This is a genomic window from Micromonospora sp. NPDC049529 (assembly GCF_055586685.1).
Window position 1 is genome coordinate 494,151 of the sequence record NZ_JBVJHT010000002.1, and the last position, 55,383, is coordinate 549,533.

55 protein-coding genes and 1 pseudogene (2 of these 56 running past the window's edge) are annotated in these 55,383 nt (G+C 70.7%); 30 read left to right on the forward strand and 26 right to left on the reverse strand.

The features are described from left to right. The 3 genes from ACZ6QQ_RS04880 to ACZ6QQ_RS04890 all read left to right on the forward strand — a co-directional run. Positions 1-170, forward strand: the final stretch of a protein-coding gene (locus ACZ6QQ_RS04880) for an ABC transporter ATP-binding protein (RefSeq protein ID WP_465874393.1). The gene continues 1,630 nt to the left of window position 1, outside the view; only the last 170 of its 1,800 coding nucleotides appear in the window; its start codon lies off the left edge, out of view; the stop codon is at positions 168-170. Positions 171-349: 179 nt separating this feature from the next. After that, positions 350-3,829: a rhamnogalacturonan lyase family protein gene (locus ACZ6QQ_RS04885; protein WP_465874395.1), complete on the forward strand. Its 3,480-nt coding sequence runs from the start codon at positions 350-352 to the stop codon at positions 3,827-3,829. Between the two features lie 182 nt (positions 3,830-4,011). Continuing rightward, the gene (locus tag ACZ6QQ_RS04890) at positions 4,012-4,374 is read left to right on the forward strand and encodes a PGPGW domain-containing protein (RefSeq protein ID WP_465874397.1); all 363 of its coding nucleotides are present in this window, start codon (positions 4,012-4,014) and stop codon (positions 4,372-4,374) included. 152 nt (positions 4,375-4,526) lie between these two features. Here the strand turns inward: ACZ6QQ_RS04890 and ACZ6QQ_RS04895 are convergent, their stop codons facing one another. From ACZ6QQ_RS04895 to ACZ6QQ_RS04920, 6 genes and pseudogenes are all read right to left on the reverse strand, one after another. Continuing rightward, positions 4,527-5,105, reverse strand: a complete 579-nt coding sequence (locus tag ACZ6QQ_RS04895) for a dihydrofolate reductase family protein (protein ID WP_465874398.1) — start codon at positions 5,103-5,105, stop codon at positions 4,527-4,529. Beyond that, a complete protein-coding gene (locus tag ACZ6QQ_RS04900) occupies positions 5,102-6,301 on the reverse strand; it encodes an RNA polymerase sigma factor (RefSeq protein WP_465874400.1) in 1,200 nt (399 codons plus the stop codon). Before ACZ6QQ_RS04900 ends, ACZ6QQ_RS04895 begins: the two co-directional genes overlap by 4 nt. 20 nt (positions 6,302-6,321) lie before the next feature. Then, a complete protein-coding gene (locus tag ACZ6QQ_RS04905; RefSeq protein ID WP_465874401.1) occupies positions 6,322-6,675 on the reverse strand; it encodes a YciI family protein in 354 nt (117 codons plus the stop codon). 40 nt (positions 6,676-6,715) lie between these two features. Then, a complete protein-coding gene (locus ACZ6QQ_RS04910; RefSeq protein ID WP_465874403.1) occupies positions 6,716-7,129 on the reverse strand; it encodes a DUF6069 family protein in 414 nt (137 codons plus the stop codon). After that, entirely contained in the window at positions 7,126-7,410 is a 285-nt protein-coding gene (locus ACZ6QQ_RS04915) for an aldo/keto reductase (protein ID WP_465874405.1), read from the reverse strand. Before ACZ6QQ_RS04915 ends, ACZ6QQ_RS04910 begins: the two co-directional genes overlap by 4 nt. After that, positions 7,398-7,532 (reverse strand): annotated as a pseudogene (locus ACZ6QQ_RS04920) (DUF2243 domain-containing protein); the annotation flags it as partial. The gene ACZ6QQ_RS04915 and the pseudogene ACZ6QQ_RS04920, both read right to left, overlap by 13 nt. A gap of 270 nt (positions 7,533-7,802) precedes the next feature. On the opposite strand from ACZ6QQ_RS04920, the gene ACZ6QQ_RS04925 reads away from it, so the two are divergent. Both ACZ6QQ_RS04925 and ACZ6QQ_RS04930 read left to right on the forward strand, forming a co-directional pair. Continuing rightward, positions 7,803-8,651, forward strand: coding sequence for a glucose 1-dehydrogenase (locus ACZ6QQ_RS04925; RefSeq protein WP_465874406.1), 849 nt, complete (start codon positions 7,803-7,805; stop codon positions 8,649-8,651). Between the two features lie 50 nt (positions 8,652-8,701). Beyond that, positions 8,702-9,025, forward strand: coding sequence for a plasmid stabilization protein (locus ACZ6QQ_RS04930; protein ID WP_465874408.1), 324 nt, complete (start codon positions 8,702-8,704; stop codon positions 9,023-9,025). A gap of 147 nt (positions 9,026-9,172) precedes the next feature. Here the strand turns inward: ACZ6QQ_RS04930 and ACZ6QQ_RS04935 are convergent, their stop codons facing one another. Continuing rightward, a complete protein-coding gene (locus ACZ6QQ_RS04935) occupies positions 9,173-9,415 on the reverse strand; it encodes a BBE domain-containing protein (RefSeq protein WP_465874409.1) in 243 nt (80 codons plus the stop codon). Positions 9,416-9,915: 500 nt separating this feature from the next. Between ACZ6QQ_RS04935 and ACZ6QQ_RS04940 the strand changes: the two genes are divergently transcribed. Genes ACZ6QQ_RS04940 through ACZ6QQ_RS04950 form a run of 3 tightly spaced genes read left to right on the forward strand, consistent with a single transcriptional unit; the run spans position 9,916 to position 13,796 of the window. Then, the gene (locus ACZ6QQ_RS04940) at positions 9,916-11,190 is read left to right on the forward strand and encodes a glycoside hydrolase domain-containing protein (protein ID WP_465874549.1); all 1,275 of its coding nucleotides are present in this window, start codon (positions 9,916-9,918) and stop codon (positions 11,188-11,190) included. 27 nt (positions 11,191-11,217) lie between these two features. Then, a complete protein-coding gene (locus ACZ6QQ_RS04945; protein ID WP_465874411.1) occupies positions 11,218-13,020 on the forward strand; it encodes a glycoside hydrolase family 15 protein in 1,803 nt (600 codons plus the stop codon). After that, positions 13,017-13,796: a glucose 1-dehydrogenase gene (locus ACZ6QQ_RS04950; protein ID WP_465874413.1), complete on the forward strand. Its 780-nt coding sequence runs from the start codon at positions 13,017-13,019 to the stop codon at positions 13,794-13,796. Before ACZ6QQ_RS04945 ends, ACZ6QQ_RS04950 begins: the two co-directional genes overlap by 4 nt. 84 nt (positions 13,797-13,880) lie before the next feature. Here ACZ6QQ_RS04950 and ACZ6QQ_RS04955 read toward each other — a convergent pair whose 3' ends face one another. Further along, complete coding sequence (locus ACZ6QQ_RS04955; RefSeq protein ID WP_465874415.1) at positions 13,881-14,261, reverse strand: hypothetical protein; 381 nt, start codon at positions 14,259-14,261, stop codon at positions 13,881-13,883. Positions 14,262-14,589: 328 nt separating this feature from the next. Further along, entirely contained in the window at positions 14,590-15,888 is a 1,299-nt protein-coding gene (gene nhaA / locus ACZ6QQ_RS04960; protein WP_465874417.1) for a Na+/H+ antiporter NhaA, read from the reverse strand. A gap of 173 nt (positions 15,889-16,061) precedes the next feature. Here nhaA and ACZ6QQ_RS04965 point away from each other — a divergent pair, with 173 nt between their 5' ends. Then, entirely contained in the window at positions 16,062-17,123 is a 1,062-nt protein-coding gene (locus ACZ6QQ_RS04965) for a DUF389 domain-containing protein (protein ID WP_465874419.1), read from the forward strand. On the opposite strand, the gene prfH is transcribed toward ACZ6QQ_RS04965, so the two are convergent. Next, positions 17,092-17,796: a peptide chain release factor H gene (gene prfH, locus ACZ6QQ_RS04970; RefSeq protein WP_465874420.1), complete on the reverse strand. Its 705-nt coding sequence runs from the start codon at positions 17,794-17,796 to the stop codon at positions 17,092-17,094. The two genes, ACZ6QQ_RS04965 and prfH, sit on opposite strands and share 32 nt — an antisense overlap. After that, the gene (locus ACZ6QQ_RS04975) at positions 17,793-18,992 is read right to left on the reverse strand and encodes an RNA ligase RtcB family protein (RefSeq protein ID WP_465874422.1); all 1,200 of its coding nucleotides are present in this window, start codon (positions 18,990-18,992) and stop codon (positions 17,793-17,795) included. Before ACZ6QQ_RS04975 ends, prfH begins: the two co-directional genes overlap by 4 nt. A gap of 454 nt (positions 18,993-19,446) precedes the next feature. Between ACZ6QQ_RS04975 and ACZ6QQ_RS04980 the strand changes: the two genes are divergently transcribed. From ACZ6QQ_RS04980 to ACZ6QQ_RS04990, 3 genes are all read left to right on the forward strand, one after another. Further along, positions 19,447-19,629 carry a hypothetical protein gene (locus ACZ6QQ_RS04980; RefSeq protein ID WP_465874424.1) on the forward strand — a complete coding sequence of 61 codons (183 nt, stop codon included), beginning with the start codon at positions 19,447-19,449 and terminating at the stop codon, positions 19,627-19,629. Then, positions 19,626-21,077, forward strand: coding sequence for a nitrosuccinate lyase (locus ACZ6QQ_RS04985; RefSeq protein WP_465874425.1), 1,452 nt, complete (start codon positions 19,626-19,628; stop codon positions 21,075-21,077). Before ACZ6QQ_RS04980 ends, ACZ6QQ_RS04985 begins: the two co-directional genes overlap by 4 nt. A 124-nt stretch (positions 21,078-21,201) precedes the next feature. Beyond that, positions 21,202-22,917, forward strand: a complete 1,716-nt coding sequence (locus tag ACZ6QQ_RS04990) for a nitrite/sulfite reductase (protein WP_465874427.1) — start codon at positions 21,202-21,204, stop codon at positions 22,915-22,917. 10 nt (positions 22,918-22,927) lie between these two features. Here ACZ6QQ_RS04990 and ACZ6QQ_RS04995 read toward each other — a convergent pair whose 3' ends face one another. The 5 genes from ACZ6QQ_RS04995 to ACZ6QQ_RS05015 all read right to left on the reverse strand — a co-directional run bounded on the left by ACZ6QQ_RS04995 (position 22,928) and on the right by ACZ6QQ_RS05015 (position 26,990). Further along, positions 22,928-24,214: a vanadium-dependent haloperoxidase gene (locus ACZ6QQ_RS04995; RefSeq protein ID WP_465874428.1), complete on the reverse strand. Its 1,287-nt coding sequence runs from the start codon at positions 24,212-24,214 to the stop codon at positions 22,928-22,930. A gap of 101 nt (positions 24,215-24,315) precedes the next feature. After that, a complete protein-coding gene (locus tag ACZ6QQ_RS05000; protein ID WP_465874430.1) occupies positions 24,316-24,588 on the reverse strand; it encodes a DUF6510 family protein in 273 nt (90 codons plus the stop codon). Between the two features lie 41 nt (positions 24,589-24,629). Then, positions 24,630-25,358 carry a ferredoxin reductase gene (locus ACZ6QQ_RS05005; RefSeq protein ID WP_465874432.1) on the reverse strand — a complete coding sequence of 243 codons (729 nt, stop codon included), beginning with the start codon at positions 25,356-25,358 and terminating at the stop codon, positions 24,630-24,632. 2 nt (positions 25,359-25,360) lie between these two features. Then, a complete protein-coding gene (locus ACZ6QQ_RS05010; RefSeq protein WP_465874433.1) occupies positions 25,361-25,960 on the reverse strand; it encodes a sulfite oxidase-like oxidoreductase in 600 nt (199 codons plus the stop codon). A gap of 550 nt (positions 25,961-26,510) precedes the next feature. After that, the gene (locus ACZ6QQ_RS05015) at positions 26,511-26,990 is read right to left on the reverse strand and encodes a carboxymuconolactone decarboxylase family protein (RefSeq protein ID WP_465874435.1); all 480 of its coding nucleotides are present in this window, start codon (positions 26,988-26,990) and stop codon (positions 26,511-26,513) included. Positions 26,991-27,168: 178 nt separating this feature from the next. Between ACZ6QQ_RS05015 and ACZ6QQ_RS05020 the strand changes: the two genes are divergently transcribed. Further along, positions 27,169-28,074 carry a TrmH family RNA methyltransferase gene (locus ACZ6QQ_RS05020; protein WP_465874551.1) on the forward strand — a complete coding sequence of 302 codons (906 nt, stop codon included), beginning with the start codon at positions 27,169-27,171 and terminating at the stop codon, positions 28,072-28,074. Positions 28,075-28,145: 71 nt separating this feature from the next. Next, positions 28,146-28,898 (forward strand): class I SAM-dependent methyltransferase, encoded by a 753-nt coding sequence (locus ACZ6QQ_RS05025; protein WP_465874437.1) that lies wholly within the window; start codon positions 28,146-28,148, stop codon positions 28,896-28,898. Here the strand turns inward: ACZ6QQ_RS05025 and ACZ6QQ_RS05030 are convergent. Beyond that, entirely contained in the window at positions 28,886-29,836 is a 951-nt protein-coding gene (locus tag ACZ6QQ_RS05030) for a DMT family transporter (protein ID WP_465874438.1), read from the reverse strand. The genes ACZ6QQ_RS05025 and ACZ6QQ_RS05030 overlap by 13 nt on opposite strands. Here ACZ6QQ_RS05030 and ACZ6QQ_RS05035 point away from each other — a divergent pair. The 5 genes from ACZ6QQ_RS05035 to ACZ6QQ_RS05055 all read left to right on the forward strand — a co-directional run bounded on the left by ACZ6QQ_RS05035 (position 29,835) and on the right by ACZ6QQ_RS05055 (position 34,347). Further along, positions 29,835-31,244: an aminotransferase-like domain-containing protein gene (locus tag ACZ6QQ_RS05035; protein ID WP_465874440.1), complete on the forward strand. Its 1,410-nt coding sequence runs from the start codon at positions 29,835-29,837 to the stop codon at positions 31,242-31,244. The two genes, ACZ6QQ_RS05030 and ACZ6QQ_RS05035, sit on opposite strands and share 2 nt — an antisense overlap. A gap of 89 nt (positions 31,245-31,333) precedes the next feature. Next, a complete protein-coding gene (locus tag ACZ6QQ_RS05040) occupies positions 31,334-31,741 on the forward strand; it encodes an MmcQ/YjbR family DNA-binding protein (protein ID WP_465874442.1) in 408 nt (135 codons plus the stop codon). Positions 31,742-32,081: 340 nt separating this feature from the next. Then, positions 32,082-32,468, forward strand: a complete 387-nt coding sequence (locus ACZ6QQ_RS05045) for a GntR family transcriptional regulator (RefSeq protein ID WP_465874444.1) — start codon at positions 32,082-32,084, stop codon at positions 32,466-32,468. Beyond that, entirely contained in the window at positions 32,465-33,355 is an 891-nt protein-coding gene (locus tag ACZ6QQ_RS05050; RefSeq protein WP_465874446.1) for an ABC transporter ATP-binding protein, read from the forward strand. The genes ACZ6QQ_RS05045 and ACZ6QQ_RS05050 overlap by 4 nt, the downstream gene beginning before the upstream one ends. Further along, positions 33,352-34,347 (forward strand): ABC transporter permease subunit, encoded by a 996-nt coding sequence (locus ACZ6QQ_RS05055; RefSeq protein WP_465874448.1) that lies wholly within the window; start codon positions 33,352-33,354, stop codon positions 34,345-34,347. The genes ACZ6QQ_RS05050 and ACZ6QQ_RS05055 overlap by 4 nt, the downstream gene beginning before the upstream one ends. Before the next feature lie 61 nt (positions 34,348-34,408). On the opposite strand, the gene ACZ6QQ_RS05060 is transcribed toward ACZ6QQ_RS05055, so the two are convergent. The 7 genes from ACZ6QQ_RS05060 to ACZ6QQ_RS05090 all read right to left on the reverse strand — a co-directional run bounded on the left by ACZ6QQ_RS05060 (position 34,409) and on the right by ACZ6QQ_RS05090 (position 39,334). After that, on the reverse strand, positions 34,409-35,695 hold the full coding sequence (locus ACZ6QQ_RS05060; RefSeq protein WP_465874449.1) for a lipopolysaccharide biosynthesis protein: 1,287 nt from the start codon (positions 35,693-35,695) through the stop codon (positions 34,409-34,411). Positions 35,696-35,875: 180 nt separating this feature from the next. Next, the gene (locus tag ACZ6QQ_RS05065) at positions 35,876-37,012 is read right to left on the reverse strand and encodes a hypothetical protein (protein WP_465874451.1); all 1,137 of its coding nucleotides are present in this window, start codon (positions 37,010-37,012) and stop codon (positions 35,876-35,878) included. Then, positions 36,948-37,538, reverse strand: coding sequence for a SigE family RNA polymerase sigma factor (locus tag ACZ6QQ_RS05070; protein WP_465874453.1), 591 nt, complete (start codon positions 37,536-37,538; stop codon positions 36,948-36,950). The genes ACZ6QQ_RS05065 and ACZ6QQ_RS05070 overlap by 65 nt, the downstream gene beginning before the upstream one ends. A 413-nt stretch (positions 37,539-37,951) precedes the next feature. After that, on the reverse strand, positions 37,952-38,146 hold the full coding sequence (locus ACZ6QQ_RS05075) for a DUF397 domain-containing protein (RefSeq protein WP_465874455.1): 195 nt from the start codon (positions 38,144-38,146) through the stop codon (positions 37,952-37,954). Beyond that, complete coding sequence (locus ACZ6QQ_RS05080; RefSeq protein WP_465874553.1) at positions 38,137-38,388, reverse strand: Scr1 family TA system antitoxin-like transcriptional regulator; 252 nt, start codon at positions 38,386-38,388, stop codon at positions 38,137-38,139. Before ACZ6QQ_RS05080 ends, ACZ6QQ_RS05075 begins: the two co-directional genes overlap by 10 nt. Beyond that, entirely contained in the window at positions 38,346-38,540 is a 195-nt protein-coding gene (locus tag ACZ6QQ_RS05085) for a DUF397 domain-containing protein (protein WP_465874455.1), read from the reverse strand. The genes ACZ6QQ_RS05080 and ACZ6QQ_RS05085 overlap by 43 nt, the downstream gene beginning before the upstream one ends. After that, positions 38,531-39,334 carry a helix-turn-helix domain-containing protein gene (locus tag ACZ6QQ_RS05090; RefSeq protein WP_465874457.1) on the reverse strand — a complete coding sequence of 268 codons (804 nt, stop codon included), beginning with the start codon at positions 39,332-39,334 and terminating at the stop codon, positions 38,531-38,533. The genes ACZ6QQ_RS05085 and ACZ6QQ_RS05090 overlap by 10 nt, the downstream gene beginning before the upstream one ends. Before the next feature lie 223 nt (positions 39,335-39,557). Here ACZ6QQ_RS05090 and ACZ6QQ_RS05095 point away from each other — a divergent pair, with 223 nt between their 5' ends. Both ACZ6QQ_RS05095 and ACZ6QQ_RS05100 read left to right on the forward strand, forming a co-directional pair. After that, complete coding sequence (locus ACZ6QQ_RS05095; RefSeq protein WP_465874459.1) at positions 39,558-39,854, forward strand: hypothetical protein; 297 nt, start codon at positions 39,558-39,560, stop codon at positions 39,852-39,854. A gap of 91 nt (positions 39,855-39,945) precedes the next feature. Next, positions 39,946-41,631 carry a PucR family transcriptional regulator gene (locus ACZ6QQ_RS05100; RefSeq protein WP_465874460.1) on the forward strand — a complete coding sequence of 562 codons (1,686 nt, stop codon included), beginning with the start codon at positions 39,946-39,948 and terminating at the stop codon, positions 41,629-41,631. Positions 41,632-41,657: 26 nt separating this feature from the next. On the opposite strand, the gene ACZ6QQ_RS05105 is transcribed toward ACZ6QQ_RS05100, so the two are convergent. Then, positions 41,658-43,010 carry a MurL-like N-terminal domain-containing gene (locus tag ACZ6QQ_RS05105; protein WP_465874462.1) on the reverse strand — a complete coding sequence of 451 codons (1,353 nt, stop codon included), beginning with the start codon at positions 43,008-43,010 and terminating at the stop codon, positions 41,658-41,660. 140 nt (positions 43,011-43,150) lie between these two features. Between ACZ6QQ_RS05105 and ACZ6QQ_RS05110 the strand changes: the two genes are divergently transcribed. From ACZ6QQ_RS05110 to ACZ6QQ_RS05120, 3 genes are all read left to right on the forward strand, one after another. Continuing rightward, a complete protein-coding gene (locus ACZ6QQ_RS05110) occupies positions 43,151-44,023 on the forward strand; it encodes a hypothetical protein (RefSeq protein ID WP_465874464.1) in 873 nt (290 codons plus the stop codon). Between the two features lie 33 nt (positions 44,024-44,056). Beyond that, entirely contained in the window at positions 44,057-44,797 is a 741-nt protein-coding gene (locus ACZ6QQ_RS05115; RefSeq protein WP_465874465.1) for a hypothetical protein, read from the forward strand. A 214-nt stretch (positions 44,798-45,011) separates the two neighbouring features. Continuing rightward, on the forward strand, positions 45,012-46,307 hold the full coding sequence (locus tag ACZ6QQ_RS05120; protein WP_465874467.1) for an aspartate aminotransferase family protein: 1,296 nt from the start codon (positions 45,012-45,014) through the stop codon (positions 46,305-46,307). Between the two features lie 211 nt (positions 46,308-46,518). On the opposite strand, the gene ACZ6QQ_RS05125 is transcribed toward ACZ6QQ_RS05120, so the two are convergent. Next, a complete protein-coding gene (locus ACZ6QQ_RS05125) occupies positions 46,519-47,988 on the reverse strand; it encodes an acyltransferase family protein (RefSeq protein ID WP_465874469.1) in 1,470 nt (489 codons plus the stop codon). Between the two features lie 1,109 nt (positions 47,989-49,097). On the opposite strand from ACZ6QQ_RS05125, the gene ACZ6QQ_RS05130 reads away from it, so the two are divergent. The 6 genes from ACZ6QQ_RS05130 to ACZ6QQ_RS05155 form a co-directional block, all read left to right on the forward strand. Then, the gene (locus ACZ6QQ_RS05130) at positions 49,098-50,063 is read left to right on the forward strand and encodes a MurR/RpiR family transcriptional regulator (RefSeq protein WP_465874470.1); all 966 of its coding nucleotides are present in this window, start codon (positions 49,098-49,100) and stop codon (positions 50,061-50,063) included. A 40-nt stretch (positions 50,064-50,103) separates the two neighbouring features. After that, on the forward strand, positions 50,104-50,853 hold the full coding sequence (locus ACZ6QQ_RS05135; protein WP_465874471.1) for a sugar isomerase domain-containing protein: 750 nt from the start codon (positions 50,104-50,106) through the stop codon (positions 50,851-50,853). Positions 50,854-50,899: 46 nt separating this feature from the next. Further along, the gene (ngcE, locus tag ACZ6QQ_RS05140) at positions 50,900-52,333 is read left to right on the forward strand and encodes an N-acetylglucosamine/diacetylchitobiose ABC transporter substrate-binding protein (RefSeq protein WP_465874472.1); all 1,434 of its coding nucleotides are present in this window, start codon (positions 50,900-50,902) and stop codon (positions 52,331-52,333) included. A 15-nt stretch (positions 52,334-52,348) separates the two neighbouring features. Next, entirely contained in the window at positions 52,349-53,257 is a 909-nt protein-coding gene (locus ACZ6QQ_RS05145; protein WP_465874474.1) for a carbohydrate ABC transporter permease, read from the forward strand. After that, positions 53,257-54,192: a carbohydrate ABC transporter permease gene (locus ACZ6QQ_RS05150; protein ID WP_465874475.1), complete on the forward strand. Its 936-nt coding sequence runs from the start codon at positions 53,257-53,259 to the stop codon at positions 54,190-54,192. Before ACZ6QQ_RS05145 ends, ACZ6QQ_RS05150 begins: the two co-directional genes overlap by 1 nt. 62 nt (positions 54,193-54,254) lie before the next feature. Continuing rightward, a protein-coding gene (locus ACZ6QQ_RS05155; RefSeq protein WP_465874476.1) for a bifunctional 3'-5' exonuclease/DNA polymerase crosses the window boundary here: on the forward strand, positions 54,255-55,383 show its 5' portion. It continues 587 nt past the right edge of the window; the window shows 1,129 of its 1,716 coding nt (coding positions 1-1,129); it begins with the start codon at positions 54,255-54,257; the stop codon falls past the right edge of the window.

The window sequence follows — 55,383 nt, forward strand, 5'->3', positions numbered from 1 at the left end:
TCGTCACGCACCGGTTCTCCACCGTCCGTACCGCGGACCTCATCCTCGTCGTCGAGGAAGGCCGGATCGTCGAAGTCGGCGGCCATGCCGAGTTGATGGCCAACGGCGCCCTCTACGCCGAGCTCTACCGGTTGCAGGAGTCGGCCTATGCCGACGCCCAGCGGAACTGACCGAACGTTGGATCTTGCGCGACGGAGCGGGAAGGGACAGGATGCGGGAAAGCGCTTGCCCAACGACGGGCGATGCGAGATGGAGAACGAAAGTGCGAAAACCACCACTGCGTAAACTCGTACCCTTGCCCCTGGCGTTGGCTGTGAGCCTGTCCCTGTTCGGCTTCAGCTCTCCGGCTGTGAGCGCCGTCCCCGCGCCCAGCCCCCGTCAGCTGGAGTATCTGACCCGCGGCCTGGTCGCCGCCCAGACCTCGGACGGAATTTTCCTGAGCTGGCGCTTCCTGGGCAACGAGCCCGACGGCATCTCCTGGAACGTCTACCGCAAAAACGGCGACACGGACTTTGCGAAGATCGCCACGATCGCTCCCAGGGACGTTCAGCCCGAGAGCGACTACGACACGAACCCCGGCGTGGTGAAAGAGAACGTCACCCCGTCGAACTACACCGACCCGGACGGCGATCTCACCGCCGTCTACCAGGTCGCTCCGGTCATCGCCGGGGTCGAGGGCGAGCGGCAGGGCATGAGCGTGCCCATGCTGTCAGCCCTGCCCGGCCAGGCGGGACAGGCCAACCGGGGTGCGGTGAGCTACATCCCGCTCAAGCCCGCGCCGGCTCCCGTGCCGCTCGCCCACTTCACCTACCGTGACCAGCGGTTCGGTCCGGGCACCAACATGAACGCGGCCAACATGGTCATTCCGGGCACCGGAAACCAGAACTGGTACGTCGTCGACATGGATCTGCTCCGAGGCTTCCGGGTGGCCTACGACGAACAGAAGACCGTGACCCAGGAGCAGCTCGACGGTTGGGTCGCCGCGCTCAACGAGCACAACATGACCCCCAACGCTCTCGGCGTCGCCACCTACACCACGGCTCGGCCGCTGACGAACTCGCTCGTCAATGGCAAGATCACCGAAGTGCTGTACCGGGAACTGGAAGCCGAGTTCGTCAAGTACGTGGAGAACCTGGACTCCGGCACGTCACTCCCGTACGCGAAGACCAGCACCGGCGCGATCCACACGTCGCAGAGCAGCGCCTACTCCACCCATGACATCACGGTGGGTGACTTTGACGGCGACGGCGATTACGAAATCGTCGTCAAGTGGCGCAGCACCCAGCAGGACCCGATGTACTCCGAGCCGATTTTCGGCGGCAGTAACACCACCACCGCCCCCGAGTACATCGACGTGTACAAGCTGGACGGCACCATGCTGTTCCGCGTCGACATGGGCTACAACGTGCGGGCGGGCAACGACCACGAGACCACCCTGTTCGCCGAGGACTTCGACGGCGACGGCAAGTCCGAGCTGATGCTCAAGACCGCCCTGGGCACCCGGGTCGGCAACTGGGACGAGGCGTCGCAGTCCGTCGTGTATCCGGATTCGGGCGTCGTGGGCGGGGCGGACGGCCTCAGCGCCACGACGGACAAGTTCAAGGACTACTTCGCCACCGGCAACACCGCTGCGCTCGACACCTACTGGTCGCTGCTGAACAGCTTCGCCATCAGCTACCGCGTCCCGGTGGCCGGAGGCGGCAACGACGGACCCAACGATCCGGCTCTCAAACGGTGGATCAAGACCTACCACGTCGGCCCGATCGGCCCGGCAAAGGACGACCAGGAGTTCTTCTCCGCCTTCGAGTGGGACGCCAACGCCGGCAAGGGCGTGCTCATGGACAGCGCCGCGTACCCGTTCCGCTACGCGGGCAGTGTCGACGGCGACAACTGGGCCATGACGCCCGCCACCCAGCGCGGCAACTTCTCGTACCTGGCCTTCCCCGGTCCGGGTGCGGGCAGCGGCCCGGCGGACTACAAGTCGCAGATGATGGCCCCCTCGGAGGCCTACTGGCTGGAGCACCCCTGGAAAGCGGCCGTGTGGGGTGACGCGCAGGGTAACCGCGCCAACCGTTACGTCGGTGTCGTGGCAGCTCTGGACGGCAAGCACAACTACGCGGTCTCGCAGCGCGGCTACTACGCGAGGACGACGATGGCCGCCTTCACCATCGTCGACGGCAAGGTCAAACTCCAGGCCAGCTTCGACTCCGCCGACCCGCAGTACTGGTCGCTGGGCGGCAGCGCCTACGACTACCAGAACCGTGGCAACCATCAGACCCAGTCCGGCGACCTCGACGGCGACGGTCGGGACGAGATCGTGATGAAGGCCATGGTGCTCGACCTGAACGCCGACGGCACCAAGATCCTGCCCGAGGTGATCAACGGCGACACCATGCCCACGATCGAGGGGCAGAACAGCGTTCCTCCGGTTGCCAACAGCTTCGAGTTCGCCACCGACGCCGTCCGGAACAACCCGCGCAACGTGTGGGCCCCGCTGCGCCACGGCGACCGCAGCGCGCTGCTTCCGGTCGACAAGGACAACGACATCCGCATGTGGTCCGGCAGCGAGGAAAACCTGTTGGACGACATCCGTACCGGTCACCAACTCGGCTGGATGCCCGGCCCGGAGGCCCACGACCCGTTGAAGGGTAAGCGGCGCGACGACCGGGGCGAGATCGTCCAGGAGAACTCGATGGTCTTCGGCGTCTACGCCGGAACCGACGCCGAGGGTGCCGTGGCCGGCAACTTCTCCAACCGTTGGCCCGGTGCGCAGGGATTCTCGCAGAACGGTGCCCGGAGCATGGTCACCGGCGAGCTCCTGAACGGCAGCAGCAACCTGAGCAGCGGCCAGTACGCCATCTGGTTCGGTGGCGGGCTGACCGCCATGGCCGCCAGCAACGCGACCATCAGCACGGTCAACGATTCGACCTTCGCGACCTCTCCGTACCTCGCGACCGGCCTCACGTCGACCGGCAACAAGAGCACCCCCACGCTCAAGGCCGACCTGTTGGGCGACTGGCGCGAGGAACTCGTGCTCCGGGGTAGCGACAACCGCCTGGCCATCGTCACGACCCTGTCGCCGACCGAGTACGGCATCCGTACGCTGATGCACGACCCGATGTACCGCAACGGCGTGGCGAACAAGAACACCGGCTACGACCAGTTCGGATTTGCCAGCTTCTACCTGGGCGACGAGGCTGCGCTGCCCCGGATGAGGACCGACATCTCCGTTCCGGCCGGGCCGGACAGGACCGGTCCGACGGTCGCGGTGAAGCCGGAGTCGAAGGGTAGGGACGGGGTCTACAGCAACGTCTCCTTCAGGCTCTACGACGCCGGCAGGGTCGACAAACTCACCCTCAACGGGGTCGAGAAGAACCTGGCCGACAACGCCTACTCCGATCTCAACGGGGTGCAGCCCGGTGTGTTCGGCGCGGTGCTCGGGGCAAACGAGCTGAAGGTGTACGACGTGGCGGGCAACGTCACGACCGTGACCTTCACGCTGGTCCAGCCGCAGCCGGCGGTCCCGGCCTGGGACCCGACGAAGGCGTACGACAACGGTGACCAGGTGTCCCACAACGGGGCGATCTACATCGCCCAGTGGTGGACGCAGAACGAGAAGCCGGGCAGCACGACGACCGGCCCGTGGACCGAGCAGGGGGCCCTCGTCCCCGCGGCCGGGGCCGGCGTTCGGGCCTGGACCGCGTCCTGGGTCTACACCGGCGGCGAGACGGTCGCGTACAACGGCCACACCTGGAAGGCCAGGTGGTGGTCCCGGAGCCAGCAGCCGGGCGATCCCAATGGTCCATGGCAGGACCTCGGCACGTACTGACAACTGACACCGGGGGAGGGTCGGCCCGCCAGGGCCGACCCTTGCCTGTCACAGCGACGGCCACCAGGCACAGCGGTTGCGACTGGGAACCTGTCTGCTCTGGGCGAATCCGGGGGACACCGACAAGCACCGTAACTAGGCTCGGCCACGAATCCCGGACCAGTCACGCGGGGGGAAGTGTCTTGAGCTCGTCGGAGAAGGAGTCCGCCAGGCAGGCGACACTGGCACGGACAGCGGCCCGACGCGAGCGTCACCGGCGTCGCCCGGTATTCGTACGGGTGATCGTCGGTGCCGGCGGCATGCTTCTCTCCCTCGCGGGTCTTCTGCTGGTGTGGGCGCCGGAGTTCGGTCTGCCGCTGCTGCTGGCGGGCTTCGGGCTGCTTGCCCTGGAGTTCGACTGGGCGGTTCGTGCGCGGGCCTGGACCGAGTGGCGTGCCCTGTTGCTTCGGCACCGAGTCGAGAGGCAACCGCGCGCCGTCAAGATTGCCCTGCCGCTTGTCATGCTGGTCGTGATCGGCGTTGTCGTCTGGCAGGTGTTCTTCTAGGCCCCGTCCGAGCGTCCGGCTGATGCCCGGCTCGTCGACCACGACCGGGAGCCGCCTCGTCTGTTCCCCACCCTTGCGGTTGTGACCCCGGCCGGCCGGGGTCGCCGGGTCGCCGAAGCCCGGCTGGGCCGGGCCGGGCCGGGCCGACGGATTCAGACGTGCAGGGTGGGTCGGTAGACGAGTTCCTGGGTACGACCGTCGAGTGTCCGGCTCTCGATCAGCTCCAGGTCGAAGTCGGCCGCCCCCTGGAAGATCGGCTCCGTGCCGGTCTGACCGCTGATCAGCGGGAAGAGCGTCACCTGGACGAAATCGACCAGACCGGCGGCCATCAGCGCCCGGTTCAACGACAGGCTGCCGTGCGACCGCAAGGGCACTTCGGACTCCTTCTTCAGCCGGGCGACGACGTCGGCGGCGTCACCGCTCACGACGGTCGCGTCCGGCCAGTCGAGGGGTCCCTCCAGGGTGCTCGACACCACCGTCGCCGGAAGGTTCCTCATCCGGGTGACCCAGGCGTCACGAACCTCGGACTCCTCGGTGCTCGCGGCCAGCATGCGCGCGAACACCCGGTACGTGTCGGCCCCGAAGACCATGCGCTGCTCCTCGCTGTACCGGGCGAGGCGGTGTTCGAGCAACTCGGGGCCCTGCTTGCCCCAGTAGCCGCCCCAGTTGCCGCTGTGGGTGGCGAAGCCGTCGAGGCTGGAGAAGACGTCGAAGGTGTAGGTGGCGGTCATCGTGCTCTCCTTGTGCGTGTGAGTTCGGTACGACGGGTCTGCAGGAAGGCGCGTTCGGTCTCGTTGGTGGACAGTGCGATGGCCTCGTCGTAGGCGGCTCGGGCCGCCGTGTCGCGGCCGAGCCGGGCCAACAGTTCGGCGCGGGTGGCGGGCAGTCGGTGGTAGCCGGGGAGGTCGATGTCCTCCAACGCGGCGAGGGCCACCGCCGGCCCGTGCACCTCGGCGACGGCGACCGCACGGTTGAGCGCGATGATCGGGGTCGGCGCGAACGCGAGGAGCTGGTCGTAGAGGGCCAGGACCTGTGGCCAGTCGGTGGCGGCGCCGTCGGTGTGCACCGCGCTGATCGCGGCCTGGATCTGGTACGGGCCGGGCCGGTTGCGCCGGAGGCAACGGCGGACCAGATCGTGGCCCTCGGCGATGAGCGTCCGGTTCCACAACGACCGGTCCTGGTCGGCCAGCAGTACCAGTTTGCCGGTCGGGTCGAGCCGGGCCGGGCGACGCGCCTCGGTCAGCAGCAGCAGGGCGAGCAGGCCGATGACCTCGGGTTCGTCGGGCATCAACGCGGCGAGTTCGCGGGCGAGCCGGATCGCCTCGGCGCACAGATCCGTCCTGATCAGCGGCCCGGCGGTGGACGCGTAGCCTTCGTTGAACATCAGGTAGAGCACGGTGAGTACGGGCGGCAGCCGGTCCGGCAGCTCGTGTTCGGCGGGTACCCGGTAGGGGATGCCGGCGTCGCGAATCTTCTTCTTGGCACGCACGATCCGCTGGGCGACGGTCGCCTCCTGGACCAGGTAGGCCCGGGCGATCTCCGGTACCTCAAGCCCGCAGAGCAGGCGGAGCGTGAGGGCGGTCCGGGCCTCCGGGGCGAGCGCCGGATGGCAGCAGGTGAAGATGAGTCGCAGCTGGTCGTCCCGCACCGGTCCCACCTCCTGGGGCTCGTCCTGCTGGTGCAGCAGCAGGGCCTGGGCGTGCCGGGCCTCGCGGGTCGACTCTCGACGGAGCCGGTCGACCGCCCGGTTGCGTGCGGTGGTCACGATCCAGGCGCCCGGGTTCGGCGGCGGGGTCTGCCACTTCTGCAGTGCCGTGGTGAAGGCGTCCTGGACCGCCTCCTCCGCGAGGTTGATGTCACCGAGGAGGCGGGCCAGGGTGGCGACGCAGCGGCCGTACTCGGCACGGTAGATGCTCACCAGGTCCATGTCGGGTGACCGGCCCCCGTTCAGGCTTGGGACAGGTCGTCGAAGGGGCGCACCTCGACCGGGCCGCAGGCCGCCGAGCACTTCTCGGCCCAGGCCAGCGCCTGGTCCAGGTCCGCGCACTTGATGATCCAGAATCCGGCGATGTGCTCCTTCGTCTCGGCGAACGGGCCATCGCTCATGGTGGTGGTGCCGTTCTCGGTCCGGACGACGGTGGCACTGTCCGGCGACAGGAGTCCTCCGGCGAAGACCCAGGCGCCCGCCGCCTGCAACTCGTCGTTGATCCGAGCGGTCTCCCTGAACATGGTTTGCATTTCCGCCTCGGACGGCTCCGGGGCGTCCTCGACGAAATGTACGGAAAGCAGATACTGCCTCATGACGGTCCTTTCGGTAGTGCGACGGTGGGCTGGCGACAGGTTAGACGGCCAGGCGGCGCGCGACGGCGGGGATCACGATCGCGGCCGCGACCAGGTGGGTGAGTATCAGCAGCAACCTGGTGGCCGCCCCGGCGTCGGCGATCACGTCCGGCACCAGCGACAGAATGGTCAGCACCACCGTCGTGCGGACGAACGTGCGCCGCGGTCGCCGGGCGAACCGGGACAGCATCGCGGCGATCACCACGCCGATCAGCGAGAAGACGGCGGTCAGCATGCCGAACCCCGCGACCGGAATCGGGGCGCCGGCGATGTCGAGGCTGATCCCCGCCGCGTGGCCGGCGGCGGCGACGGCCATGGTGGCGGCGCTCGCGGCAACCGCGGCGATGACACCGGTCCGGATCAGCGCGCCGATGGTCGACGTGGTGGCGCCGGTCGTGTGCGCAGTGGTGGTCATCGTGTCCTCCGGTGGGTGTTCGGCCCGGCTCGGTGCCGGGCCCTCACCAGAGCTACGAGAGAGACCCACCGCAATCGACAGGCCCGCCCAGATTTTTTCGAAGAAATTCGACTCCGGCGGGTTCCGGGGATCGGTACGACGTCCGGGGCTTTGGCCAGTAGCCACGCCAGCGAAACCTGACCGGGTGTCGCGTCGTGCTCGGCCGCGATCTGGCGGACGACCTCGACCGTGTGCAGGTTCCGATGTTGGCCGATCCGGTGCTGCTGGGCATGCGGTGCCACTGGAGGACCTGGTGCAGCAGGATGCCGTCCACGAACCCGCCGAGCCCGAGCCCGAGGAGCAGTCCGGGTAGCCGGATCACGGCGGACGGTCCGGTCAACCGGGCAGGCGGGGATTGCCGCATTCGCGAACAATATCGACCAAGACCGGTTGAACGGGTGCAACATGCCCAACGTCGACGAGCCCACGCAATCGTCGGGCTCGGCCCCGATCGGTCTGCTCCGCACTCGGATCGGACGACAGACCCGGTTTAGCGGCTGCCAGGTGTGGGGATTTTGGCCCTGAAAGACCGGAGCAGTCGGATGTCGCCCGGTTCCGGTCTTCGAGCGGAGTGGCCGGGAGCCTGGCGCAGCCATCACCTCACGGCGATAGATACGGAAGGAGCAGCCTCGTCATGCCCGACAACCAACAGTCCGAGCCCCAGCAGGATCCGCCCGGCACCCTGGACGCGATGCGTGAAAAGCCCGATCACGGCGAGGACTCGTACCGGGGTTCCGGACGCCTGGAGGGGAAGAAGGTGATCATCACCGGGGGCGACAGCGGCATCGGCCGGGCGGTCGCGATCTCCTTCGCCCGCGAGGGCGCCGACGTACTGATCTCCTACCTGAGCGAACACGGCGACGCGGAGGAGACCGCGAAGCTGGTCGAGCAGGCGGGACGACGCGCCGTGCTGGTCGCCGGGGACGTCGGCGACGCGGCCACCTGCCGGACGATCGTCGATCGGGCGGTGGAGGAGTTCGGGCGCATCGACGTCCTCGTCAACAACGCGGCCTACCAGATGACGCACGAGACGCTCGAAGAGATCACCGACGGCGAGTGGCAGCGCACCTTCGACGTCAACATCACGGCCATGTTCCGGCTGGTCCAGGCGGCGCTTCCGCACCTCGGCCAGGGCGCGTCGATCATCAACACCAGTTCGATCAACTTCGACATGCCCCGACCGACGCTGCTGCCGTACGCGACCACCAAGGGTGCGATCGCGAACTTCACCGCCGGCCTCGCCCAGATGCTCGGTGATCGCGGCATCAGGGTCAACAGTGTCGCACCAGGCCCGATCTGGACCCCGCTCATCCCCTCGACGATGCCACCGGAGCACGTCGAGAAGTTCGGCAAGGACACCCCGCTCGGCCGTCCCGGTCAGCCGAAGGAGGTGGCGCCGGCGTACGTGCTGCTCGCCTCGGACGAGGCCAGTTACATCTCCGGCGCGATGATCCCGGTGACCGGCGGCAAACCCATCCTCTAGCCCGACCAACCCACGACCCGGAACCTTCGAGACGGCGGAAGGAGCCGCTCATGCCCGCAGGATCCAGCCCGAAACGGGAACGCCAGTACGAGCACATCAAGGCCAGTGTGAAGAAGCGCGGCGGGTCCACCGACCGTGCCGAGGAGATCGCCGCTCGTACCGTGAACAAGGAACGCGCCCGCTCCGGCGAGGCCAGGACCGCCAGCACATCCTCGACCAGGGACGTCTCCTCCGGGCACCGGGGCGGCAAGCGTTCGCACACCGGTGCGCAGGGGCGTACCAGGGACCAGCTGTGCAACGAGGCGAAGAGACGCGACATCAAGGGCCGGTCGACCATGACCAAGGCCCAGCTGGAAAAGGCACTCTCCCGCTGAGGAGCCGCCGGTGAGGAGCGTCGCCCCGCCCCCCACACGGTGGGGCGGGGCTTCGATCTCAGGAGAGCCCGAGAGGTGCGGAGTCACCGACTACCCCTACCCGGGAGGCGACGATCCGGTGCCGCAGGATGAGGGCCGAGGTTCTCGTCAGTTCGCGGGTGGGATGTTGTGGTTGATCCGGAACAGGTTCGCCGGGTCGTACCGCCGCTTGATCCCGCGCAGCCGCGGGTAGGCCTCTTCCGACCGGGCCAGCGCCGCAGTCTGCGATCGGTTCGCCCAGCGCCCGGAACGGTGCGACCAGCCGTTCGCCTTCCGCCGGGTCCCCGAGGTACGTGATCCGCAGCAAACGTCGATACATGGTATGAATTGTCCAAGCTTCTCCGCGCGCAAGAGATTCTCCTACGGGGGCTCGGATGAGAAGAACCATGGCGGGTCTGACCGGCCTCCTGATCGCCGTCGCCGGCTCACCGGTGGCCCCGCTGCCGGCGCGCGCCACCCTTCCGGAGCACCCGTACGCGTCGGAGGATTCCCGCGCCGTCGACTACCGGGGCTACCGCGTGACGGTGCCGGGCACCTGGCGGGTCGTCGACCTGGCTGACGACCCGCGCGCGTGCGTCCGGTTCGACCGGCCCACGATCTACCTCGGACAGCCCGGTGACGGGGCGTCGTGCCCGGCCCACCTCGTCGGTCGTACCGCCGGGTTGGTGATCGAACCGATCGACGCCGTCCCGGCGGACCGTCTCACGGCGGACACCGCCACCACGGCACCGGGCGCGGCGGCCGTGAGCGCTCCGGTCTCCCGCGACGACTCCATCCGGGTCGCCGTGCGCGACGCGGGCGTGCTCGTCACGGCGGCGCACACCCCACTGACCGAACCCCTCGTCCGCCGGATCCTGGCCACCGCGACCCTCGGCCCGGACGCGGTGCCGTCGGCACTGCCCGACGCCGCCGCGCCGGGCGCCGAGACCCGGCGGACACCGCTGGCCGCGGCCGGTCCGCAGCCGGGCAACTACACCGGCCGGGGCTTCGACACGTGTACGGCGCCTGCCCAGTCGACCATGGACGCCTGGCGAGCCAACTCGCCCTACCGTGCGGTCGGTGTCTACATCAGCGGCGCCAACCGGTCCTGCGCCCAGCCGAACCTGACCGCGACCTGGGTGACCAACCAGACGGCGAACGGTTGGCGCCTGATCCCGATCGAACTCGGCCGCCAGGCCCCCTGCTCGACCCGGTACACGCTGCTGATATCGACCGACCCGGCCACCGCCCGCGCGCAGGGCTCGACGGCGGCGACCGACGCGGTCACCGCCGCGCAGGCGCTGGGCATCCTCGCCGGCAGCGCGCTCTACAACGACATCGAGGCCTACCCGTCGAACGCGTCCTGCCGGGCCGCGGTCCTCTCCTTCCTCTCCGGCTGGACCGAGACCCTCCATGCGTACGGCTACCTCGCGGGGGTGTACTCCAGCGGGGCGTCCGGGATCACGGACGTCGCCAGCGCGTACGACGATCCTTCCTACACGCGCGTGGACCACATCTGGTTCGCCTGGTGGAACGACGTGGCGAACACCGACGCCGGGCCGTACGCCCCGGCGGCGTACTGGGCCGACCACCAGCGGCTGCACCAGTACGCCGGTGACGTCTACGAGACCTGGGGTGGTGTGCGGATCCGGATCGACCGCAACTACCTCGACGTCTCGACCGGCACCCACCCTCCCGCCTGGAGCAGCACGATCGACAACACCACCCCGGGCCGGTTCACCGCGAGCGCGAACTGGGGCACGTCCGGCTACTCCGACCAGGGGTTCGGTGCCGACTACCGGTTCGCGAGCCCGACTCCGGCCAGTGACGTCGCCTGGTACCGGTTCGCTGTCCCGGAGACCGCGACCTACGAGGTGGCGGTCTGGTACCCGGCCGACGGGGGCTACAACGACTCGGCCCCGTACATCGTCGCCACCACCGGCGGCAACCAGACAATACGGGTGAACCAGCGGGTCAACGGTGGTCGGTGGCTGCCGCTGGGCGTGTTCACGTTGGCCGCCGGTGACGGCAACCGGGTCGGGGTGAGTCGATGGACCGCCGGCACCGGCTACGTCATCGCCGACGCGGTACGGATCACCCGCCGACCCGCCACGACGACCTCGGCTTCCGGAAGCCTTCACGGTTAGCCCGGGACCTCGCGGGTAGCCCGTGGTGTGGGTAACAGCGAGATCCAGGATCACGGCCTGTTGGCCGATGGCCGTGCCGCCGCGCTGGTCGACCGGGCGGGCTCGGTGAACTGGTGGTGCCCGTCCCGGTTCGACGGGCCGTCGGTGTTCTGTCGGTTACTGGACGAGGATGGCGGGCACTGGTCGATCCGCCCGCGGGAGCCGTTCGAGGTGACCCGCGCCTATCTGGAGGGCAGCCTGGTCCTGCGTACGGTTTTCACGACCGAGCAGGGTTCGGTGGCGATCACCGACATGCTCGCGCTCGAGCCCGGCGTACGCGGACACGAGATCGGCCGTCGGTCCCCCGGCGTCCTGGTCCGGATGGTGGAGGGCCTCTCCGGTGTGGTTCCGATGGAGATGTCCTACTCGCCGAGATTTCAGTACGGTCGGGTGCACGGGTATCTGGTGCGGCGGGACGGGGCGCTGATCGCCACCGCCGGCGCGACCACGTTGGCCATGACCGCCAGTGTCCCGATGAAGAACGACAGTAACGACGCCACCGCGCGGTTCCGGGTCGGTACGGGGCAGCGGGAAACCTTCATGCTCGCCTACACCCCGACCTACGGCGACGCGCGGACGCTCACCCTCGACCCCGCACAAGCGGTCGACGAGACGGTGGAGTCGTGGCGGTCCTGGGCCCGGCTGCACGAGTACCAGGGGCGCTACCAGGACCTGGTCCGACAGCACGCGTTGGTCCTGCAAGGGCTCACCTACCAGCCGAGCGGGGCGATAGTCGCCGCGGCCACCACCTCGCTGCCCGAGCAGATCGGTGGCGACCGCAACTACGACTACCGGTACGCCTGGCTACGCGACTTCAGCATGACCCTGCACGCGCTCTGGGTGGCGGCCTGCCCCGACGAGGCGAACCGCCTGTTCGGATGGGTGGCCTCGACGGTCGGCCAGGTCGGCGACCGGCCCGTACCGATCATGTCGGACGTCGAGGGCGAACGGGACATTTCCGAGCGACAGGTCGACACACTGCACGGGTACGCGAGCAGCACGCCGGTCTGGATCGGCAACGAGGCCTGGCGGCAGCGCCAGCTCGACGTACTCGGTGAGGTGTTGGACGCGGCCTGGCTGCTGCGCGACTACCTCGACCCGATGCGGGACGAGGTTCGCGACCTGCTGCGGAGTCTCGCCGACCGGGCCGCCCTCGCCTGGCGGGAGCCGGACGCCGGCATGTGGGAGGCGCGCGACGCGCAGCGGCACTACCTCTCCTCCAAGGTGTTCTGCTGGGTGGCGCTGGACCGGGCGGTACGGTTCGGCGAGCGGATCGGCGACGCCGACGATCTCGCGCGCTGGGCCAGAGCGCGGGACGAGGCCCGGGCGACGATCCTGCGGGACGGCTGGAACGAGGAGGTGGGCGCCTACACCGGCGCCTTCGGATCCGCGCAGCTCGACGCGAGCGTGCTGGTCATGCCGATCGTCGGGTTCCTGCCGGCCATCGATCCGCGGATGCGGGCCACGATGGAACTGATCGAGGACCGGCTCTCGCACGGCGGCCTGATCCGCCGGTGGGACGGTGACCCGGCGGCGTTCTTCCTCTGTTCGTTCTGGATGGTCACCTGTCTCACCCTGGCCGGGGAACGGGACCGCGCCGCCGCGCTGTTCGAGAACCTGGCCGACAGCGCCAACGACCTGGGGCTCTTCGCGGAGCAGATCGACCCCTTCACCGGGGCGCAACTGGGGAACTTTCCGCAGGCGTTCTCGCACATCGGACTGGTCCTCGCGGCCTGGCAGCTCAACACCGCGTCGACCGGCGCGATGACCACCGAAGGAGGCAACTCATGAGTGGACGGCTCAACGGAATGACCGCGCTGATCACCGGTTCCGACTCCGGAATCGGACAGGCGACCGCGATCGAGTTCGGTAAGGAGGGCGCCGACGTGGTGGTGCACTACCTCAACGACCACGACGGCGCGGAGCACACCCGGCAGCAGGTGGAGCAGGCGGGCCGCCGGGCGATCGTCGTACAGGGCGACATCAGCGACGAGCAGCAGGTGGGCCAGATGTTCGACGACGCGCTGGCCGAGTTCGGCACCCTGGACGTGCTGATGAACGACGCCGGGGTCGACGCGTCCGGCATCCCGGTGATCGACCTGGACACCGAGACCTGGGACCGGGCGATCCGGACCAACGTCTACGGCGCGTTCTTCTGCTCGCGGCGGTTCGCCCAGCACCGACGCGACCAGGGCGGGCGGGGGAAGATCATCAACATCACCTCGGTACACCAGGAGGTGGCGCGGGCCGGCGGCTCCGACTACGACACGAGCAAGGGGGCGCTGCTCAACCTCTCCAAGAGCATGGCGCTGGAACTGGCCCCGATGCAGATCAACGTCAACAACATCGGCCCCGGGATGGTCCTCACGCCGTTCAACCAGAAGGCGATCGACGACCCGTCGTATCTGGCGGAGCAGGTGAAAAGCATTCCGTGGGGGCGGGCCGCGCAACCCACCGAGATCGCCCGACTCGCGGTCTTCCTGGCCAGCAGCGACGCGGAGTACGTCACCGGCTCGACCTACTTCATGGACGGCGGACTGATGCAGAACCAGGGCCAGGGCGCCTGAGCCGACCCTCGGCAGCCCACGATCCCGAGCGGCTCTCCGTTCCGGGTGGCCGGCGCCACGGGCCGGCCGTCCGGCTGCGGTCGTCTACCGGGCCCGTAGACGCCTCGTGGCCTGCGAATCGCGCTTCGACAGCGTCCGTCGGCGCTGTCCGAGCCGAGCGCGGGCATCGGTGCGCCCGGCGGGCCCCGGTCCGGGCGGGACGGCGACCGGGAGGCGGGGCTGCCGGGTCGTGCGCACGTACGAATACCCCTGGACGACCAGGGAGATCACGCAACCGGGAATGAAGCCGTGCTGGGCGGTGAGAATCGCGTACGTCACCCAGCACACCTGGACACTCGCGCCGATCAGCCAGCCGAGCCCTTGGCCCCTGCCGACGGCCAGCAGCGCGCTCACCTGAAAGCCGGTCAGTATCCACGCCCACGCGGGACTCAGGCCGAGGCCGCTGTGCTGACGGGTCGCCGTCATCGCCATCGAGAGTGCGACGCAACCGCACACGGCCACGAGCACGGTTCCTACCACAGATCTACGCACAGCCCGTCACCTCGGAGATCGCGCCAGCGTGGGGAAGTGGCGAGGATCGGCGCTCGCGACAGTGCGGGCGAGACCGTCGCCGGTCGACACCGGGCCCGCGCCGGCGGCAGCGGGATCGGGCAGAGGAGCGTCGACGCCATACCCGGACCAACGAGGGACGGGGCCGGACCGACCGTTGAGGCGGTCGAGACGGGCGCAGCGCCGGTCGGCCGACGTGCGGTTTGGTCCCGTACCGGCGACCGTGACCGTACGACCGGGACGCTCAGTCCCGCCGGTCGGGGACCTCGTAGGCGTCGGGTACGCCGTCGGCGTCGGTGTCGCGTTCCTCGATCTCGCGGATGCGCTGGTAGTGGCGGTTACGGGCCCGTAGCACCACGGTCGCCAGCAGGGCGGCGACGAGCGAGCCGAGCAGTACCCCGATCTTGGTGTGTTCGTCGCGTTCGGTTCCCGCACCGAACGCCAGTTCGCCGATCAGCAGGGAGACGGTGAAGCCGACCCCGGCGAGCAGGGCGAGTCCGATCACGTCCCACCAGCTCAGCCCCTCGGCCAGCCGGGCCCGGGTGAACCGCTGCACCAGCCAGGTCGCGCCGGACACTCCGATCGCCTTGCCGGCGACCAGGCCCACGGCGACGCCGAGGGCGACCGAATCGGTGCCGGTGGCGCCGAGTCCGCCGGCACCGGCGACCGAGACTCCGGCGGCGAAGAACGCGAAGACCGGTACGGCGATCCCGGCCGACAGGGGTCGGAACCGGTGCTCGAAGTGCTCGGCGAGACCGGGGCCGGGTCCCTGCGCCCGGCGGATCACCGGCACGGTGAAGGCGAGCAGCACTCCGGCCACGGTGGCATGGATGCCGGAGGCGTGGACCAGCCCCCAGGTGAGCGCGGCCAGCGGCAGCAGCAGCCACCACGAGCGCACCCGCCGTTGCACCAGCAGACCGAACAGGGCCAGGGGGAGCAGGGCCAGCGCGAACGGGATCGGGTGCAGGGACGTGGTGTAGAACAACGCGATGATCAGGATCGCGATCAGGTCGTCGACGACGGCGAGGGTGAGCAGGAAGGTCCGCATCGCCGCCGGCAGGTGAGTGCCGATCACGCCGAGCACGGCGAGGGCGAACGCGATGTCGGTGGCGGTCGGGATCGCCCAGCCCGCCAGACCGCCGTGCGTACCGACGTTGAACGCGACGTAGATCAGGGCGGGGACGGTCATCCCGCCGATCGCGGCGGCGACCGGCAGGGCCGCGCGGCGCGGGTCCCGCAGGTCACCGGCGACGAATTCGCGTTTCAACTCCAGGCCGGCGACGAAGAAGAAGATCGCGAGCAGCCCGTCGGCCGCCCACTGACCCAGACTGAGATCCAGGTGCAGGACGGCCGGACCGAGGCGGACGTCCCCCAGGTCCCGGTACGCGTCGCCCCAGGGGGAGTTCGCCCAGGCCAGGGCGAGGACCGCCGCCCCGAGCAGCAGCACACCGCCGACCGTCTCGGTACGCAGGATGTCGGCGATCCGCCGGACCTCGGGCCAGCTACCCCGTCCGAACAGGTTCCGGCCGGTTGGTGTGGGCATGCGGCTCCTCGGAAAAGAGGTCGACAAAGGGACCGCCGACCAGACTTCCCGGCACACCTGCCCGTACCCTACCGGTTCGGTGCTCGGTACCAGGACGATCGGTGCCCGGACGGTGATCGGGCTCGGAGGTCAACCGGGGCTCGGTCGTCGTGGTGGTCATGAAGGGGTGGGGCGTGCTGCATCTGAGGGCGATCGTTCCGGCGGACCGGACCGGGGCCGTGGTCGACCTGCTGGAAGCCGACAGCGCGGTCACGCACGTCATCGTGCTGCCCGGCGCCGCCCGAGTCCCGGCCGGCGACGTGGTGCTCTGCGACGTGGTCCGGGAGGGGGCCGACGGGGTGCTGGTGGCACTGCGGGAACTGGGGGTGGACCGGACCGGTGGGATCGCCGTCGAGGGGGTCGACGTCACCCTGTCCGCCTCGGCCGACCGGGCCGGCCGGGCCGCGCCCGGACTGGGTACGGACGCGGTGGTCTGGGACGAGGTCGCGCGCAAGACCGGCGAGGAGACCCGGCTCTCCGTGACGTACCTGTTGCTGATCACCCTGGCCACGATTATCGCCGGGATCGGGGTCCTGCTGGACCAGCCGATCCTGATCGTCGGCGCGATGGTGGTCGGGCCGGAGTTCGGCCCGCTGGCCGCGCTCAGCGTGGCGCTGGTCAGGTGGCGGCCGGCGATCATCCGACGGTCTGCGGCTGCCCTGGCGGTCGGCCTGCTCGTCGCGATGGTGGCGACGGTGCTCAGCACCTGGCTGTTGACCTCGGCGGGTCTGATCGACCGGGAGATGCTGCTGGTCGAACGGCCACTGACCGACTTCATCTGGCGACCCGACGCGCTCTCCTGGGTGGTGGGCTTCCTGGCCGGGGTCGCCGGCATGATCTCGGTGACCTCGAACAAATCCGGCTCGCTGGTCGGTGTGCTGATCTCGGTCACCACCGTCCCGGCGGCGGCGAACATCGCGGTCGCGGTGGCGTACGACGTGCCCGACGAGGCAGCCGGCTCGGCCCTGCAACTGCTGATCAACCTCGCCGCGATCGTGCTGGCCGGCGTGCTGACGTTACTGGTGCAGCGGTTGTGGTGGTCGCGGGTCACCGGGCCCCGCCGGTCCCGTGGTGGCCACGGCGCCCCGGCGGGGAAGCGGCTTCCCGAACCCGAACCGGCCGGGCCCGGTTCGACGTCGACCACCGTGGCGGCCGAGGATCCGGTCAGCCCCGATGCCGACCGGTCTGCCGTCTGAGGTTGGGGGAACGCGTCCGCCCCCGCTGGTGCGCCCGATTCGACCGGGCCGGGTCCTGCCCGGAGCCGGTGGGACGCTCCACCCGGGTGGGGTTGCCGCGTACCAGGTCGTCGTGGATGCGCCAGCGGGCGGCGGTGACGGCGCGTGCGGCCACCTCGTCGCCGTACTCGATCCGCTGTCGGAGCAGTCGCATGGCGGCGCGGAGGTTGAGGCTGAACTGCCGCTCGGTGTCGACCACCACCACGATTCCGGTGGGGCGGTGGGTCGCTCGTACCGCGGTGCTGACCTTGTTCCGGTGTTGACCGCCGGGCCCGCCGGTACGGCAGGCGACGACGTCGACATCGTCCTCGGTGAACGGGGTCCGCGGGTTGTCGACCCGACAGGGGTGGGCGATGACGTACCAGTTCTTCCGGCTGGTGGTCCGGTAGGGGCTCGCGGCCTGCCAGCACAGGGTCCCGGTCCACGAGGCGGCGAACGTCTCGGCGTCGGGTCCGGTGATCCGGAGCAGGGCCGATCGGTAGCCGTCGGGCCGGTCACCGGGGACAACCTGCACCCGCTCGGTCGCCAACCGCTGCCGGGCGGCTTCGGCTTCCAGCCGGGGCAGGAGCCGGGCCAGTGCCCAGGCGCACTCCTGCGGGCCTCGCCCGGCGGAGAGCAGCAGGTGGACGCTCACGACCGACCCCCATCGCGGCGCTGGGCCCGGCGGTCCCGTCGCGGCGCCGAACCGAGATCGGGGGTCTTGTAGGTGACCAGGGGAACCGTGGTCGCCACCGGCGTCGCCAAGTCGTGGTCGACGAGGTCGGCGATCACCTGCTCGATCCGCTTGTAGGCCGTCGGAGCCTCCTCGAAGAGCAGCTGACGGTCACCGCACACCACCAACGATCCCACCGGCGTACGGCGCAGTTCCTCGACCGTGTGCTTGGCCCGGCCCCGGCGCAGGGCGTCGGCGCGGGACATCTTGCGGCCGGCGCCGTGCGCCACCGAGTGGTTGGCCTCCGGTCCGGCATGGGCGGCTACCAGGTACGAGGGGGTGCCCCGGGTACCGGCGACGAGCACGTCCCGGCCGTCACCCGGTGCCGCGCCCTTGCGGTGCAGGTAGATCCCGTCGCGGACCTCGACCAGGTTGTGGCACTGGTCGACGATCGGCTCGGTCGGCTCCGCTCCCAGGGCGTGGGCGACCCGGGCGGCCATCAGCCGCCGGTTGAGCGACCCCCAGCGCACCGCGTCGTCGTGCGTCGCCAGGTAGGCGACCGGGTCGGCGGCGGGGCCGGCGCCGTGCACGTCGGTGTGCGCCCGCAGGATCCGCTCGCCCAGCCCTCGGGAACCGCTGTGGACGACGAGGACCAGGTCGCCGGGGGTGAGCCCGAGACGGGTCGCGTGGTCGGGCTCGAAGACGGTCCCGATCCGGGCCAGTTCGACGAAGTGGTTGCCCCGGCCGACCGTACCGAGGCCGTCGACGTGACCGGCGGGGACCTCGCCGTCCAGGACGGCCCAGGCCGGGTCGTCGGCATCCTGCTCGGGGTCGAGCGCGCGGTCGAGGTCGGGGAAGCGGGCGGCGAGCTTTTCGGGTACGGCGCGCTTGAGCCTGATCGGGAACACGGCGATGCCGCAGCCGATGTCGGAACCGACCAGGAACGGGTACAGCACCCTCGACGCCATGGCGGCGCCGATCGGGGCGCCCTTGCCGGGGTGCAGGTCCGGCATGGCGGCGACGTGGATCATGCCGTCGAGGGCGGCCACCCGGTGGCACTGCTCGACGGCGTCGGACTCGATCCAACTCGTGGCGGAGGCGAACACGGTGACGGTGGCCGGGCTCGTGGCCACCGTGGACTGCGGCAGGGACTCCTGCCGGAGATGCTGCTGAGACAAGACGTTCTCTTCCCGGAAAGGGGTACGGACGGACGGCATCACGGCGCGGTTCGGCGCCGTCGACCCAGGGGTGGCCGTGGGCCTCGAAGGGTGCTGGGTTGGTCCGTCAGAACGTCATGGGGAACAGGGTTCCCGAGCCCACCGTGCACGGCAACCGGTTTTCCGCCGGGCGCGTCACGGCCTGCCGGGACCCTCCCACGGTGGAAGGCCCCGACTCTGCCGCTCTCCGGTGCCGTTACGACACCTGCGCGACGAGGCGGTCGTCGCCGTGCCAGCCCCGCTGCCCGGCCCCGACCAGCGCCCTGTACCACTACCGGGGCGAGAATCCGCGCGCCGGTACCGGATCGCCGATCCTGACGGAGACTACGAAACCGACGGGCTCGCGGTGACGCCCCGCCCCTACCATCTGATAGACGCGGCGGGACGCCCGCAGCCGAGGTGCTTCGCGTTCGGGGTGCCGACCGAGGCGGTGCACTGGGTCACGGCGGTCGGTATCCGGCCCGGGGTCAACTCGGTGACGGTCGCCGACGCGGACGCCATCGCCCGGACCGTGCTCCGGCTCGTCGCCGTGCCGAGCGTGGCCTTACCCGCCCCACCGAGTCTCGGACGTACGCCCCGAAAGGAGCCCGTCGCATGACCGCTACCTCCGTACCGACCGTCGACGCCACCCGACCGCTCGACGCCGGACTGCTCTCTCCGGTGCGCGCCGGTCAGGTGGTCGAAACGCTGACCGGTGACGACGCCTGGTTGCAGGCGATGTTGGACGCCGAGGCCGGGTTGATCCGCGCGCAGGCGGCGCTCGGCCTGGTGCCCGAGGCCGCCGCCCGGACCGTCACCGAGCTGGCCCGAGCGAGCAATCTCGACCTGCTGGAGCTGGCGGTGGCGGCCCGTGGCGCGGCCAATCCGGTGGTGGCGATGGTGGAGCGGTTCACCGCCGTGGTCGCCGCCGTGGACCCGGCCGCCGCCCAGTACGTCCACCGTGGCTCGACCAGCCAGGACGTGCTGGACACCGCCAGCATGCTGGTCGCCCGGCGGTGCCTGCGCGAGACACTGGCCGACCTGGACCGGGCGGCGTCGGCGGCGGCCGACCTCGCCCGAGCGCACCGGGACACCCTGATCGCCGGGCGGACCCTGGCCGTGCACGCCGTGCCGACCACCTTCGGGCTCAAGGCGGCCGGCTGGCTCACCGCGATCGCCGAGCGGGCCGAGCGGTTGCGGGTGATCGCCGACCGCCTGCCGGTGCAGCTCGGCGGTGCGGCCGGCACCCTCGCCGGCTACGTCGAGTACGCCCGCGCCGCCGGTTACGACCGCGCCGGCCGGGACCGGTACGCGCGCCACCTCGCCGCCGAGTACGCCGCCCAGCTGGGCTTGGCCGAGCCGGTGCTGCCCTGGCACACGATCCGTACCCCGGTGGTGGAACTCGCCAACGAGCTGGCGTTGACCACGGGCATCCTGGGCAAGATCGCCGTCGACGTACGGACGCTGAGCCGGACCGAGATCGGCGAGGTCGCCGAGCCCACGGCGGCCGGTCGCGGGCTCTCCTCGGCGATGCCGCAGAAGCGGAACCCGGTCCTCGCCACGTTGATCATCTCGGCGGCGATCCAGATCGGACCGATCGCCGGCGGGCTCGGACAGTGCCTGCTGGCCGAGGACGAGCGCCCGGCCGGCGCCTGGCACGCCGAGTGGCAGCCGCTGCGCGAGTGTCTGCGGCTGGCCGGTTCCGCCTCGGCGACCGCCGCCGAGCTGCTCTCCGGTCTGGACGTCCGGCCGGAGCGGATGCGGGCGAACCTCGATCTCACCGCCGGTCTGATCGTCAGCGAGCGACTGGCCGTGGCCCTCACCGACGTCGTCGGGAAGCTCGCCGGCAAGCACCTGGTCAGCCGGGCCGCCACCGAGGCGGTCAGCACCGGCCGTCCGCTGGCCGAGATCGTCGCCGCCGCGCCGGAGGTCGCCGGCCGGCTGGACGTCGCGCAGATCGAGGCGCTGCTGGACCCGGCCGGGTACACCGGTGTCGCCGGTGACCTGGTCGACCGCGCGTTGCGGCACCACGGCGGGGACCGCGACGCCGCCGATGCCGTCGACTAGCACGACGTTGTGCCGGCCTGGCCGACCCTCCCGCTATCCGAGCCGGGGGTGGTCGGCCGGGTCGGTCCGTGAAAAGGTTGCGTTCCACGCACCAGTTGTCATTCGAGATCCGGAGGACGTCGTTATGGTGCTCAGCAGCCCGCCGGCCCCGTCGGGCGAGGCCCAGACCCCGCCGCCCGCCCGCTCGGTTCGCCGGGCCCGGGGCGAGGGCCAGTGGGCGCTCGGTCACCGGGAGCCGCTGAACCCGAACGAGCGGACCAAGAAGGACGACAACCCGCTCAACGTACGGGCCCGGATCGAGAACATCTACGCGCACCGGGGCTTCGCCTCGATCGACCCTGCCGACCTGCGCGGCCGGTTCCGCTGGTGGGGGCTCTACACCCAGCGCCGGCAGGGCATCGACGGCACCGGCACCGGCGTCCTCGAACCGCACGAGATCGAGGACGAGTTCTTCATGCTCCGGGTCCGGGTCGACGGTGGCCAGCTGAACCTGGCGCAGCTGCGGACGATCGCGGAGATCTCCACCCGCTACGGTCGCGACACCGCCGACATCACCGACCGGCAGAACATCCAGTTGCACTGGATCCGGGTCGAGGACATGCCGGAGATCTGGCGCCGGCTGGAGGCGGTCGGGTTGCAGACCACCGAGGCGTGCGGCGACTGCCCCCGGATCGTGCTCGGCAGCCCGGTCGCCGGGATCTCGGCGGACGAGGTGGTCGACCCGACCCCGGCGATCGACGAGATCCTGCACCGGTTCATCGGCGACCCGCGTTACTCGAACCTGCCGCGCAAGTTCAAGTCGTCGATCTCCTGGTTGGCCGACACCCCGTACGAGGTCAACGACATCTCGTTCCTCGGTGTCGACCATCCGGTGCACGGGCCCGGCTTCGACCTCTGGATCGGCGGTGGCCTGTCCACCAACCCCCGGCTCGCCGAGCGGCTCGGGGTCTGGGTGCCGCTCGCCGAGATCCCGGACGTCTGGGAGGGCGTCGTCGGGGTGTACCGCGACTACGGCTACCGCCGGTTGCGTACCCGAGCGCGGTTGAAGTTCCTGCTCGCCGACTGGGGGGTGGCGAAGTTCCGCGAGGTGCTGGAGAAGGAGTACCTGGGGCGGGCGCTGGTCGACGGCCCCCCGCCCGAACTGCCGGCGAAGCCGATCGACCACATCGGCGTACATCCGCAGGCCGGGGGCGGGTTCTATGTCGGTGCCGCCCCGGTGGTGGGGCGCACGTCGGGCAGCCAGTTGGCGCAGCTCGCCGATCTGGCGCAGCGGTACGGCAGCGGCCGGGTGCGGCTCACCCCGTACCAGAAGCTCCTCGTTCTCGATCTCGACGACGCGGCGGTCGAGCCGGTGGTCGAGGGGTTGCGCGCGATCGGCCTGGAAGCGCGGCCGTCGGTCTGGCGGCGCAGCACGATGGCCTGCACCGGGATCGAGTTCTGCAAGCTCGCCATCGTCGAGACCAAGGCCAGGGGCCAGGAACTGGTGGCCCGGCTGGAGGAGCGGCTGCGCGACTTCGACGCCGACATCTCGATCCACATCAACGGCTGCCCGAACGCCTGCGCGCGTACCCAGGTAGCGGACATCGGCCTCAAGGGGATGCTGATGCTGGACCGGGACGGGCGCCGGGTCGAGGGTTTCCAGGTCCACCTCGGCGGCGGCCTGGGCATGGCCGAGGGCCAGACCGCCGGTTTCGGCCGCAAGCTGCGCGGCCTCAAGACCACCGCCGAGGAACTTCCGGCGTACGTCGAGCGGCTGGCCCGCCGTTACCTCGACGGCCGCGACTCGGGCGAGACGTTCGCCACCTGGGTGCTGCGGGTCGACGAGGAGCAGCTCCGGTAGCCGGGGTTCGTCACCGCCGTGGCCGGAAGTGGTTCCGAACCAGGTACGCGGTGACCTGCTTGCCGATCTTCGCGCCCTCCACGTCGGCGGTACGGGTGTGGATGCCACCCCAGATGCGGGCCTCGACCACCTCGGCGAGCGCGTGCGAGAAGCCCCGGAAGTGCCGGGTGGTACCCGAGTCGGCGCTGTGTCCGCTGAACGCGATGTCGTCCCGACCGAAGAAGTACGCCAGTGCCGACATGCTGGCCCCCGTGAAGCAGGTGTGCCCGGACGTGAAGTCGGGGTGCGGGGGAGTGACCAGCAGCGGTGTCCACCCGGGGTCCGCCACGGTGGCCGGGTTGCCGTCGGTGTCGGCGAGCCGCACGGCGGTGATCGGCCGCCAGAGGTTCCACGCCGCCTTCTCGTTGTAGCAGGCGGTCGTGGCGTCGGCCTCGGCCAGGTCCACCATCGCGAACATCCGGGCCGTCTGGAGGACGTTCAGCCGCTGCGTCGTCGCGAGCTGCCGCTTGATCTCCCATTCGGCGAGGTGTCGGTCGTGCCACCAGATCGCGGCCTGGGTCTGGTCGGGTGTCCGCAGCGTGCTGTCCGCCGCGCCGATCTCCTTGACCTCGTTGAGGTCGCGGGCGTACCGCTCGCTGGTGAGCGCGGGTGGCCCGGCGGAGCGGAACATCGACGCACGGGGGATGACGAACGGCCTGAGGCTGCCGACCCAGGCCCCGTCGTGGGTGAGGGTCGGGGGCGTCGGCCGCCACTGACCGGGCTCGGTGCCGATCACCCAGGTCTGGTCGCCGAACGCGCCGTCGTTGCGGCGCGCGGCGATCATCGCGGCCGCCGTCCGGCTGCCGACGGTGATTCCACGCCGCTTGGCGACACCGTCGGGAATCGTCGCCAGCGACTCGTCGTACTGGGTGCGCAACCGCGAGTGCTGGTCCGGGAAGAGGGCGTTCAGGACGGTGAAGCCGGCGGTGGCGACGGCCGCGTCCGTCGACTCGTTGCCCCGGGTCGGCGGTGCGACCAGATACGGCTGGTACGGGCTGCCGGCGATGGCGTTCACCGCGTCGTAGACGGCGCCGTGGACCATGGCGAAGCTGCGTGCCTGTACCTGTGGCTGCTGACGGGCGATGTCCCAGATCGCGGTCTCGGCGTTGCGGTCCCAGACGATGACGGCGTTGGCCGAGGGGGTCGGGCCGGACGCGTACGCCGCCGGGGCGCCGGGTCCGGCGGCCGAACCGGCCGCGAGGATCCCGGCCACGGCGACGTGCCCGGCCCTGCGGAGCAGCCGACGGTGGCCGGTCATGGCGCGGTTGTCCCGGCCCGGTGCCCGAGCTATCGACGATGATGTCTGCATTGCTGCAACGTACGCCGTCGGACGCGGTGCGTGGGGCCCGGCAACTGCGCTCAGAGGACCGGCGGCAGCGGCACCCGGAGGAAGACCGCGCCGCGCAGGTCGAGCCAGCCGCTGCTCGGGGTACGGACCAAGCGCATCACCACCTCCTCGCAGTTCGGGCAGCGGGCGACCAGGCCCGGCGCGTGCGAGTAGACCCGCAGTGTGGCGAGTGGCCCGGTCGAGCCGCAGGTGGCGCACTGTTCGGTGGCGGCGGTGAGGTCGACGGCGAAGATCTCGCGCATCGGCCCGGCGAGCATGTTCCCGTCGACGTACTGGTCCGTCATCTCAACCTCTGGCTCGTCATCTCGAACTCTGGCTCGTCATCTCAACCTCCGGTGGGGCCGAACCGTTCGGTCCTGACCCGCTGGGCGTCGTGACCGACGGCCACGAGGGTGTCGGCGACGGCCTCCACGAGCCCGGTCGGGCCGCAGACGAAGCACTGCGGTTCGCGGTCGGGCGGCCAGCCGTGCTCACGGATGTCGTCGGGGCCGATCCGGTGCGGTGGGCCGGGCCAGCCGTCCGGCGTCTGCCGGGTGTAGACGTAGCTGATGTCCAGCCCCTGGTCGTCGGCGGCCCGTCGGCGCAGTTCGTCGGCGAAGTAGACGTCCCGCTCGGTGCGGACCGAGTAGATCAGCCGGAACGGCACCCCGCTGCCGGTCGCCTGCCGGGCCCGGACCATCGCCATCAGCGGCGCGATCCCGGAGCCACCGGCGACCAGCAGCACGGGTTCGGTCTGGGTGGCACGCCAGACGAACCAGCCGCCGACCGGTCCGCGGATCTCCACCGGGTCGCCGACCGACAGGACGTCGATCAGGTACGGCGACACCTCCCCGTCGGGCACCCGCTGCACGGTCAGTTCGATCGTGTTCCCGTTCGGCGCGGAGGAAATCGAGTACGACCGTTCGGCCCGGTAGCCGTCCGGGGCGGTGAGGCGTACGTCGACGTGTTGACCGGGTACGTGTCCGGGCCAGTTCTCGACCGCGAGCACGAGGGTGCTGGCGGTCGGGCTTTCCTGTCGCCGCTGCACCAGGTGGGCCACGTGCCACATCGCCATGGTCAGTCGCCCTGGTAGCGCTGCTCGCGCCACGGGTCACCGTAGTCGTGGTAGCCGGCCGTCTCCCAGAACCCCGGCTCGTCGGTCAACAACAACTGGATCCCCCGCACCCACTTCGCCGACTTCCAGAAATACAGGTGCGGCACCAACAACCGAGCCGGACCACCATGCTCCGCCGGCAACCCACCACCCTCGAACTCGTGCACCACCCACGCCCGACCATCAAGCAGATCCTCCAACGGCAGATTCGTCGTATAACCCCCGTACGAACGCACCAACGCGTAGTCCGCCGCCGTCTCCACCCCCGCCAACAGGGTGTCCACCGAAACACCCCGCCAACTCGTCCCCAACTTCGACCACCGCGTCACACAGTGGATATCCACCGTCGGCGTCTCCTGCGGCAACGCCAACATCTCCGCCCACGACCACCGATGCTCGACACCACCCTCCGTCGTCACCGCGAACTCCCACGAGTCCAACGCCACCCTCGGCGTCGGCCCCGCCGACAACACCGGAAAATCCTCGGTCAGGTACTGCCCCGGCGGCAACGCCGGCTGCGACGACCTGGGCCGGCCCTGAAAACCCGGCGAGACAATACCCATTAGCTACTTTTATCACCTTTTGCCGGACCAGGATCTCGATCGCTGTGGTGATCATGAGGTCGAGGGGGCAGGGGCGGTGTCGGTGCCCGGTCGGGCGTCACCAGGACATTGACGAGTTTGAGTCACCTGGTTACTGTCCTGGATCAGGAAAGCTCTTTCCTGGCGGATCGAGTCCGGGCGGCCCGCCGGCTCGACACGCCCTCGGCGTGTACCGCGCCAACTCGCACCCCTCTCCGCCTGCCGGAACCCCACCCTCCACCGCCGGACAGCCCGGCACCCCACAGGGAGGTCCACCATGGGCGTACGCGTCCCCACGCGCCCGAAGTTACGTTCCACCTGACCCCTCGTCGCCGGCGCGGTCGCGGCGATCACCGCCGGTACGGTGCTCTTCGCGCCGGTCGCCAGTGCCGCCACGGTCCTGGATCAACCGGTTCCGACGCACCGTCCGCGACTACGAACGGCTACCCGAGCACCACGCCGCGATGGTCCAATGGGCCGTGATCATCGTCGTGACCCGCCGCCTCGCCCGCCACCAAAACCCCTGATCCCCTTACTTACCAGGGTCTGAACGATCCGGGTTCTCTGCGAAGACCTGGGCCGCGACCTGATAGCCGTCGAACGCGCGTGCTACGCCAGCGTAGGCCGCGACCTGAAGAAAGACTTCGGCGATCTCTTCCTTGGTGGCGCCGGCGTTGAGCGCGATGCGGAGCTGACCACGGAGGGGCTCCAGGACGCCGAGTGTCGCCGCGATGGTGACGGACACCAGTGCCCGCGTCCGTGTATCTAGGTGCTCGGTGCGCGGCCAGACGTCGCCGAAGGCGTGCATCGTCGCGATCCGTTTGAAGTCTGCGCCGTTAGCTGGCTCACCGGGGGTGGCGCCGAGAAAGCGCTCCAGGCGGAAGCCCAGCAGACGCTCGGCCGTGTCCAGCGCGGCGGCGTACCCGGGGTCTGTCGCCGCAGATGCCGGATGGTTCGTCGTCACGATGCTCACACTTCCATGCACAAGGACGAAGCAGGCGAGATCCGGCATTTCGCACGTGACTGTAGGTCGCACCCAGTCGAGCTGATCAAGGAAGAGCGAGCCTCGGCCCATCAGCCCCGACGTAGCTGGCCTCGAACTCAGCCGTCAGCGGACCACCCATGTCGACAGCACTTCGAAGCTGCCATGACATCGTCATGACCCGCCGCCTCGCACACCACCAACACACCTGAAAACCCTGATTTACCAGGCTGTAAGGCAACAGCGGCCGGCGCCGGAGGGGGCCCGTTTCGACCCGTGCGCCACGGCGGCGAGAATCGTCGGCGTGTCCGTCCAACTGATCACCGACCCCGACGACCGGCGGATCGCCGACTACCGGGCGCTCACCGACGTCGAGTTGCGTACCCGCTGGGAACCGCCGCACGGGCTGTTCATCGCCGAGGGCGAACTCGTCCTGCGCCGGGCGCTGCGGGCCGGCTACCCGCCGCGCTCGTTCCTGGTGGACGCCAAGCGGGTCGACCAGCTCGGTGACCTGGACACCGGGGAGGCCCCGGTCTACGCCGCCAGTCCGGAGGTGCTGGAACGGGCGACCGGCTTCCACGTGCACCGGGGGGTGCTGGCCTCGTTCCACCGCCGCGAGCTGCCGACCACGGCCGAGGTGCTGGCCGCCGCCCGTCGGGTGGTGATCCTCGAAGACGTGAACAACCACACCAACCTCGGTGCGATCTACCGGGGAGCGGCGGCGCTCGGCATCGACGCCGTACTGCTCTCACCCACCTGCGCCGATCCGCTCTACCGGCGAAGCGTACGGGTGAGCATGGGGGAGGTGTTCGCGGTCCCGTACGCCAAGTTCGAGCACTGGCCGGCCGGCCTGGACCAGGTACGGGAGGCAGGTTTCACCGTGCTGGCCATGACGCCGGCACCGGACGCCGTACCGATCCAGCGGCTCACCCCGGCGCAGCGGAAGCGGGCGGCGCTGCTGCTGGGCGCGGAGGGCCCCGGCCTCACGGCGGCGGCCCAGGCGGCCAGCGACCTGAAGGTGGTGCTGCCGATGCGCGCAGGGGTGGACTCGTTGAACGTGGCTGCCGCTGCCGCCGTCGCCTTCTGGGAACTGGGCCGCGAAGACCCGATCTGATCGCCCCCCGCCCGGCTCCGTCGGGGGCGAAATCGCTGGACAGGGTGGAGACATTGGCAGACGTTGGCGGGATGAGACAAGAGGAGATCTGGGACGCCGGTGCCGCCGGTCGTTATGACACACCGGGCACCGGCATGTTCGCACCCGAGGTCCTGGGACCGACCGTGGACCGCCTCGCCGAACTCGCGGGCGACGGTCCGGCACTGGAGTTCGCCATCGGGACCGGTCGGGTCGCCGTACCGCTGGCCGGGCGGGGGGTGTCCGTCACCGGCATCGAACTGTCCGGTCCGATGATCGACAAACTGCGGACGAAGGTCGACGAGGCGACGATCCCGGTGATCGTCGGCGACATGGCGACCGCCGTCGCACCCGGGCGGTTCACCCTCGTCTACCTCGTCTACAACACCATCGCCAACCTGCTCACCCAGGCCGAGCAGGTCGCGTGCTTCCGCAACGCCGCCCGTCACCTCAGCCCCGGTGGCCGGTTCGTGATCGAGCTCTGGGTGCCCGAGCTGCGCACACTCCCGCCCGGCCGGCAGGCAACGGTCTGGCACGTCGAGCCCGGCTACATCGGCCTGGACACCTACGACGTCCTGCGACAGCACGTCGTGTCACACCACTTCACGTTCGACGGCAGCCGGCAGGCCGAACTGTCCCGCACCCCGCACCGCTACATCTGGCCGGCGGAACTCGACCTCATGGCCGAGCTGGCCGGGTTCGAACCGGAGAGCCGGCACGCGGACTGGTCCGGGGGCGAGTTCACCGAGGAGTCGCGTTCCCACGTCTCGGTGTACCGCATCCCGCCGGACCACTACCGGGATTGACCGGCCGACGTCGACGGCCGGGGCCGCCGGCGGTTGGCCGACCCGCCGGTGCGGGCGCGTTGGGTGACGACGACGCAGGCGAGGACGAGCAGCGCGCAGCCGATCGCGGGCAGGGTGGCCGGTTCGTGGAGGAGCAGGGCCGCCCAGCCCAGGGTGAGCACGGGCTGGGCGAGTTGGATCTGGCCCACCTGCGCGATGCCGCCCCTGGCCAGTCCGGCGTACCAGGCGAAGAAGCCCAGGAACATCGACACCACGGTGACGTACCCGAAGCCGAGCCAGGCGGCGGTGCCGGCGTGCGGGGGGCGAACGAGGACCGCGACGGCGGTGACCAGCACGGTTACCGGCAGGGACAGGATGAGCGCCCAGCAGATGGTGCGGGCGCCGCCGAGGTCGCGCGCCAGCGCGCCGCCCTCGGCGTATCCGAGGCCGCAGAGCACGACGGCCGCGAGAAGAAACAGGTCAGCCGGTTCGAGGGCGCCGGAGGCGCCGCCGCTGACCACGAGGAAGACGAGCACCGCGACGAGACCGCCTCCGGCGGCGGCCCAGAACACCGGTGGCGGACGTTCCCCGGCACGCAGGACCGCGAACACGGCGGTGATCGCCGGTAGCACGGCGATGACCACCGCGCCGTGGGCGGCCGTCTGCGTGGTGAGCGCCAGCGAGGTGAACAGCGGGAACCCGACCACCACGCCGGCGGCGACGACGGCCAGCCGTCGCCACTGTACGGCGGTCGGCCGGGGCGCCCGGACCAGCCGGAGGTACGCCCACGCCAGCAGCCCGGCGCCCACCGCGCGACCGAAGGCGACCAGCCAGGGATCCAGTTCGTCGACGGCGACCTGCGTCGCGGGTAGCGACATGCTGAAGGCGAGGACGCCCAGTGCACCGAGTGCGCTACCCGTTACCCGACCGGACTGAATAACGTTACTATGGCTTCTCATGGGTGACGATAACGCAGCCGATCGTGTTATCCAAGATCTCCGCAGCTCGGCCTCGGCCGCCGCCCCCGGCACCCGCCTGCCGTCGGTACGGGAGCTGACCGCCCGCCACCACGCCTCGCCGGTGACCGTGGCGCAGGCGATCCGCCGGCTGGTCGCCGAGGGGCTGATCGAGGCGAGGCCGGGCAGGGGCACCTTCGTGGCCGCGCGCCCGGAACACCGTCCGTCCCCACCCGACCTGTCCTGGCAGGCCATAGCGCTGGGCCCCCGGCCGCCCGGCGAGGAGGCCGTGCAGGCGCTTCTCGCCATCCCGCGCCCGGACGCGATTCCGCTGTCCAGCGGCTACCTCGACCCCGACCTGCAACCCGCCGCCGCGCTCGGTGCCGCACTGGCCCGCGCCGCCCGGCACCCGACCGCCTGGCAACGCGGACCGGTGCAGGGCCGCGAGGACCTGCGCGCCTGGTTCGCCCGCGAGGCGGGCGGCGCCCTGCGCGCCGAGGACATGGTGATCTGCACCGGAGGGCAGACCGCGCTGTCCACCGCGTTCCGCGTACTCGCCGCGCCCGGCGACGCGGTGCTGATGGAATCGCCGACCTACCTCGGTGCGCTCGCGGCGGCGCGGGCGGCGGGTCTGCGAGTGGTCCCCGTACCGACCGATGCCGACGGGGTGCGGCCGGACCTGCTCGCCGAGGCCCTGAGTCGCAGCGGTGCCCGGCTCTTCTACTGCCAACCCCTGCACGCCAACCCGCACGGCGCGACGCTGGCCGAGCACCGACGGCCCGCCGTGGCCGACGCGGTACGGGCGGCCGGAGCGTTCCTCCTGGAGGACGACTACGCCCGCGACCTGACCATCGACGGCACCCCGCCGCCACCGCTGACCGCCGACGACCCGGACGGGCACGTGATCTACCTGAGGTCACTGACCAAGTCCGCCGCACCCGGCCTGCGGATAGCCGCCATCGGCGCCCGTGGCGTGGCCGGGGCCCGGCTGCGTTCGGCCCGGACGCTCGACGACTTCTTCGTCGCCGGGCCGCTCCAGCAGGCGGCGCTGGACTTCCTCACCTCACCGGCGTGGACGCGACACCGACGTACCCTGCGCGCGGCCCTGTACGCCCGACGCGAGGCGCTGCTCGCCGCCCTGCACCGTCACCTGCCCGACCTGCTGCCGTCCGTCGTCCCACGCGGCGGACTGCACCTCTGGATCCGCCTCCCCGACGACCTCGACGACCTCGAACTCGCCACCGAGGCCGCCGCCGAACAGGTGGTCGTCTTCCCCGGACGCCCCTGGTACGCCGCCGAGCCACCAGCCCCCCACCTGCGCCTGACCTACGCCGCCGCACCACCCGCGCTCCTCGACGAGGGAGTACGCCGGCTGGCCCGCGCCGTCGCCGCCCTCCGTGGCAGTTCCTGACCGCTCGGGTCGGCCGGTCGGCGACGGTCGTGTTCGGTGCTGCGGTTAGCCTGTGCCCATGCAGGAGGCTGTGTCCCGGAGCGACCTCGATGGCTGACGCCGCCGACGTCCGTCAGCTGGCGCTGGCACTGCCGCAGGTGGTCGAGATCGACAGTGACGGCTTCGACTTCCGGGTCGCCGACAAGGGCTTCGTCTGGTCCTACCCCGAGCGCCTACCCGGTCGGCCACGGGTCATCCGCACCGATGTCGCGGTGCTCTACGTCGGCGACGAGGCGGAGAAGCAGGCGTTGCTCCTGGGCGAGCCCGAGATCTTCTTCACCACGCCCGCGTACGACGGACTGCCCCTGGTCATGCTGCGGCTGGAGCGGGTGGACGTGGATCGCCTGAAGGAGCTTGTCACCGACGCGTGGCGCATGCGCGCCCCGGACTCGCTCGTCGGCGAACTCGACGACGGCACCGGATCGTCGAGCCCGGACCTGGCCGGAGCCGATCGGTAGCACGGGTTCTGACCCCGTCCCCTCCTCGCGGATCCGGGCGGCTCTGCCTCCGTCCGCTGCACGTACCGCCCGTACCCCGGTCGAACTCGACCAGCCGCGCGGACGCCGTACCTCAGGGCACCCGCGCTCCGCGCCCGTGTCTCCCGCGCTGACGGGCCCGCGCTGACCGACGTGCGTGGATGACACCCGACGATCCGCAGGCCGCGGCGCCGCCTGACGGAAGTCGGCACCTTCGGGACCCGGATCCGGTCCGGGACACGGCGCTAATCCGGTACCGCGATCCTTGACGCCGCCCGCCCACTGCGTTCTATAGTCCTATGAGACTAGAGGAATGAGAGCCATGATCGAGTTTCATCTGGACGGTCGCTCCGGCGTCGCGCCCTACATGCAGCTGATCCAGCAGGTGCGCCAAGCCCTGCGTCTCGGACTGCTGCGTGAGGGTGACCGGCTCCCGACGATCAAGGACGTGGTCGCCTCCGTCGCGATCAACCCGAACACGGTGCTCAAGGCCTACCGGGAGCTTGAGTACGAGGGCCTCGTAACCGCCCGCCCCGGTGTCGGCACCTTCGTGGCCCGCACGCTCAACGACGAGGCCGCCGCGGTCGAGCCGCTGCGCGAGGAACTGCGGGCGTGGCTGCGCCGGGCGCAGACGGCCGGGCTCGACGCGGAGAGCATCGAGGCACTGTTCGTGACCACCTTCCGCACCCAGTTACAGGAGTCCGCATGACCGCCCCGGTGTTGCAGGCCGACGGCCTGACCAAGCGGTACGGGCGTCGGGTGGCGTTGGCCGACTGCACCGTCGACGTGCCGCCCGGCCGGGTCGTCGGGCTGGTCGGCCCGAACGGAGCCGGCAAGACCACCCTGCTCCAACTCGCGGTGGGCATGCTGACACCCACCGCCGGTCGGATCACCGTGCTCGGCGGCCGCCCCGGCGACGGACCGGGTCAGCTGGCCAGGGTCGGCTTCGTGGCGCAGGACGCGCCCACCTACGCCGGCCTCTCCATCGCCGACCACCTGCGCTTCGGTGCCCGCACCAACCCACGGTGGGACCAGGCGCTGGCGGACGAGCGGATCGCCCACCTCGGCCTGGACCCGGCGCAGAAGGCGGGCCGGCTCTCCGGCGGCCAACGCGCCCAGTTGGCGCTGACCATGGCCGTGGCAAAGCGGCCCGAGTTGCTGATCCTGGACGAGCCGGTGGCCAGCCTCGACCCGATCGCCCGGCGGGAGTTCCTGCGCGGCCTGATGGCGTACACGGCCGAGCACCGAAGCAGCGTGATCCTCTCCTCTCACCTGGTCTCCGACCTGGAGCGGGTCTGCGACTACCTGATCGTGCTGACCGCGTCCCGGGTCCGCGTCGCCGGAGACATCGAGGAGCTGATGGGCAGCCACTACCGGCTGACCGGCGCCCGCCGGGAGGCCGCCGACCTGCCCGCCGGGGCCGAGATGATCGAACACAGTTTCACCGAGCGGCAGTCCACGTTCATCGTGCGCAGCGTCGTGCCGATCGAGGACCCCGCGCTGACCGTCGAACAGCTCACCCTCGAAGACCTGGTCCTGGCCTATCTGTCGCGCTCCGTCGAGGCGCACCGGCCCGAGTTGGAGACCGCCCGATGATCTGGTTCACCTGGCGACAGTTCCGCACCCCGGCCGCTGTCGCGGCGGTCGCCCTGGCCGTCCTCGCCGCCGTGCTGCTGGTCAGCGGCAACACCATCACCGACCTGTACGCGGGCGTCGCCGCCTGCCAGGGCGACTGCGGCAACGCCGTCGAGGCGTTCCTCACCCGGTTCCACGACAGCGCCGGTGGCACGGTCTACTACCTCACCCTGGCGATCATGTACGCGGCACCGCCGCTGATCGGCATCTTCTGGGGCGCGCCGCTGGTCGCCCGCGAGATCGAGGCCGGCACCCACCGGCTGGCCTGGAACCAGTCGGTCACCCGGTCCCGCTGGCTGGCCGCCAAGCTCGGCCTGGTCGGTGCCGCCACCGCGGTCACGACCGGCCTGTTGAGCTGGGCGGTCACCGCCTGGGCGAGCCGGGTCGACAGCGCTGCGGCGGACCGGATCACGCCGCTGGTCTTCGGCGCCCGAGGAACCGTGCCGATCGGGTACGCGCTGTTCGCCTTCACCCTCGGCGTCACCGTCGGCATGCTGGTCCGCCGCACGGTCCCGGCGATGGCCGGCACCCTGGCGGTCTACACCGCCGCGGTGGCCGCGATGCCGCTGTGGCTGCGTACGCACCTGGCGCCGGCCCGGCACGAGACGCCGCCACTGGACATGGACAACCTGGACGCGCTGATGATCGACCAGAGTCGGAACATGATGATCGAGCCGAACGACGTGACCAACGCCTGGACGATCACCAACCGCCCGATCACCGCGAGCGGCCAGGTCTTCACCGGTCCGTCCGACCCGACCCGGTGCGGCCCCGACAAGCCGACCGGCTCGTGCGCCGACTGGGTCGGCACGCTCGGTCTGCGCCAGGACGTCGTCTACCACCCCAACAGCCAATATTGGACGCTACAGCTGACCGAGACCGCCGTCTTCGTGGCCCTCGCCGTGGCGCTGGCGGCCGTCAGCTTCTGGTGGCTGCGTCGACGGCTCTCCTGACCGAGGCGTCGGGTCGCGCTGTCCGTGGCGACCATGGTGCCGGTTGCGCGACCGCAACCGACTAGGTGATCGTGGCGGCGACTGGCTGGCGCGGGCCCGCGAGGCGGCGTGCCAACAGCAGGATCACGGCGAGGGCGGACACCTCGGCCACGGCGGTGGCGGCGGCCGCGCCGAGCGGGCCGAACCGGGGTACGCCGAGCGCGACGGCGACGGTCAGCAGCGTCGCGAGCACACCCATGGCCTTCGTCGCCCGGCCGTAGTGACCGTCGCCGATCCAGTTGAACATCAGCGCCCGGCTGACCGCCATGAACGGCAGGGCCAGCATGAACAGTGCCAGCCAGCCGGCGGCCTCCCGGTGCGGTAGGGAGAGCACCGTGCCGGTGAGCCAGGGCGCCAGCCAGGCGACGCCTGCCGCCATGGGAACCGCGCAGAGCAGGGCGACCGTCACCGAGAAGTGCGCCGGGTGTCTCGCCTGGTCCAGCCCCAACCGGCTGCGCGCCCGAGCGACCATCGGCACCTGGAGCGCCGACTGCACCACGCCGCCGATGGCCTGGTACGCGGTCACGAGAGCCCCGAAGCTGCCCATCACGGCGGGCGTCACGACCAGCGACAGCACGACGGTGCCGAACCGCGTCACGTACAGGTCGCCGAGGGCGAAGCCGAACAGGTGCCGGCTGGAGCGGTAGCCGTCCAGGGCGCGCCGGAACGAGAGCTCCCGGAAGCTTCCGCGTCGCAGCGAGCGGTCCCGGCGCAGGACGAGTTCGCCGACGACGAGCTGGGTCAGCCCGGCGGTGGCGAGTGCGACGGTGAGCGGGACCCCGAGCAGGACCAGCACCAGCGACGCCGTCTTGCTGCCGCACATCAGCACGGCGCTGGCGAGGAACCGCATCCGCCGGCTGAAGTCGGCGATCTGCAACTGGGCCAGGCCGTTGCCGAGCGTCACCACACCGGCCGCCGCCAGCGCGGTCGCACTGTAGCCACGGCGGGCGTAGAACTCGCCCACGACCAGCACGCCGAGCAGCAGGACGGGGACCACCACCAACGTCCACTGGCTGCGTACGAGGGTGCGCTGCTCCTCGGTGCCGTTGAGGTAGAGCAGGGCCGAGCCGCCGCTGACCAGGATGAGGACGAACGACAGCGCCGACGTCGCCACCGTGTAGGCCGCGATCTCGTCGGTCTGCCCGAACGCCGCGCACAGTGCCAGGACCGCCGCGCTCAGTATCCCGTTGGCGACGACCGCCCCGGCCGCGATCGCGGAGTTCCTGGCGAGCGCCCGGTAGCCGGGCTCCGCCGCCGTGGGGCGAACGGCGTCGGCGTCGCCTACCGGCACGCCGGCCGTGGTTCGCACGGTCCGTACTCTACGCAGCGCCGATCGCCTGGCTGCTGCGGACACGGGCGGCCGTGGACACCGGCGGCCGCGCCACGGGACGGCGGCCGACCCGGCGACGGCCACCCACGGTCGGTGGGTGACCGTCGCCGAGGGTCGGTGCCGGGCACACGTTCAGCGTCGGTACCGATACCGGCGCCGTCAGGAGATCGCGGCACCGACCTCGGTCCAGGTGCTGTCGTCCCGTACGTTCCCGAGCGTGATGCCGGTGAGGATCTTCGTCATCTCGCTGTTCGACAGCCGGCCGCCGCTGGCGACCTGCAGGTTCACCGTGCCGTTGTCGGCCCACCGGTTGCAGAAGCCGTTCAGGCAGGTGATCGCGGGCGAGGGCTGCTGGTTGGAGTTCGCGGCGGGGACCACGAAGACGAGGAAGCTTCCGGGCGGGTCGGCACCGTCGACACCGCCGTACGGCTGGGTGAGGCCGGTCGTCGGCTGGGCGGGGTCGCTGAACAGCAGACCCGCGTAGTTACCGTCGCGGGCGGCGGCGATCCCGTTCAGCCCGGTCGTCGCATGCATCCCGACCTCGTCGAGGTGGTACCCGGACGGCACGTACCCCATCTTGATCGGGATCTTCGCCGCCGTCGGCGTGCTGCCCCGCAACCCGGCGGCGAGCTGGCGCAGGTCCTGCGCGGACGGGTAGTCGGCCTCGGAGGAGTTGGCGTCGATCACCGCCCAGGCGTTCGTGTCGTACTGCCAGGCGAGGGTCCGGGTCCCCGCCGTCCGACCCGACCCCGAGCCGTCGAGTTCCAGTCCGGGCCGACCGGCGATGGTCACCTGCCCCGCACCGGCCAGCTTCGTCGGGTCGTAGGCGCCGGGCCGGTAGACGGTGAGGTAGGCGTACAGGGACGGCGAGGGGTCCGGCGGCTCCTGGTTCGGGTCGTACGCCCGGTCGTTGGTGGTCAGGCCGTCCGCGTACACCGAGGCGATCTGGTACGCGGTCGACACGACGATCGGCTGCGCCACCCGCAGCTTGCCGACCTGGTAGGCGCCGAAGGTGAACGTGAACGGCGGCGCGTCCACCGCAACGGGCTGTGCCGCTACGCTGGCCTGCCCGGCCACGTTCGGGCTGGCGGTCTGCACCGACGCCGTTCCCGAGAGCGACGGTATCGTCACGGCGGCCACGACGCCGAGCACCGCCGTCGCCGTCGCGCCGGACGCCGCCCAGCCGAGCCGGCGGCGGCGCTGGCCCCGCCGCCCCGACTCGACGATCTCGTCAACGGTGTAGCGCAGCGGTGGTGGCTCGGAGGTCACCAGGTCCACCAGGTTGTTCATTCGCATCGGTCCACGCTCCAAGTTCCGACGGTTCATCAAAGACCACGCCTCCGGCGGCCAGCGCCGCCCGGAGATTGACCAGACCTCTGCTTGTCTGGCTCCTGACCGTTGCGGCGCGTACGCCGAGCACATCCGCGGCTTCCTCGGCCGACATGCCGAGGTAGTACCGCAGGACCAGCACCGCTCGTTGCCGAGTTGGTACGGCCTGTAGTGCCGCGCGTACCCGCAGGCGTTCGTCGGTGGCACCACTGGGGTCGGACTGGGCGATATCGGGCATTCGGTCGCCGGCCGACCGTTCCCGGCGCCACCACGGTCGGCGGGTCTCGTCGATCGCCGCCCGGAACACCATCGTCTGCGCGTACAGGTCCGGCCGTTCCAGGCGTCCCCACCGGGGGTACAGCTTCGCCAGGGCGTTGGCCACCGCGTCCTCTGCCGCGTGCCAGTCCCCGCAGGTCACGTACGCCAGCCGGCGCAACGCCGGCATGCGCGACGCGACAAATTCCCGGAATGCGTCCTCATCGTCCTGTTTCAACCGGCCGCTCCCTCCGACGCGGGTAGAACGTTCGCCCACCCGTCGAACGATGCACGCCCGGCGAGAATTTTTTCGACGCGCCCCGTGTCGCGTTCGCCACTCGGCCCGGTACGCCACCCGCCCCGAACGGCCCACGACGAGCCCATGATCGAGAGCCGCGCCGGTCTGGGCGGTGTCGGACGTCGACCGGGCGGATTGTCGGCGTCGATCTCCTGGCTGATCGATCTCCTGGCTGAGCAGCCTGGAGGCGGCAACGGCACACCACGGCCTTCACGGCCGGATCTTCACGGCCGGGCCTTCAGGGTGGCCGGACCTACGCGGCCGTTGTCAGCGGCGAGGATGTGGGCGCGGACGAGCCGGGCCGGGCGGTGAGGATCGCCCGTACGCCGGGTGGTTTGTCGGCGCTCGCCGGATCAGTGGCGGGTGCGGGTGACGGTGTCGAGGAAGGCGCGCCAGGCGGTGGGGGTGAAGGCGAGGGCCGGGCCCTGCCGGTCCTTGCTGTCGCGTACGCCGATGGCGTGCGGCAGGTTGTCGGCGACCTCGACACATGCGCCGCCGTTGCCGTTGCTGCGGGTGCTCTTGCGCCACCGGGCACCGGTCAGGTCCATGTCTCCGCCACCTCCGAGATCAACTCCAGCGACTGCTGGTGCGGCAGTGCCTCTCCTCGGATCGACTCCCACACCTGGACTGTCCGCTTGACGTCCTCGGCGCGGTCGTACGTCTGTCCGTTGAGCTGTCCCTCAATGTAGACGATGTCCTCGCCGGTCAGCGGCGTGTGCGCCGGGTGGTTTGTCGGCGCTCGCCGGATCAGTGGCGGGTGCGGGTAACGGTGTCGAGGAAGGCGCGCCAGGCGGTGGGGGTGAAGGCGAGGGCCGGGCCCTGCCGGTCCTTGCTGTCGCGTACGCCGATGGCGTGCGGCAGGTTGTCGGCGACCTCGACACATGCGCCGCCGTTGCCGTTGCTGCGGGTGCTCTTGCGCCACCGGGCACCGGTCAGGTCCATGTCTCCGCCACCTCCGAGATCAACTCCAGCGACTGCTGGTGCGGCAGTGCCTCTCCTCGGATCGACTCCCACACCTGGACTGTCCGCTTGACGTCCTCGGCGCGATCGTACGTCTGTCCGTTGAGCTGTCCCTCAATGTAGACGATGTCCTCGCCGGTCGGCGGTGTGGCCATCACGAACGGACCGTTGAGGCCGGCGTAGGCGCCGGCCGATCCGGGCACGACGTGGATCCGCACCCTGGGCAGTGAGTCACCGACCTTGGTCAGGTGCCGCAGTTGCTCGCGCATCACCTCCGGGCTGCCCACCGGGCGGCGCAGGACCGACTCGTCCATCACCACCGTGAGCAGCGGCGACTGGCCGAGGGTGAGCAGTTCCTGGCGTTCCATCCGGCCGACGACCTGCTGCTCCAGCGCGTCAGCCCGGAGCAGTCCGCTGCCGGACAGGACGCTGCGGGCGTATGCCTCGGTCTGGAGCAGGCCCGGCACGAACAGCGGCTCAAACCAGCGCAGCGCTTCGGCTTCCCGTTCGATCTCGGCCCACTCGCGGAACCAGGCTACGAGCGTGTCCCGGCCGAGCTTGCGCTGAATGCGGCTCAGGACCCCGCCGGTGTTCAGCACCTTGTCGCAGCGGCTGGCGAAGTCGAAGCTGGGGCGCCGATCGCAGTTCTCGATCTTCCCGACGAGGGCCGTCGAATAGGTGATTGCGGCGGCGAGTTCCGCCTGCGACATCTCGGCTTCGATGCGTAGGATCCTCAGTTCCTCGGCGAACAGTTCGAGAATGGGCGAGTGGATCACGGACAACCTCCGGACAATCTGCGGACAACGATCGGACAACCCTCGGACAAACACCGGCTCGCAGCAGAAACTCCCTGGTGGGCAGGGGTTTGCTTGGGGGAGAGCATAAGCGGAGCGGTGGTTGACTGTCACTAGTGGAATGGCGGGGAGTTGGGGGGCAAGGTGCTGTGGGATATGTAACGGCGGATTGACGAGTGGTGGCAGTCGGTCGACCGTGGTGAACGTGAATACCGAGCCGGTCACCGACATGAGCGACGAGATCCCGCCGGACGTCGCCCGCCTTCGAAACGCGATCGCAAACGAACTGCACGCGCAACTCGCCCTGCGCGCCGAGCGGATCGAACTCGCGGACATTCCCGAGATCGCGTACGCGGTGGCCGTGCAGCTCCGGCACGGGTTCCGGATCGAGTGGGCGCCCACCTGGGCGGACGAGCGGGACGACGGCGACTGGCTCAGCCTGGACGCCGCCACCTTCCACGGCTCCGCGACGGGGGACCGGGACGGATCGGCAGAGCGCTGACCGATCGTCGAGCACCAGCCCGACGTCGATCAGGTTCGGTGGCGTGGCGTGGTGTGGTTCCCCCGAACCCCCGGACGGTACGGTGACCAGCGTGTTCCCTACCGTCCGTGAGGTGCTCGCCCTCGACCCGGTGCGACACGGCGGACCCCGGCTGGTGGCCGGGCAGGACGGTCTGGACCGGCTCGTCCGCTGGGTGCACGCCGCCGAGGTGCCGGACATCGCCACCCTGCTCAACGGTGGTGAGTTGGTGCTCACCACCGGGATCGGCCTGCCCGCCGACGACGCCGGCCTGCGCGCGTTCATCGGCGAACTGGCCGACGTCGGGGTCTCCGGGCTGCTGGTGGAGCTGGGCCGGCGGTACCCGAGCAACGTACCCAGGGTCATGATCGCGGCGGCGGAACGGCACGGGTTGCCACTGGTGGAACTACGCAGAGTCACGCCGTTCGTCCGGATCACCGAGGCGGTGCACGCCCTGATCGTGGACGCCCAGCTCACCGAGCTGCGCGCCACCGAGGAGATCCACCAGCGGTTCACCGACCTGTCCGTGGAGGGGGCCGAGCCGGCCGAGGTGGTCCACCAGGCGGCCCGGCTCGCCGGCTGCCCGGTGGTGCTGGAGAACCTGTCCCGGCAGGTGCTGGCCTACGACACGCTGGGGGAGCGGGCCGAGTTGCTGCTCGGGAGCTGGGAGCAGCAGTCGCGGCGGATCCAGCCGGCCGGCCGGACCGCGTACGACCCGGACGCCGGCTGGCTGGTGACCATGGTGGGCGCCCGCGGGCAGGACTGGGGGCGGCTGCTGCTGCGCTGGCCCGGTGCCGAACCGGCTCCGGGCAGCGCGATCCCCGGCACGGCGGCGGTCACCCCGCCGACCCGGTTGACGATCCTGATCGAACGGGCCGCCTCGACGCTGGCGCTGGGCCGGCTGATCCGGCGCGACGCCGAGGGCCTGGAGCGGCAGATCCACCGTAACCTGCTCACCGCCCTGCTCGACCACGGCCGACCGGTGGACGAGGTGGCGCTGCGGGCGCGGGCCCTCGGCGTGATCCTCGACCGCCGACACCTGGTCGGGGTGGTGGTCCGGCACCGGGCCGACGAGGCCGGCACACCGATGGCCCAGGCCCGACTGCGCGACCTGGCCGACGCGGTCGGCCAGGCGCTGCGCGAGGCCGAGCTGACCGGGCTGGCCAGCGCCCTGGACGACCAGGCCGTGGGCGCGCTGCTCGCACTGCGCGACCCGGCGGCCGAGGACCGGTCACTGGCCGCGTTCGCCGCCGCGTTGCACCGGGTACGCCGGGACGCCGCCCCGCCCGGTCCCGGCGGTACCGCCCCGGACGCGGTGATCGTGGCGGCCGGCTCGGGTGTCGACTCGCTCCGGGAGGCGCGCCGGTCGCTGGTCGAGGCCCGCCAGGTCGCCGACGCGGCCCGTCGCGGTCGGCACGACCTGGCCGTGTTCCGGTTGCCGCACGTGGGGCTCGCCGGCCTGTTGCACCTGCTGCGGGACGAGCCCCGGTTGCAGACCTTCGTCGAACGCGAACTCGGCCCGCTGCTGGCCCACGATGCCGAGCACCCGAGGGAACGGCTGCTCGGCACGCTGCGGGCGTACCTGGACCACGGGCGGAACAAGTCGGCGGCGGCGACCGCCGCGCACCTGTCGAGGCCGGCATTCTACGAGCGGCTGGCCCGGATCGCCCGGATTCTCGCCGTCGACCTCGACGCGGTGGACGACTGCCTGTCGCTGCACGTCGCCCTGCTCGCCCTGGACGCGGTCCGCGACACCTGACCGGCACCGGCCCGGCCGGCCCGCCGTCAGTCGTCCAGGGCGGCGCGGGCCTTCGCGTACGCCGGGGGGACGAAGTGCGGACCGCCGGGGGTGAACACGTCCGATGCCGCCGCCGTCGCCCAGGCCGCTGACGGCACCACCGCGACCAGGGCCCGTACGACCTCCGCGTCCCGCCACTGCTCCTGCTCGGCGATCAGCCCGAGCGCGACCACCGACTCCTCGACCTCACCGACACACTCGAACGGCTTGTGCGCGTCGATGCCGAGCAGTTCCAGGTAACCCGGCACCTGCAAACGATCGGCGAGCAGGTCCACCCCGAAGATTCCGACCAGCCGCTCGCGGGACATGTTCGGCGCCAGGGCGAGGAAGACGAACCGGCACTTGGGGCAGTCGCCGCACCAGCGCGCGGTCGGGTCGTGCAGCCGGAACGCCTTGTTGCAGCTGGTCACCACGTGGTCGTACCGGTCGAACTGGGCGAACAGCCGGGCGATGTGCAGTTCCGACAGCGGGCGCAGCAGCGAGAAGTACGGCTCGGTCAGACCGGCGTGACCGGCCAGGGCGGCCCGGAGCAGTCCCTCGGCCTCGACGCCCTTGGACCACTGGTGGTTGATCTCGTGACCGTTCCAGACCAGGTTCGGGTCGGAGGCCGATCGCTCGTTGGACATCACCACCGGCCCGAGCCCGTGCAGGACGGCGGTGGCGACCGCGATCAGCGAGTTGATCGCGGTCACCGGGATGTGCCCGTTGCGGGCCCCGTCCGCGTTGAGTTCGAACAGCACCGGGTCGATCCGGCGGCGGGCGGCGAGCGCGGTGAGCCCGGACGCCCGGTTCACCGAGTCGATCACCGGGTTCGGGTTGACCGAGAACGGAACCGGATCGAAGCCGGCCCGGCGCAGCGCCTCCAGGCTCACGATCGAGTCCTTGCCGCCGCCGACCGCACAGAGCGGGCGACCGGCGGAGTTGTCCAGCGGAACCGGCTGCGGCACCCGCCCGGCCGGCACCTCCGGCACCAGTTCCAGCACGTACGGCAGGTCGTTGCGGTAGGCGTACTCCGCGAGGCCCTGGGTGTAGACGGCGGTGACCAGCGCGACGGCGGCCTCGCCCAGCGGCGCCGGCGCCAGCAGCCGGGGCGGCGCCGCGGCCTTGTAGTAACTCACCCCGGCGACCAGGTGCAGCAGCTCCAGCACCCGGCGGAAGGTGGCCTCGGTGGCGGCCGTCGGCGTGATCGCCGGCAGCGGGAACGTGATCACCTCGGTGAACCGCTGCTCGCCGTCCGGGCCGGACAGGACGTAGTCGAACGATGCGGTACCGGTGGCGAGGTCGACCGAGTACGACGGGAACGAAAAGTCGGTCATCTGCCTGAGTTGTCCGTTGCGCACAGGCCATAGTAGTCCCGCCCGACGGGCCCGCGGATCGTAGCCGGGCGATCCGTCCACCGGCCGGACCGGTCGCTGTTGTCCGCACCTCCTACCCTCGGCCCCGCAGTGACAAACGGCGCTTTTGTACCGGGTGGTGGTTGATGACGGAAAACCGGATACCACGGCGGGCGGGTCGGACCGGGCGGTCGGCCCGGCGACTGAACCGGCTGGTGGCACACACCGACCCGGTCGCCCTCGCCGGCATCGGGCTGTCGGTGGCCCTCTCCGTCGCGCTCGACCTGACCGGCGCGGCCTCCGGCGTCGAGTCGCTGTTCGCCGCCCTGCTCGGCATCACGATCTCGTTGCTGGTCGACTCGATCGCCCGCGCCGAACGCCGGTTCGAACTGCGCGCCCTGACGACCGGGGCGCCCTGGCTGACCGACGCGCTCGCCCCGATCGTGACCGGCACCCGGGAGGCGGTCGACCGCTACCCGGACACCCGGGTCGCCGCCGAGGCCCGCCGGCGGTTCGACCGGTTCCGGGTCGAGACCGAACAGTTGCGCGCCGGCCGGATCGTCCGCCCGGGTACGGACTACCAGGACCTTCTCGGGGCGACCCGGGACTGCACCGGTCAACTCGACGCGATGACCAACGTGGCGCCCTGGGCCGGCGGCGAGCCGGACTGGTGGGGCAGCGACATCGGGCGGTACTACTGGACCCTCAACCTGGAGGCGCTCGCCCGTGGGGTCCGGATCAACCGGATCTTCGGCTACCACCGGCTCACCGACGAACTGCGCGAACTCGTCGACGAACAGCGTCGGGCCGGCGTACGGGTCGGGCTGCTGCCCTGGCGCTCGGTGGACCGCAGCCTGGACCTGAACCTGGCGCTCTGGGACGGCACGCACGCCTGGGAGGGGCGGATGACCCCGCACGGCGAGATCGGCGAGAACATCTTCTCCGTCAACGCCGACGACCTGGACCGGCTGCGCACCGCCTACCAGACCTGTGCGCGGGTCGCCACCTTCACCGACTGACATGCCCCCACCACGGTCGCCGGTGGGCCGGTCATGAGCTGGACCACGGTGCTGCTCGTCGCCGCCGTCGTCTGGCTGGTCAGCCTCATCCCCTCGGTACGCTGGCGCGCGTTCGTCTACAGCCTGCCGCTGCCGATGACGATCGCGCTGGCCGGGGGCGACTTCGCGGTGGACGGCAGCCAACTGCTCGGCGTGGTCGCCCTGAACCTCTTCTTCCTCACCGTCACCGTCTGCCACCACCGGCTCCGGGTGCCGATCCTTCCGGCCGACCTGCTCGGGCTGGCCGTCTACCTCGGGCTGAGCGCCGCACTGCTGCGGGTCGCGCCGCTGCCGTTCGTACCCGTCCTGGCCGGGGTCGTCGGGCTGTGGCTGGTGGTGATGCTGCTGCTGCGCCGCTGGGCCGGGCCGCTGCCACCGGCACCCCGGCGCCACCCGCTGCCGGCACTGCTGCGGCTGCCGGTCATCCTCGCCGGCTCGACCGTGGCCGTACTGCTCGGTGAGCAACTGCGCGCGATGGTGGTCACCTTTCCGTACTCCGGGGTTCTGGTCGCCATCGAGAGCCGGCGTGACCTGGCCGAGTTCAGCCGTCACTTCGTCGGCAACAGCCTCGCCCTGGTCGGGTTCCTGACCGGGTACCACTGGCTGGCGGCGGGCCCGCGGCCGCTGGCGCTGGCCGGGGGCTGGGCCGGCTACGCGCTCACCGCGCTCCTGCTGCGCCTGCCGGGCTGGTGGGCGGCGGCGCGGTCGACCCCGGCGGCGACCCGGCAGGGCTGACGGAGTGCCGGCCGGGCTGACGGAGTGTCAGTGCCGGGCTGACGGAGTGCCGGCCGGGCTGACGGAGTGTCAGTGCCGGGCTGACGGAGCGCCGGCCGGGCTGACGGAGTGTCAGTGCCGGGTCCCGCACCGGCTACAGGGTGGCAGTTGCCGGAGACGGCGGATCGATGAAAGCGTGCAGTCATCCGCGTACCACGGGCGAAGGGTGATGACGATGACCGCCGACGACCTGCTGGCGCGGCACCGAGCCGTGCTGCCGTCCTGGATGCCGCTGTACTACGAGGAGCCGATCGAGTTGGTCTCGGGCTCGGGCCGCCGGGTCACCGACTCGGCCGGACGCAGCTATCTGGACTTCTTCGGCGGCGTACTCACCAACATGATCGGCTACGACGTCGCCGAGGTACGCGACGCGGTCGCCGCCCAGCTCGGCACCGGACTGGTGCACACCTCCACCCTCTACCTGATCCGCCAGCAGGTCGAGTTGGCCGAGAAGATCGCCCGGGTCTCCGGCATCCCGGACGCGCGGGTGTTCTTCACCAACTCCGGTACCGAGGCGAACGAGGCGGCGCTGCTCGTCGCCACCAACTTCCGCCGGTCGCACCAGATCCTCGCCATCCGCAACAGCTACCACGGCCGGTCGTACGCGACGATGGGCATCACCGGTCACCGGAGCTGGTCGGCGAGTTCGCTGAGCCCGTTGCAGGTGAGCTGGCTGCACTCCGGTGACCGGATGCGCGGGCTGCTCGCCCGGCTGGCCCCGGAGGAGCGCCTCGACGCGGCAGTCGACGACCTGCGCGAGGTGCTGGCCACCCAGACCAGCGGGGACGTGGCCTGCCTGATCGCCGAGCCGATCCAGGGTGTCGGCGGGTTCGTCCACCTGCCGGACGGGTTGCTGGGCGCGTACAAGAAGGTGCTCGACGAGTCCGGGATCCTGCTCATCTCCGACGAGGTGCAGACCGGCTGGGGGCGTACCGGGGAACACTTCTGGGGCTACCAGGCGCACGACGTCGTGCCCGACCTGCTCACCTTCGCCAAGGGCATCGGCAACGGTTTCGCCCTGGCCGGGGTGGTCGGGCGGGCGCCGGTGCTGGAGGCGGTCCAGGGGGTCAGCTTCTCCACCTTCGGCGGCAACCCGATCTCCACCGCCGCCGGCAACGCGGTGCTGGACTACCTGCTCGACCACGACCTGCAGGGCAACGCCGAGCGGGTCGGCGCGGTGCTGCGCGAGGGCCTGGTCGAGGCGGCCCGAGGGTACGACATCGTCGGCGAGGTACGCGGCAAGGGGCTGATGCTCGCGGTCGAGTTCGTCCGGCCGGGCAGCCGGGAGCCGGACCCGGCCAACGCCGTACGGGTCTTGGAGGAGTGCCGCCGGGGCGGCCTGCTGGTCGGCAAGGGTGGCCTGTACGGCAACGTGCTGCGGATGGGTCCGCCGTTGACGCTCACCGAGGCCGAGGCCCGGGAGGGCCTGGCGATCCTGCACGCCGCGATCGCGACCGCCGCCTCCCGCTGAGTCCCACCCACCCCCTCCCCTCCCCGCCCCTCGCCCCCGCCCCCGCCCCCCCCGCCCCCCGCCCCCTCCCCGCCCCGCCCGCCCCCTCGCCCCGTCGATCTAGGGCGAATGGTGGTGATCGGAGATCAACAAGCACGTATTTGCCCTAGATCAACGGGGCGAGGGGGGCGAGGGGGGCGAGGGGGGCGGGGGAGGGAGGGAGGAGGGAGGGTCAGGTGGGGGGTGGGGGGTGGGGGTGGGATTTGAGCCAGCGTAGGGCGGCGGACCCGGCCAGGTAACTGACCAGGGCCGCCGTTGGCAGGCCGAGCGGTTCCGGGGAGTCCTTCGCGGTCAGGCTGTTGTCCAGCAGGGCGGCGACGACGGCTGCCAGGCCGGCACCGGTGAGCAGGGACCGGAGCACCGTCCGGCTCAGCGCGGCGTCGACCCGCTGCGACGGCCACCCGGTTCGGGGCGGGGTCGCGGCGGGGCGCCGTCGGAACGGGCCGAGGGGCAGGAACCGGGACCGGCGACCGCCACCGGTCTCGATCGGGCTGAAGAGCGCCACCAGCAGGGCCAGCACCACGGTCAGCGTGACCAGCCAGGGCAGCCGCCACAGCCACCAGGCGCCGCTGCCCACCCGGGGGGTGGGCAGCGCGTCCAGCGCGTCCAGCGCCCCGACCAGCAGCACCGCGGCGGTGATGTGCCAGAGGAAGATCGTCAGCACCACCGCGTTCGCGGCCACCACCACCAGCCACGGCCGGGGCCGGCGCAGCCAGCGTTCCGCCGGGGCACGCAGCAGCAGGATGAGGCCGAGCTGCCAGGTCGCGTTGGCGAGCAGGGCGAGGCTCGGCGGGGACATGTTGTGCAGCCGCTCGCCCGGGATATTGACCATGCTGATCGGGTACGGCCCGGCGAGCGTCAGCGCCAGCAGCGAGGCGAAGCCGCCGACCAGCAGCCCGACGCCGACCCCGGACCCCATCGGCAGGCGGGTGCGGGCCAGAGCGCGCCCACCCCGTCCCGCCCCGGTCCGGGTGTCCCGCCAGGCATAACCGAGCTGGTGTACGGCGAGCCAGCCGAACAGGAAGTTCGCGCTGGCGTACGACTCCGGCCCGGCGAGCCGGGCCAGGTCCCCGCCCAGCACCAGCACCAGCAGCACCAGCGGTACGGCCAACCCGAAGCGTCGGTGCAGCACGTACGTCATCGGGGTCAGGGCCACCACGGCCAGGTACGCGGCCAGGAACCAGAGCGGGATGGTGGCGAACCAGATCACCGGGCGTACCTGATCGGCCTCCGCCCCGACCAGTTGCGCGACCAGTGCCGCGCCGGCCAGTACGACGATCAGTGCCGTGGTCGGCCGCAGCAGCCGGCCGCACCGGTCCAGCAGCCAGTCGACCGCCCGACCGCCCCGTCGCCGGTGGCTGCTCAGCGAGGCGGCGTTGGCGTACCCGCCGACCAGGAAGAAGATCGGCATGACCTGGAACAGCCAGGTGCCCGGCCGGCCGGCGGGGAGGTCGACCAGGGCCGAGCGTCCGGTGAGCCGCCCGGACCGGTCGTAGTAGATCACGATGATCAGCCAATGGCCGATCACCACGGCGGCGATCGCCAGGGCGCGCAGCAGGTCGAGGTAGCGCTCCCGTTCGACGGGGGTGTTCGCGGCGAGTCGATGCAGGCCGCGCCACGCGTGAACCGGGCCCCGCCGCATATGGCCAGGCTAGTACCGTTACGTCAGGTTCACCGGGGCTTGCTGGCGTGAACCGGCGGGCCGGCGACCGCCGCCGGGTCACCGGGAGAGCACGGTCGGTCTCGACGAGGGTCGACAGGGATGCGCGCTCACCGACCACCGGCTCTCGCCGAGGGCCGCCGGACGAGAGGTCGCGACGCACCGGGCGGCCGGGAATGCGACGACAGTTGCTCCGGCCATTCGCGCGCGGCCCGACGCGGTGCGCCGTCCTGCAACTCTTTGATGCCGTCGACCAGGATCAATGCCCGGCCGTCGCGTAGCGGCTCGTGGACCCACGCGTCCGGCATCTCGTCGGCGATGCGCGGGCCGATGGCACGGGGAATTCGGCCGGGGTCGGAAGTGGACGATCGGCGAAGCGGCGCAGCTGGATGAGAAACGGCAGGTGGTCGTTCCACGGGGGCTGTCTTACCGCTGCCCGCGCCTCTCCGTGGTGAGCGTTTCCATCAGGTACGCGCACGATTCACGCAGCACGAGGCGGTAGGGGCCTCGTCCGATGCCGCTCGTGCCAGCACCTGTGCGCTATTCGGGGGCGGTGCCCGTTCCACCAGTCGGGCGTCGAGGTCGTTGGTGACCGCCGTCGCCTCGGAGGTCCGGGCGAGTCGAATGTCCCCCGAATGGCATCGAGGGCGGCAATCACCTCGTGGTCCGGTAACCGTTCGGTCTTCTCGCCGATCAGGGTGACGAGTTTGTCGGCGACCTGTCGACGCAACTATCGAGGACGCGCGTTACTCGTCGCGGTTCTCACCACCGAACCGGCGAGATCGACGGCGGCGGTTGGTGATCCGTGCACGTCGATCAGCGGGCATCCGCGCAACTCGAACGGGTCAGGGTGCGCCGAGAAGCGTAGGGCGGTCCGGCGCGCTCCTGGCCGGCGACGTCGGCCCTCGGGTGCTGTTCGTCGGTGCTGTTCCCGCTGGTCGGCGCCGTCCGGGCGGGTACGGACCGGACCGCCCGTGTCGATCATGGCCGAGGTAACGGTTTGAAAACTTCGCCCACGGTCTTGACATGGAGGGGGTGCTAGTAAGAAATTTTACCACTAACAGTTAACATTCCTTCCGGAAGGCGTTCACATGGTCGATCACGAGGTGGACACCGCCGCGCGTTCCGCGGTGGTCGATGCCGAGGCGTTCGACCGGCGACTTGCCGCCGGACTCTCCCCGAGTGACAGCGTCCTGGTCCGGGTGCGTTCCCGGCTGCCGGAGTTCACCGGTGCCCTGCAACGCGTCGCCGAGCAGGTGCTCGCCGACCCGGAGGCCGCCGCCCGCGCCACCATCGTCGAACTCGCCGAACGCAGCGGCACCTCGCCGGCCACGGTCACCCGGTTCTGCCGGGCGATGGGCTTCGAGGGCTACGCCGACCTGCGGCTGGGCATCGCCGCGGAAACCGGGCGGGCGCGCTCGGCCGGCTGGACGGTCGACATCGGCCGGGAGATCCAGCCGAGCGACCCGCTGGAGCGGGTGCTCGGCCAGATCATGGCCGCCGACACCCAGGCCATGCACGACACCGCGACCCTGCTCGACCTGCGGGAGGTCGAGCGGGCCGCCGACGCGGTCGCCGCCGCGTCGCGGGTGAACATCTTCGGTGCCAGCGGCAGTGCCCTGGTCGGCGCCGAGATGCAGTTCAGCCTGCACCGCATCGGCGTACCCGCCTGGTCCTGGCACGACGTACACGAGGGGTTGGCCAGCGCGGCGCTGCTGCGCGAGGGCGACGTCGCCCTCGGCATCTCGCACACCGGTGAGACCCGGGAGACGATCGAGATGCTGGCCGAGGCGGGCAGCCACGGCGCCACCACCGTCGCGCTGACCAGCTTCCCCCGCTCGCCCCTGGCGGAGCTGGCCGACATCGTGCTGCTCACCGCCAGCCAGGCCACCACCTTCCGGCCGGACGCGCTCTCCGCGCGGCACCCGCAGCTGGTCGTCCTCGACCTGCTCTACATCGCGGTCGCCCAGCGGACCCACGACCGAGCCCACTCGGCGTTCCAGCGGACCGCGCGGGCCGTCGGCGGGCACAAGGCGGCGAAGGAGGTACGGGGATGAGCGGCCACGGCCACCCCCGGCTACGGATCGGGGCGGACACATGATCAGCATGCAGGGGTACGCCGACGCGGTCCGCCCGGTCCTCGACCGGCTGCTGGACACGCAGGTCGATCCGGTGGGCCGGGCGGCCGACCTGATCGCCGACAGCCTGCGCGGCGACGGCGTGCTCCAGGCGTTCGGCGCCGGCCACTCCGAGGCGTTCGCGGCCGAACTGGTCGCCCGCGCCGGTGGGCTGGTCCCGACCAACCAGCTCTCGCTGCGGGACCTGGTGCTCTACGGCGACGCGTCGCCGGACGTACTCGGCGACCCCAAACTCGAACGCGACCCCACCATCGCCCACCAGATCTACGCGCTCGCGGCACCCCAGCCGCGCGACGTGTTCGTGGTGGCGTCCCAGTCCGGCATCAACGGCTCGGTCGTCGAGCTGGCGAGGCTGGTGAAAGAACGCGGTCACGACCTGATCGCGGTCACCTCGGTCGAGCACACGGCACGGGTCGCCCCACGGCACCCATCCGGTCAACGGCTCGCCGACATCGCCGACGTCGTGCTGGACAATGGCGCGCCGTACGGTGACGCACTGCTGCCGCTGGACGGTGGCGGCGCGGTCTGTGCGGTCTCCTCGGTCACCACCGCGCTGCTGGCGCAGCTGTTGACCGCCGAGGTCGTACGACGGTTCCACGTCGTGGGAGAGGTACCCCCAATTTACCGATCCGCGAACGTCCCCGGCGGGGACGAGCACAACACCGCCCTGGAGTCGCGGTATGCCGGACGTATCCGACGTACCGCCTGACCCTGACATTTTGTGGCGACGACGAAACCTAACCGAGGAGACGAAGATGTCTGTAACCCCCGACAGCCCGTCGGATCTCAGCCGCCGCATCGTATTGCAGCGGGCGGCCGCGGCCGGCCTGCTGGCCGTTCCGGCCGTGGGCGTGCTCAGCGCCTGCGCCACCGGCGGTGACGGCGAGACGCAGGAGCAGAGCGAGGGCACCAAGAGCGCCGAGAACCCGTTCGGTGTCAAGGAGGACGCCCAGCTCGAGGTGGTCATCTTCAACGGTGGCTACGGCGACAAGTACGCCACCGACGTGCACGAGCCGCTCTACAAGGCGAAGTTCCCGAAGGCGACCATCAAGCACGAGGCCAGCCAGGCCATCTCCACCGTGCTCCAGCCCCGGTTCGCCGCCGGCAACCCGCCGGAGTTCGTCAACAACTCGGGCGAGAAGTCGCTGGACTTCGGCGCCCTGGTCGCCGACGGTCAGCTGCAGGACCTGACCGAGCTGTGGGACGCCCCGTCGGTGGACGACCCGTCGAAGAAGGTCCGGGACACCGTCGTTCCCGGCACCGTCGACGTCGGTACGTTCAACGGCAAGCCGTACGTGCTCAACTACGTCTCCACCGTGTTCGGCCTCTGGTACTCCGGCAAGCTGTTCAAGGACAACGGTTGGGCTCCCGCCAAGACCTGGGAGGAGTTCACCGCGCTGCTCGACAAGATCAAGGCCAAGGGCATCACCCCGTTCGGCTACGCCGGTGCGAACGCGCCGTACTACGTCTGGAACGTCATCCTCACCCACGCCGCGAAGATCGGTGGACCGGACGTACTGAAGAACATCGACAACCTTGAGGACGGCGCCTGGACCGCCGAGCCGGTCAAGCAGGCCGCGGCCGCCTGGGCCGAGATCGGCGCCAAGTACATGGACAAGAGCTTCGAGGGGCTCAAGCACACCGACGTGCAGCTGTTGCAGAACCAGTACAAGGTCGGCTTCTACCCCAGCGGTGACTGGCTGGAGAACGAGCAGGCCAAGGACACCCCGCCCGGCTTCGAGTACCAGATGATGACGCTGCCGAGCCTGACCGCGTCGGACAAGCTGCCGGCCGGTACGGTCCGCGCCACCGCGGCCGAGGGCTACTTCGTCTCGGCCAAGAGCGCGAACCCGCGCGGCGCGATGGAGTACATGCGTCAGATGCTCTCCACCGCCGGGGCCAAGGGCTTCACCGAGGTGGTCAAGTCCGCTACGGTCGTGACCGCAGGTTCCGCCGGTTACGCGTTCCCGCCCGGTGTGGCCAGCTCGCAGGCCGCGCTCGCCGCCGCCGGCCCGAACGTGGTGAACCTCTTCTTCGACGGTTGGTACAAGGAGCTGGACACCGAGGCCCGGACCGCGACCAACGAGCTGATGTTCGGTCGGATCAAGGCCGACGCGTACGTCGAGCGGATCCAGAAGAAGGCGGACGCGATCAAGAAGGACTCGTCCGTCACCAAGTTCAAGCGCTGATCGGAGCGTAGGGTCATGCGGCACGGCAAGTATCCATTCGTGATCGGCTTCCTGGCCGCTCCGGTGCTGTTGTACTCGGTCTTCGTGATCGCCCCGTACGTGCAGGCGTTCCAGATCTCGATGACCAACTGGAGGGGACTGTCCGCCCCGCAGTGGGTGGGCTTCGACAACTATCGACAGTTGTTCGAGGACACCCGCTTCTGGCAGGCGATCCAGCATCACCTGGTACTACTGCTCGCCCTGCCGCTGATCACCATCGCCATCGCCCTGTTCTTCTCGTTCATGCTCAACGTGGCGGGCAAGAGCAGCGGGGGCAAGCGGACGGGGGTCTGGGGATCGAAGTTCTACCGGGTGGTGTTCTTCTTTCCCCAGGTCCTCGCCGTGGCGATCATCGCGGTGCTGTTCCAGACGGTCTACCGGCCGAACGAGTCCGGTCTGATCAACGGCGTGCTGATGAAGCTCGGCCTGGACCCGGTGCTGTTCCTGGTCAACCCGAACCTCGCGCTCTGGTCGATCCTCGGGGTGCTGGTCTGGCAGGCGGTCGGCTTCTACGTGGTGCTCTTCTCGGCCGGCATCGCGTCGATTCCCGGTGAGATCTACGAGGCCGCCGAGATGGACGGGGCCACGCGGGTCACGCTCTTCTTCCGGGTGACCCTGCCGTTGCTCTGGGACACCCTCCAGGTCGCCTGGGTCTACCTGGGCATCGCCGCGTTCGACGCGTTCGCGGTGGTGGCGGTGCTCTCGGTCGACAACGGCGGTCCGGACGGGGCGACCACCGTCCTGGCGCTGGAGATCTACCGCAACGCCTTCACCTACTCCAAGTACGGGTACGCCTCGGCGATGGGTGTGGCGCTGTTCTTCCTGACCATCACCTTCGCAGTGTTCACACTGCGGGTAACCAAGCGGGAAAGCGTCGAGTACTGATGGGTACACAGCTGACCACGACCAGGATCGACCAGCCGGACGGTCCCGGCTCCCGACCCCTCCCGCCGGTGGAGAAGCCCCGACGCGGCAAGCGTGCCGGCCGGGGTGAGGTGAGTCTGCTCAACGGCATGGGCCACCTCGCGCTGTTCTTCTGGGCAGTGATCGTCGTGGTGCCGATCATCTGGGTCTTCCTCGCCTCGTTCAAGAACACCACCGAGATCTTCAGCAGCCCGTGGACCCTGCCGGCGGAACTGCGCTGGGAGAACTGGGGGCGGGCCTGGACCAAGGCCCGGGTCGGTCGTTACTTCATCAACAGCGTCATCGTGGTCGGTTTCAGTACGTTCCTCACGATGCTGCTTGGTTCGATGGCCGCGTACGTGCTGGCCCGGTACAAGTTCTGGGGCAACCGGTTCATCTACTACCTGTTCGTCTCCGGGTTGGCCTTCCCGGTCTTCCTGGCCCTGGTGCCGCTCTTCTTCGTGGTGCGCAACCTGGGACTGCTGAACACGCACACCGGTCTGGTGCTGGTCTACACCGCGTACTCGCTGCCGTTCACCATCTTCTTCCTGGTCGCCTTCTTCCGAACCCTGCCGAACTCGGTGGCCGAAGCGGCGATGATCGACGGTGCGTCGCACACCAGGCTGTTCTTCCAGGTCATGCTGCCGATGGCGAAACCCGGCATGATCAGCGTGACGATCTTCAACATCATCGGCCAGTGGGCGCAGTACCAGCTACCGCTCGTGCTGCTCTCCAACGCCAAGGACAAATGGGTGCTCACCCAGGGCATCGCCGACATCTCGGTCAACGCCGGGTACGAGGCGGACTGGTCCGGCCTGTTCGCCGCGCTGACCATCGCCATCCTTCCGATGATCATCGTGTACGCGATCTTCCAGCGACAGATCCAGTCCGGCCTGACCGCCGGGGCCGGCAAGTAGTCCGGCGGTCCGACCGCCGCGCCGGTAATCCACGTCGCACTGCCCGGCCCACCCGAGGGAACATGTCGGAGGGGCCGGGCAGAATCGCGTCCGTGCTGGTGGCGGTGATGCCCGACGAGGGCGGCGGGGGCGAGTGGCAGCCCCTGCACCCGGACGGCCGGCCGGCCGGGGCGGCCGAGCAGGTGACCGACCTCGCCGCCGCGATCGCCGACCGGGAGGCCCGCGAGCGGCCCCGCTGGGTCTGGCCGTCCACCGCGTCGAGCTATCCGGCCCTGCGCCGCGCCGGGGTGCGGGTCGACCGCTGCCACGACGTCGAGCTGACCGAGTCGCTGCTGCTCGGTTACGCCGGCCGGTGGGGCGAACCGCGGTCGCTGGCCGCCGCCCGGGCCCGGTTGTCCGGGACGCCGGTGCCGCCGGACCCGGCGCCGCGCGCGGCCACCCCGCCGGGCAACGCACAGGCCGCGCTCTTCGAACCGGTCTCCGAGGCCCCGACGATGGGGCTGGACGCGCTGGTCGCGGTCTACGCCGACCAGCACGCCCGGATCGAGGCGACCGCCGATCCGGGCCGGTTCCGGCTGCTCGTCGCGGCCGAGTCGGCCGGCGCGCTGATCGCGGTCGAGATGGGCGCCGACGGGCTGCCGTGGCGTGCCGACGTCCACGACGAGCTGCTGCTGGAACTGCTCGGTGAACCGTCACCGGTCGGTGGGCCACCGCGTCGGCTGGTCGAGCTCTCCGCCGGGATCGCGGCGGCGTTCGGGGTCCGGCAACTGCACGTCGAGTCGCCGGCCGAGGTGCTGCGCGCCTTCGCCCGCGCCGGGATCGAGCTGCCCAACACCCGGGCCTGGGTGCTGCGCGGGGTGGACCACCCGGCCGTGCCGCTGCTGTTGGAGCACAAGGAGCTGTACCGGATCTGGACCGCGCACGGCTGGGCCTGGCGGGACGCCTGGGTGCACGGCGGGCGGTTCCGTCCGGAGTACGTGCCGGGCGGTGTCGTCTCCGGCCGGTGGGCCACCCGGGGCGGGGGAGCGTTGCAGATCCCCAAGGTGGTCCGGCGGGCGGTGCGGGCCGATCCGGGCTGGCGGTTCGTGGTCGCCGACGCCGGCCAGTTGGAGCCGAGGGTGCTGGCGGCGGTCTCCGGTGACGCCCGGTTGGCCGCCGCCGGTGGCGCCGGCGACCTCTACGCCGCGCTGG

What these genes read in the sequence shown, in the direction of transcription:
- ACZ6QQ_RS04950 (WP_465874413.1), top strand. Translation starts at nt 13,017, where the DNA reads ATGAGTGGACGGCTCAACGGAATGACCGCGCTGATCACCGGTTCCGAC.
- ACZ6QQ_RS05065 (WP_465874451.1), bottom strand. Translation starts at nt 37,012, where the DNA reads ATGCGAATGAACAACCTGGTGGACCTGGTGACCTCCGAGCCACCACCG.
- ACZ6QQ_RS05150 (WP_465874475.1), top strand. Translation starts at nt 53,257, where the DNA reads ATGGGTACACAGCTGACCACGACCAGGATCGACCAGCCGGACGGTCCC.
- ACZ6QQ_RS05030 (WP_465874438.1), bottom strand. Translation starts at nt 29,836, where the DNA reads ATGAGAAGCCATAGTAACGTTATTCAGTCCGGTCGGGTAACGGGTAGC.
- ACZ6QQ_RS05085 (WP_465874455.1), bottom strand. Translation starts at nt 38,540, where the DNA reads ATGGACCTGACCGGTGCCCGGTGGCGCAAGAGCACCCGCAGCAACGGC.
- ACZ6QQ_RS05000 (WP_465874430.1), bottom strand. Translation starts at nt 24,588, where the DNA reads ATGACGGACCAGTACGTCGACGGGAACATGCTCGCCGGGCCGATGCGC.
- ACZ6QQ_RS05035 (WP_465874440.1), top strand. Translation starts at nt 29,835, where the DNA reads ATGGGTGACGATAACGCAGCCGATCGTGTTATCCAAGATCTCCGCAGC.
- ACZ6QQ_RS04895 (WP_465874398.1), bottom strand. Translation starts at nt 5,105, where the DNA reads ATGACCGCCACCTACACCTTCGACGTCTTCTCCAGCCTCGACGGCTTC.
- ACZ6QQ_RS04955 (WP_465874415.1), bottom strand. Translation starts at nt 14,261, where the DNA reads ATGACGGCGACCCGTCAGCACAGCGGCCTCGGCCTGAGTCCCGCGTGG.
- ACZ6QQ_RS04990 (WP_465874427.1), top strand. Translation starts at nt 21,202, where the DNA reads ATGGTGCTCAGCAGCCCGCCGGCCCCGTCGGGCGAGGCCCAGACCCCG.
- ACZ6QQ_RS04985 (WP_465874425.1), top strand. Translation starts at nt 19,626, where the DNA reads ATGACCGCTACCTCCGTACCGACCGTCGACGCCACCCGACCGCTCGAC.
- ACZ6QQ_RS05010 (WP_465874433.1), bottom strand. Translation starts at nt 25,960, where the DNA reads ATGGGTATTGTCTCGCCGGGTTTTCAGGGCCGGCCCAGGTCGTCGCAG.
- ACZ6QQ_RS05145 (WP_465874474.1), top strand. Translation starts at nt 52,349, where the DNA reads ATGCGGCACGGCAAGTATCCATTCGTGATCGGCTTCCTGGCCGCTCCG.
- ACZ6QQ_RS05040 (WP_465874442.1), top strand. Translation starts at nt 31,334, where the DNA reads ATGGCTGACGCCGCCGACGTCCGTCAGCTGGCGCTGGCACTGCCGCAG.
- ACZ6QQ_RS04930 (WP_465874408.1), top strand. Translation starts at nt 8,702, where the DNA reads ATGCCCGCAGGATCCAGCCCGAAACGGGAACGCCAGTACGAGCACATC.
- ACZ6QQ_RS05115 (WP_465874465.1), top strand. Translation starts at nt 44,057, where the DNA reads ATGAGCTGGACCACGGTGCTGCTCGTCGCCGCCGTCGTCTGGCTGGTC.
- ACZ6QQ_RS05110 (WP_465874464.1), top strand. Translation starts at nt 43,151, where the DNA reads ATGACGGAAAACCGGATACCACGGCGGGCGGGTCGGACCGGGCGGTCG.
- ACZ6QQ_RS05050 (WP_465874446.1), top strand. Translation starts at nt 32,465, where the DNA reads ATGACCGCCCCGGTGTTGCAGGCCGACGGCCTGACCAAGCGGTACGGG.
- ngcE (WP_465874472.1), top strand. Translation starts at nt 50,900, where the DNA reads ATGTCTGTAACCCCCGACAGCCCGTCGGATCTCAGCCGCCGCATCGTA.
- ACZ6QQ_RS04925 (WP_465874406.1), top strand. Translation starts at nt 7,803, where the DNA reads ATGCCCGACAACCAACAGTCCGAGCCCCAGCAGGATCCGCCCGGCACC.
- ACZ6QQ_RS05005 (WP_465874432.1), bottom strand. Translation starts at nt 25,358, where the DNA reads ATGGCGATGTGGCACGTGGCCCACCTGGTGCAGCGGCGACAGGAAAGC.
- ACZ6QQ_RS05135 (WP_465874471.1), top strand. Translation starts at nt 50,104, where the DNA reads ATGATCAGCATGCAGGGGTACGCCGACGCGGTCCGCCCGGTCCTCGAC.
- ACZ6QQ_RS05025 (WP_465874437.1), top strand. Translation starts at nt 28,146, where the DNA reads ATGAGACAAGAGGAGATCTGGGACGCCGGTGCCGCCGGTCGTTATGAC.
- ACZ6QQ_RS05075 (WP_465874455.1), bottom strand. Translation starts at nt 38,146, where the DNA reads ATGGACCTGACCGGTGCCCGGTGGCGCAAGAGCACCCGCAGCAACGGC.
- ACZ6QQ_RS05045 (WP_465874444.1), top strand. Translation starts at nt 32,082, where the DNA reads ATGATCGAGTTTCATCTGGACGGTCGCTCCGGCGTCGCGCCCTACATG.
- ACZ6QQ_RS04910 (WP_465874403.1), bottom strand. Translation starts at nt 7,129, where the DNA reads ATGACCACCACTGCGCACACGACCGGCGCCACCACGTCGACCATCGGC.
- ACZ6QQ_RS04905 (WP_465874401.1), bottom strand. Translation starts at nt 6,675, where the DNA reads ATGAGGCAGTATCTGCTTTCCGTACATTTCGTCGAGGACGCCCCGGAG.
- ACZ6QQ_RS05055 (WP_465874448.1), top strand. Translation starts at nt 33,352, where the DNA reads ATGATCTGGTTCACCTGGCGACAGTTCCGCACCCCGGCCGCTGTCGCG.
- ACZ6QQ_RS04995 (WP_465874428.1), bottom strand. Translation starts at nt 24,214, where the DNA reads ATGACCGGCCACCGTCGGCTGCTCCGCAGGGCCGGGCACGTCGCCGTG.
- nhaA (WP_465874417.1), bottom strand. Translation starts at nt 15,888, where the DNA reads ATGCCCACACCAACCGGCCGGAACCTGTTCGGACGGGGTAGCTGGCCC.
- ACZ6QQ_RS05130 (WP_465874470.1), top strand. Translation starts at nt 49,098, where the DNA reads ATGGTCGATCACGAGGTGGACACCGCCGCGCGTTCCGCGGTGGTCGAT.
- ACZ6QQ_RS05120 (WP_465874467.1), top strand. Translation starts at nt 45,012, where the DNA reads ATGACCGCCGACGACCTGCTGGCGCGGCACCGAGCCGTGCTGCCGTCC.
- ACZ6QQ_RS05125 (WP_465874469.1), bottom strand. Translation starts at nt 47,988, where the DNA reads ATGCGGCGGGGCCCGGTTCACGCGTGGCGCGGCCTGCATCGACTCGCC.
- ACZ6QQ_RS05015 (WP_465874435.1), bottom strand. Translation starts at nt 26,990, where the DNA reads ATGCCGGATCTCGCCTGCTTCGTCCTTGTGCATGGAAGTGTGAGCATC.
- ACZ6QQ_RS04900 (WP_465874400.1), bottom strand. Translation starts at nt 6,301, where the DNA reads ATGGACCTGGTGAGCATCTACCGTGCCGAGTACGGCCGCTGCGTCGCC.